General features: G+C 41.0%; 38 protein-coding genes and 1 pseudogene (1 of these 39 running past the window's edge). 17 read left to right on the top strand and 22 right to left on the bottom strand.

Going from position 1 to position 57,671, the window contains the following annotated elements; translation table 11 throughout:
- Positions 1–59 precede the first annotated feature (59 nt).
- The 6 genes from GDK41_RS18610 to GDK41_RS18585 all read left to right on the top strand — a co-directional run bounded on the left by GDK41_RS18610 (position 60) and on the right by GDK41_RS18585 (position 8,220).
- On the top strand, positions 60–1,532 hold the full coding sequence (locus GDK41_RS18610) for a flavin monoamine oxidase family protein (RefSeq protein WP_152087972.1): 1,473 nt from the start codon (positions 60–62) through the stop codon (positions 1,530–1,532).
- Positions 1,533–1,646: 114 nt separating this feature from the next.
- Positions 1,647–2,570, top strand: coding sequence for a hypothetical protein (locus GDK41_RS18605; protein ID WP_152087971.1), 924 nt, complete (start codon positions 1,647–1,649; stop codon positions 2,568–2,570).
- On the top strand, positions 2,471–3,436 hold the full coding sequence (locus GDK41_RS18600) for a hypothetical protein (protein WP_172971682.1): 966 nt from the start codon (positions 2,471–2,473) through the stop codon (positions 3,434–3,436). The genes GDK41_RS18605 and GDK41_RS18600 overlap by 100 nt, the downstream gene beginning before the upstream one ends.
- 636 nt (positions 3,437–4,072) lie before the next feature.
- On the top strand, positions 4,073–6,091 hold the full coding sequence (locus GDK41_RS18595) for a methyl-accepting chemotaxis protein (RefSeq protein WP_152087969.1): 2,019 nt from the start codon (positions 4,073–4,075) through the stop codon (positions 6,089–6,091).
- A 266-nt stretch (positions 6,092–6,357) separates the two neighbouring features.
- Positions 6,358–7,434, top strand: coding sequence for a type 1 glutamine amidotransferase domain-containing protein (locus GDK41_RS18590; protein WP_152087968.1), 1,077 nt, complete (start codon positions 6,358–6,360; stop codon positions 7,432–7,434).
- A gap of 63 nt (positions 7,435–7,497) precedes the next feature.
- The gene (locus tag GDK41_RS18585; RefSeq protein ID WP_152087967.1) at positions 7,498–8,220 is read left to right on the top strand and encodes a hypothetical protein; all 723 of its coding nucleotides are present in this window, start codon (positions 7,498–7,500) and stop codon (positions 8,218–8,220) included.
- A 136-nt stretch (positions 8,221–8,356) separates the two neighbouring features.
- Here GDK41_RS18585 and GDK41_RS18580 read toward each other — a convergent pair whose 3' ends face one another.
- From GDK41_RS18580 to GDK41_RS18565, 4 genes are all read right to left on the bottom strand, one after another.
- On the bottom strand, positions 8,357–9,511 hold the full coding sequence (locus GDK41_RS18580; RefSeq protein WP_152087966.1) for a M14-type cytosolic carboxypeptidase: 1,155 nt from the start codon (positions 9,509–9,511) through the stop codon (positions 8,357–8,359).
- An 11-nt stretch (positions 9,512–9,522) separates the two neighbouring features.
- The gene (locus GDK41_RS18575) at positions 9,523–10,503 is read right to left on the bottom strand and encodes a permease (RefSeq protein ID WP_232056576.1); all 981 of its coding nucleotides are present in this window, start codon (positions 10,501–10,503) and stop codon (positions 9,523–9,525) included.
- A gap of 50 nt (positions 10,504–10,553) precedes the next feature.
- Positions 10,554–10,844: an ArsR/SmtB family transcription factor gene (locus GDK41_RS18570; protein WP_152087964.1), complete on the bottom strand. Its 291-nt coding sequence runs from the start codon at positions 10,842–10,844 to the stop codon at positions 10,554–10,556.
- 192 nt (positions 10,845–11,036) lie between these two features.
- Complete coding sequence (locus GDK41_RS18565; RefSeq protein ID WP_152087963.1) at positions 11,037–13,418, bottom strand: LamG domain-containing protein; 2,382 nt, start codon at positions 13,416–13,418, stop codon at positions 11,037–11,039.
- Between the two features lie 740 nt (positions 13,419–14,158).
- Here GDK41_RS18565 and GDK41_RS18560 point away from each other — a divergent pair.
- On the top strand, positions 14,159–15,133 hold the full coding sequence (locus tag GDK41_RS18560; protein WP_152087962.1) for a transposase: 975 nt from the start codon (positions 14,159–14,161) through the stop codon (positions 15,131–15,133).
- Positions 15,134–15,260: 127 nt separating this feature from the next.
- On the opposite strand, the gene GDK41_RS18555 is transcribed toward GDK41_RS18560, so the two are convergent.
- Together GDK41_RS18555 and GDK41_RS18550 are read right to left on the bottom strand one after the other, a co-directional pair.
- Positions 15,261–15,677 (bottom strand): permease, encoded by a 417-nt coding sequence (locus tag GDK41_RS18555; protein ID WP_152087961.1) that lies wholly within the window; start codon positions 15,675–15,677, stop codon positions 15,261–15,263.
- 53 nt (positions 15,678–15,730) lie between these two features.
- Positions 15,731–16,021 (bottom strand): ArsR/SmtB family transcription factor, encoded by a 291-nt coding sequence (locus GDK41_RS18550; RefSeq protein ID WP_152087960.1) that lies wholly within the window; start codon positions 16,019–16,021, stop codon positions 15,731–15,733.
- Positions 16,022–16,391: 370 nt separating this feature from the next.
- Between GDK41_RS18550 and GDK41_RS18545 the strand changes: the two genes are divergently transcribed.
- The 7 genes and pseudogenes from GDK41_RS18545 to GDK41_RS18515 all read left to right on the top strand — a co-directional run bounded on the left by GDK41_RS18545 (position 16,392) and on the right by GDK41_RS18515 (position 31,425).
- Entirely contained in the window at positions 16,392–16,727 is a 336-nt protein-coding gene (locus GDK41_RS18545; protein ID WP_152087959.1) for a hypothetical protein, read from the top strand.
- A gap of 162 nt (positions 16,728–16,889) precedes the next feature.
- Positions 16,890–17,681, top strand: coding sequence for a hypothetical protein (locus GDK41_RS18540; RefSeq protein WP_152087958.1), 792 nt, complete (start codon positions 16,890–16,892; stop codon positions 17,679–17,681).
- 70 nt (positions 17,682–17,751) lie between these two features.
- The gene (locus GDK41_RS18535) at positions 17,752–18,525 is read left to right on the top strand and encodes a hypothetical protein (RefSeq protein WP_152087957.1); all 774 of its coding nucleotides are present in this window, start codon (positions 17,752–17,754) and stop codon (positions 18,523–18,525) included.
- A gap of 21 nt (positions 18,526–18,546) precedes the next feature.
- Positions 18,547–28,695, top strand: a complete 10,149-nt coding sequence (locus GDK41_RS18530) for a tandem-95 repeat protein (protein ID WP_152087956.1) — start codon at positions 18,547–18,549, stop codon at positions 28,693–28,695.
- A 751-nt stretch (positions 28,696–29,446) separates the two neighbouring features.
- Positions 29,447–29,785, top strand: coding sequence for a hypothetical protein (locus GDK41_RS18525; RefSeq protein ID WP_152087955.1), 339 nt, complete (start codon positions 29,447–29,449; stop codon positions 29,783–29,785).
- A gap of 187 nt (positions 29,786–29,972) precedes the next feature.
- Positions 29,973–30,266, top strand: a pseudogene (locus GDK41_RS18520) (Mobile element protein); the annotation flags it as partial.
- Positions 30,267–30,450: 184 nt separating this feature from the next.
- Positions 30,451–31,425: a transposase gene (locus GDK41_RS18515; protein ID WP_152087954.1), complete on the top strand. Its 975-nt coding sequence runs from the start codon at positions 30,451–30,453 to the stop codon at positions 31,423–31,425.
- Between the two features lie 348 nt (positions 31,426–31,773).
- Here GDK41_RS18515 and GDK41_RS18510 read toward each other — a convergent pair whose 3' ends face one another.
- From GDK41_RS18510 to GDK41_RS18470, 9 genes are all read right to left on the bottom strand, one after another.
- Positions 31,774–32,295, bottom strand: a complete 522-nt coding sequence (locus GDK41_RS18510) for a hypothetical protein (protein ID WP_152087953.1) — start codon at positions 32,293–32,295, stop codon at positions 31,774–31,776.
- Between the two features lie 357 nt (positions 32,296–32,652).
- Positions 32,653–35,343, bottom strand: coding sequence for a PKD domain-containing protein (locus tag GDK41_RS18505; RefSeq protein ID WP_152087952.1), 2,691 nt, complete (start codon positions 35,341–35,343; stop codon positions 32,653–32,655).
- 611 nt (positions 35,344–35,954) lie between these two features.
- Positions 35,955–37,922, bottom strand: coding sequence for a serine hydrolase domain-containing protein (locus GDK41_RS18500; RefSeq protein ID WP_152087951.1), 1,968 nt, complete (start codon positions 37,920–37,922; stop codon positions 35,955–35,957).
- A gap of 504 nt (positions 37,923–38,426) precedes the next feature.
- The gene (locus GDK41_RS18495; protein ID WP_152087950.1) at positions 38,427–39,767 is read right to left on the bottom strand and encodes an MFS transporter; all 1,341 of its coding nucleotides are present in this window, start codon (positions 39,765–39,767) and stop codon (positions 38,427–38,429) included.
- Between the two features lie 166 nt (positions 39,768–39,933).
- Positions 39,934–41,727 (bottom strand): DUF4153 domain-containing protein, encoded by a 1,794-nt coding sequence (locus GDK41_RS18490; protein ID WP_172971681.1) that lies wholly within the window; start codon positions 41,725–41,727, stop codon positions 39,934–39,936.
- 106 nt (positions 41,728–41,833) lie between these two features.
- Positions 41,834–43,786 carry a methyl-accepting chemotaxis protein gene (locus tag GDK41_RS18485; protein WP_152087948.1) on the bottom strand — a complete coding sequence of 651 codons (1,953 nt, stop codon included), beginning with the start codon at positions 43,784–43,786 and terminating at the stop codon, positions 41,834–41,836.
- A gap of 245 nt (positions 43,787–44,031) precedes the next feature.
- The gene (locus GDK41_RS18480) at positions 44,032–45,342 is read right to left on the bottom strand and encodes a sigma-54-dependent transcriptional regulator (RefSeq protein WP_152087947.1); all 1,311 of its coding nucleotides are present in this window, start codon (positions 45,340–45,342) and stop codon (positions 44,032–44,034) included.
- Positions 45,339–45,866, bottom strand: coding sequence for a hypothetical protein (locus GDK41_RS18475; RefSeq protein WP_152087946.1), 528 nt, complete (start codon positions 45,864–45,866; stop codon positions 45,339–45,341). The genes GDK41_RS18480 and GDK41_RS18475 overlap by 4 nt, the downstream gene beginning before the upstream one ends.
- Entirely contained in the window at positions 45,859–47,295 is a 1,437-nt protein-coding gene (locus GDK41_RS18470; protein ID WP_172971680.1) for a sensor histidine kinase, read from the bottom strand. The genes GDK41_RS18475 and GDK41_RS18470 overlap by 8 nt, the downstream gene beginning before the upstream one ends.
- A 307-nt stretch (positions 47,296–47,602) precedes the next feature.
- Between GDK41_RS18470 and GDK41_RS18465 the strand changes: the two genes are divergently transcribed.
- The 3 genes from GDK41_RS18465 (at position 47,603) to GDK41_RS18455 (ending at position 48,352) form a co-directional block, all read left to right on the top strand.
- A complete protein-coding gene (locus tag GDK41_RS18465; RefSeq protein WP_232056575.1) occupies positions 47,603–47,830 on the top strand; it encodes an EF-hand domain-containing protein in 228 nt (75 codons plus the stop codon).
- A gap of 82 nt (positions 47,831–47,912) precedes the next feature.
- On the top strand, positions 47,913–48,134 hold the full coding sequence (locus GDK41_RS18460) for an EF-hand domain-containing protein (RefSeq protein WP_152088285.1): 222 nt from the start codon (positions 47,913–47,915) through the stop codon (positions 48,132–48,134).
- Positions 48,135–48,145: 11 nt separating this feature from the next.
- Positions 48,146–48,352: a hypothetical protein gene (locus tag GDK41_RS18455; RefSeq protein WP_152087944.1), complete on the top strand. Its 207-nt coding sequence runs from the start codon at positions 48,146–48,148 to the stop codon at positions 48,350–48,352.
- Positions 48,353–48,618: 266 nt separating this feature from the next.
- On the opposite strand, the gene GDK41_RS18450 is transcribed toward GDK41_RS18455, so the two are convergent.
- From GDK41_RS18450 to GDK41_RS18420, 7 genes are all read right to left on the bottom strand, one after another.
- The gene (locus tag GDK41_RS18450; RefSeq protein ID WP_152087943.1) at positions 48,619–48,801 is read right to left on the bottom strand and encodes a RebB family R body protein; all 183 of its coding nucleotides are present in this window, start codon (positions 48,799–48,801) and stop codon (positions 48,619–48,621) included.
- A gap of 204 nt (positions 48,802–49,005) precedes the next feature.
- Complete coding sequence (locus GDK41_RS18445; RefSeq protein WP_152087942.1) at positions 49,006–49,599, bottom strand: hypothetical protein; 594 nt, start codon at positions 49,597–49,599, stop codon at positions 49,006–49,008.
- 352 nt (positions 49,600–49,951) lie between these two features.
- Entirely contained in the window at positions 49,952–50,905 is a 954-nt protein-coding gene (locus GDK41_RS18440; RefSeq protein ID WP_152087941.1) for a hypothetical protein, read from the bottom strand.
- 12 nt (positions 50,906–50,917) lie between these two features.
- Entirely contained in the window at positions 50,918–51,187 is a 270-nt protein-coding gene (locus tag GDK41_RS18435; protein ID WP_152087940.1) for a hypothetical protein, read from the bottom strand.
- Complete coding sequence (locus tag GDK41_RS18430) at positions 51,187–52,695, bottom strand: hypothetical protein (RefSeq protein WP_152087939.1); 1,509 nt, start codon at positions 52,693–52,695, stop codon at positions 51,187–51,189. The genes GDK41_RS18435 and GDK41_RS18430 overlap by 1 nt, the downstream gene beginning before the upstream one ends.
- Positions 52,689–56,552, bottom strand: coding sequence for a TOMM system kinase/cyclase fusion protein (locus tag GDK41_RS18425; RefSeq protein WP_152087938.1), 3,864 nt, complete (start codon positions 56,550–56,552; stop codon positions 52,689–52,691). Before GDK41_RS18425 ends, GDK41_RS18430 begins: the two co-directional genes overlap by 7 nt.
- A 356-nt stretch (positions 56,553–56,908) precedes the next feature.
- On the bottom strand, positions 56,909–57,671 hold the 3' portion of the coding sequence (locus GDK41_RS18420) for a hypothetical protein (protein ID WP_152087937.1). Its footprint extends 17 nt past the window's final position; 763 of the gene's 780 nt are visible here — the last part of the coding sequence; the start codon falls outside the window, past its right edge; its stop codon occupies positions 56,909–56,911.

Genomic DNA, 57,671 nt, shown 5'->3' with positions numbered 1-57,671 from the left:
TTTAAACATAAAAACGCATTATTTATTTTAATTAAACTTTACGAATAGAGGATTATAAAATGAAAATTTGGGAAAAGGACTTTTTCCGTCATGTTGTAATGGCCATTATGTTCACTGTCGTGTTGGTTGCATGTGGTAGCAATAATACAACACCTTTAATCAAGCAGACCGACAAGCCCGCTTTAGTAACTAAAAGTGCGATTATAGTAGGTGCTGGGTTATCTGGGCTTACAGCCGCTTATGAGCTAGAGCAGCAAGGTTTTAAGGTAACCGTACTTGAAGCAAGAGACAGAATTGGCGGGCGAGTTGCAACAATCGATATGGGCACTCAAACGGGGGAAATTGGTGGTGAACTAATCGACGGCGAAACCGTACATACTGAGCTTCATCGTTATGCTTCATTGTTTAATGTAGAACTCGCAGATGTGGGTTACGATGACAATGTTGAGGAAGGCGCTTATTATATTGACAATCAACTGATCAGTTATACTGACTTTGATAACAATTACGATAAAACCGTTGTAAATGATTACCTTCGCTTTAAAGATAGCATGAAAACTTTAGCTGCTGCGGTGCCAGATCCAGAAAACCCGTCGCAGCTTGCTTTAGCAAAAGAGTATGATGTTATCACGGTACAAAATTGGCTGGATAATCTACAGCTAAACCCTATCGCAAAGCAAATGGCCGAGCAATTCGTACGTGGTGAGTTTGACGAGCCACGCAGTTTATCATTATTACATTTGGCTCACTATGCCAAGGTATACCAAAATGTATCCGACGATGATGTTGAATCATTTCGATTCTTAAAGGGCGGGCGTGCTATAACCAATGCTTATTCAGATAATATCAATGGTGATATAATATTAAATGAGCCCGTTACAAATATAGCGCAAGTCGACAATAAAATAACGGTCACTACAGCGCCACAAAAAAAATATATATCAGATGTTATTGTTGTCACAGTACCTTTAAAAGTTTTGAATAAAATTGAATTTTCACCTGCTTTACCAGTAACGTTAACCCAAGCCGCTGATAATATTAATTATGGAACGCATTCCAAAGTACTGTTGCGATACAGTAAACGTTTTTGGCTTGATAAAAATTTAGGTGGAGACACTGCTGTGGCTAGCCTCCCAACGGGCTGGACATGGGAGACAACCGAGCGACAAGGTGGAGTAGGCGGGATTTTAATCGCTTACACATCGGGTGATTTTAGTGAAATGCAAAAACATTGGACTGATCAGCAGATTATTGCTGCTCGTTTAGATGAAATTGAGCAAATGTATCCAGGCTCGTCGCAGCATTTTATTGAAGCGAAGGCACAAAATTGGCTTAACGAGCAATGGACTCAAGGTGGTTATTTAGCGTACGGTCCGGGGCAAGTGAGTGAGTATTGGAAGTTGTTTTACAACCCGGTTGGGCGCATCTATTTTGCGGGAGAACATACCGACACATTATACCTCGGTTATATGGAAGGTGCTGTAAGAAGTGGAGTACGTGCAGCAGAGCAGATAAAAGAGCTTGGTCTGTAAAATAAGTGAAACTGCCTTTGGTATATTGAGCTGAAGGTAGTTGCTTTTTTAGAAACGCGCATGCAGTATTAGCGACTTAGTGACATCACCTTATATAAATGGACTTATTCATACATGCAGCAAAGAAAAATAATTATATTGTTTTTATTCTTCACTTTTTGCGCTTTGCTTTATTTCATCATTTCAACAGCAGAGCAAAGCTCTATTGGATCTCAAGCTGTTAATGATGTACGCCAAGTTACTGATTCACACAACCCTAGGCAGATACAAAACCAGCCACCCACCTTACTCGAAGAAACTAACCACAAAGAGAGTGTAAGGTGTGAGGCATTTGAGCAAGCACAGCAAAGCGCTGCTTGGATAAAATTTAATTTTATTGGTTTAAAAGCGGTAAATTGGTATTTTCAGGGGGTAGATAAATACCAAATTGCACAAACGCTTGCTGCCTTATACGGCTATGACAAAGCGATGCTGTGGATTAAGCAAGTCAATGGTTTGTCTCAATATCATGAAAAACATGAAGAACTTACTCAGTTTATTGAAGGTCTAGACTATAGCTTCTCCTTGGGGTCAGAAAGACCAAGTCTACAAGCGCTTGAGGATTACGGGGTAAACACATATGTTGAAGGCTTTGACATTAATAAACAGCTCAACTTTTACCCTGACACTGAGCTGAAACTTTGGCTAGGAGCCCTAACTCAAGCACTAGGGGATACAGATTTGCAGAAGTCGCTTAGCGTTATTGAACGACTGCAAAAATTTTCTCAGAACCAAGTGTTTTTTGAGCATCCATTAAGAGATAGCAATAACGTTGTCTTGCTCAGTAGCTTTGGAAAACAACAAGCTCGGCAGCTATTAAAAGCGATGTTTGACCTTGCACCTGTGTATTTTGATGGACTGGAAAGTGGGTCAGCCAGTTTTTTTTTAAACAAACCCTTATGGGCATCAATGACGACCAATCTAGTTGGCGTGCTGAAAACCTCTCTTCAAACGCATTTAAGGCTATCCCAGCTGTTGAGCAGCGAATGGCACAACTAGCGCAGCAGTACTTAGCATTACAAACAGAACCTAATGCGGCCGATCATTGTGACCAAGAAAGGGCAGCTTCAAGCAGTTCAATTAGGCAAATAAATGCAAGTGCTCTAGCCACTCAATTGGGCAAGCATTGGCAGGTAATTGGCGATTATCTTTGTCCAGAAAAAACCTTTGTATATGGTTACACGTCATTATCCTCAAAGCTCCGTGATCACCATCTGACACTCGATGAGCTAACAGACTTTGAAGCGGTAATGACCAATTTGCCAAAAATTAAAACTGCACTAAACGAGTTAGATAGCTTTGAATCGATGGTGCTACATGAACAGCTGTATAGCGAAATAAGGCTTAACGTAGATCAACTTAAAACCCTAATAGAGCACAAGCTCACTCCAAAAAACAGTGACTTTTACTCGATGATATTTCGCTTGCCTATAGAGCAGCAAAAACTGTTATTAGTTGAGCAACAGTATAATTTGGCAAATACCAACGCATTAGGATTTTCGTTAATAACCCAAGTATTTGAAAAAGCCCTACGAAACCCAAAAACCTCAAAACGTATGGTTGATGAACTCATTCCATACTTGTTATCCCAAGGTGTGCCGTTAACGAGCAGTGACAAAGACATAGATCCCTTATGGTTTAAATTGCATTCGCTTAATAATCATGAAGATCCAAATGCTGAGCTTGCCTCTAACGCACTTGCAAGCCTTATTGACCATACACCAATAAACGATACACACATTGATGCAATGTATAAAATAAAAAACAAACACCAAGCGCTCTATCAGCGACTCGTAGATCAGTTTCCTAAGTTGCATTTTGATGAGCCAAATGCGTTGATTGAGATAAAGTGTACCCCTGAGTAGGGGAATTATTTGTTTTGCTTAACAAAAGTAAACGAGTTTTTGGTTTGTGGTAGATTGAGCGTTGATCAGACAAATATTTGATGGTTTTTAAACGTAGGTAGCCGTGTGATCAAAAAAGTTGCTAGATAACATGGTATTACTAGTTATTAATGTGAATAACAATGCACTCAAACAGAGTGAATAGCTGTGTGGCTTTAGTTGTATATTTGCTTTTTTACTAATAATCAATGGCTTGTATTTTGTTGTGGTTTTTGGGTTTAAATTTTTATTCTTGTACCTTCTCTTGCGCTTTTGCTCTTGCTATACTCCCGCAGCTTTTTGGATAGGAACGCTTATACGGCATACCACGCAATGACCGAACGGTGAATGACCTGCGTTACTAATTCAAGTCAGCAGCTGTTAGCTGCGCTAGCTTAAACACGAATATCGTATATTCAGCACCCGCAATAATCATAAAAAAACCTGCTGTTACACAAAAATTCTTTTTATTTAAACAATTGAGTGCAATAATTTTGTTCCCTTATTGGTTACGTTGTTTTCTAATCGCGCTTTCGTTAACTTAGGTGCAGTAAAACAAGAGTAATGATAGAGCGATTAATGACACTCAAACTATCTACGTAGTATTAGGTAACTTTTATGAATAACTCTCAACGAGAACCGTTGCAAAAATTTTCTCTCACATGGCGATTAGTGCTCAGTGTTTGCTCTATTGTTTCAGTGATATTTATTATTTTGTCTATCATCGCAGTAAATCGCATAAAACAACAGAGCACAGAGCGCGTAAAGTCTGGGATTGCGCGCGCAATAGAGACTGAAGCGAGCAATGTAGAAGAGTTGTTTTTAAGTCGCTACAAAGTGTTGCAGACTGCATTTGACTCAACGACCATGCAAAACTGGTTAAGTAGTCGTACTCAAGCTTGGGCACCTTTAGACTCAGAGCCCCAATATGCTGATGTTAATCAGTTTTTGACCCGAATTGTGAATAGCGAGCCAGAGATAATCAGTGTGTTTTATAGCCCGGAGCGTAGCCGAGAATACTGGGACGAAAGTGGCCGCATACCGCAAAAAGTAATGACTCGACCGATCACGGATATTCCTTGGTGGCGATTAACTGAAGCACAGGGAAGGGGAGTTGTGAATGAACCTTTTGAAGACAGTCGAACACAAGTTGTGTCGGCGGCTATTTCTAAACCAGTACTTGACTCGCAAGGCAGAAGAATTGCGATTGCAGGGATTGATTTAAAGCTTGAAGCAATCCAAAAACAGGTTACTAATAATACGAAATATCAAGGTATTGGCTATGCATTCTTATATCAAGATGATGGGCGATTGATCACTTTACCGCCCAATACGAATTTACAACCTGAAAACAGAAACTTACAAGAATTGAATACATTAACAGGCAATAGCGGCTTTAACGCGCTGAATAACTTGTCTGAACATTTGTCGTACTTTTCTGTGCAATGGCAGCATAAAGATTATTTGGCTGCGGTGATCAAAGTCGATATGGATGAGCCAATGATGAATTGGCGTTTAGTTTTACTTTACCCGCAAGCAAAAATTGATGAACCAATCAACAATGCAATTTGGCAGTTGATTTTGATGACAGTGGTATTACTGATTGCCATTGCGTTAGTGCTTACTTGGTCTATCAGACTTGGGTTAAAGCCATTACAAGAAGTAACAAATGCTATGGCGCGTATTGTTAGTGGTGATGGTGATTTAACGCAACGTTTAGACGTTAAAAGTAACGATGAAATAGGCAAAGTTGCCAGTTTATTTAACGACTTTGTTGATAATATCAATGAAATAGTTGCAAATAGTTTGCGTGTGTCAAACTCAGTGTCTGCATCGAGTGCCAATATGCAGCAGATGATGGTTAAAGCGGAGCAAGCGGTTAAAGAGCAAGACGCTCAGTTAGATATGGTGGCAACAGCAACCACTGAGTTATCTCATGCAGTGAGTGAAATTAGTCGCAGCTCTCAAAGCTCAAGTGATGCGACCATAGAAGTGAAAAGGCAAGTAGAGCACGGTATGAACCTTGCCACGCAAGCTGATCAGCAAATCAATCAAATGGCATCGAGTTTCAGAGACAACGAAGTGCTATTGAACGAGTTGAATGAAAGCAGTGACCGTATTGGTGAAGTGCTTGATGTGATTGGCAGCATTGCTGATCAGACTAACTTACTGGCACTTAATGCGGCAATTGAAGCCGCCAGAGCGGGTGAGCATGGTCGTGGGTTTGCTGTGGTGGCAGATGAAGTAAGAACGCTGGCTAAGCAAACGCAAGAGTCTACGCATAATATTCAAACGATCATTGATTCGTTGCGAGAAAATACGAAAAGAGTTTTAGAGGCAATGGTGGTTAATCGTTCTCAGGCAGAAGATAGTGTGCAACATGCTCAGGCAATCCACCAAAAGCTGACGGAATTAACCGCTCAAGTAGAGCAAATTCAAATGCAGTCGGTTGAAATTGCAACGGCAACTCATCAGCAATCAACGGTGCTTGAAGATGTTTCAAAGAACATCGTTACAACAAAAGACTTGTCTCATAATACGTCTACGTTGATGCAAACGGCTAACACAGCTGGCGGGCAGCTACAAGAAGAGAGCGAAGCGCTACTGCAAAGTTTACAACACTTTAAAACGCAATAATTACTCAAACTTGGGGTAATGACTTGATTTAAATAAGTCGGTTACTTTTTACTTCGAGTTAAGGTCATATTTGTTTACCAACAGCGCGCAATGTCCTGTTGGTAAACAAAATTGTAATTGGTCATGGCCTACTGTTCAGCCAGTTTGCACCCGTTGAACTAAGCGTTTGCCAGCTTAGCTGAGCACTGCCCCATATCTGCCTGATTTCACATTCATTTCACTCATCACTTGCAAAAATACCTCAACTGACACGTGAGGAAATCATCATGCTTAAGAAAATAATTATAAGTATCATCGTTTTATTTGTACTTGGTTGGGGCTCATTAACAGGTGCAAAAGCGTATTTGAAATCGTTGCTGCCTGATAAAGCGCACTTTCAAGCAATAAAACAGGCTCAGACAAGCGACCTGTCTTATTTGAATGAAGGTACTCCCGAGTACAGAGGAAAAATTCTCGCGGTTGTAACCAGTGCAGATACTATGTGGAATGGCAAAGCAACCGGTTATGAGCATACTGAACTTGCGCGCGCTTACTGGGTATTTAGCGCTAATGGTTTTGATGTTGATATCGCCAGCCCTAAAGGCGGTAAGCCACCTGTGGTACTCGATGGAGACGATATGGGGGAATATGATTATGCGTTTTTAAATGACCCAGCAATTCAAAACAAGGTCGAAAACTCTATCCCCTTGGCCGAAATTAACCCTGATGAATACGAAGCAGTTTATTATGTTGGCGGAAAGGGGACGATGTATGATTTTGCAGATAACCAAGATATTAAGCGGATCACCAAAGCTTTGTATCAAAGCAATAAAGTTGTAAGTGCTGTTTGTCATGGGCCTGTTGCTTTACTTAATGTGCAATTAGACAACGGCAAGATGCTGTTAGCCGAGAAAAAAATAAGTGCGTTTACTAATCAAGAAGAGTTATTTTTGATTCCGGATGCGCAAGAGGTATTCCCATTTTTATTGGAAGATAAGCTAATAGAGCAAGGGGCGCAGTTTCAAGCCGGTGTTGACTATCTTGAACAGGTGAGTCGTGATGGCAACGTTATTACGGGACAAAACCCATGGTCAGTGTGGACAATGGCTGAAGAGGTGGTGTTAGCACTGGGGTATGAGCCCAAAGCGAGAGAAAAAACACCCGAAGAGCGCTCAGTTGAGTTGCTGCTGACTTATGAAAAATTAGGCTTAGCTGCCGCAAAAGCTCAGATTACCTCTGAGTCGCATAGCTACCAACAAATGCTGCTTGTAATGCATAGCTTTTTAGCTTTGATGCAGTTTGAGCTTGGTAAAGGTATGGATATTTTAAGCCTTGCTCAAGCCGTCAAGGCATCGCAACAGTAAGTTCTATGCAGCTCATAACATTGAGCTGGCTGCTCTTAAGATCATAAAAGTAGGTATCAAGCTATGAAAGCGCATTTTGTATTATTTGTAATATCGTTAACTTGTTCAGGATTGTCATTTGCGAGCACTTTTGAGCCCCACTCCACATTAACTGCATTAAAGGAGAGAGTTGAGCTAGCCATTGACAAATTTGAGCGTACGCAACCACAAGACTGGTCATATCGTGTTGAACGTTTTGAAGATGAAGAAGGGAATATCACGAACCGGATTGAGTTGTTTGATCCCTCACTAGAGCGCCCCAAACAATGGCAATTGCTGAGCATTAATGAGCAAAAACCGTCGCAGCAACAAAGTATAGAGTTCGTTAAGCATAAACAAGAGCTGGCGAGCAAAGAGCAGCAACAGTTTTCAGTTAAACTACGATCGCTGATCCAGCTTGATACACTTAAGTTTACTGCGCAGGATAGACAGTATGTATATGCAAATTTTGATGTAAAAATTGAGGAATTGGGAGAAGATGCAAGCAAAGTATTAAAAGGCTCGCTCATCTACGACAAAAATAATGGCTACATTAAAACGATTGAAGTAGTCAATACAGCGTCGTTTTCCCCCGTATTTACCGCATCTATTCATGAGCTTAAGCTCGTTTTTAGCTTTCTTAATATCAACGATTCGGTGTTGTTAAAACAGCAAGCGCTTGCTATGAAGGGACGCTTTGCATTTTTTACAGAAATTAATGAAGTATCCACAGATACTTTTTATGATTATCGCTATGTTGGGCAATGAGCACATTGTCTTGAACTAATTTGCGTTATTGCTTGATTTACTTCGAGTAAACAAGTTTTACTTTAGGCACAAGGCGCATTTTATAATGCGCCTTGTGAAGTAAAAAAGGCGTACCTGCGGTATAAGTTGTGAAGCGCTAGGTAAATTGCGCGTGTAATACCTCAAGTAGGTCTGCCCCTAAGTTTTGACAAGCAATATGGTCCCATGCCGTTTGATTATGCTGGGTATTGAGCGCTTTAAACGATGTTTCAAGTAAAATTGCTGGCACATCAAACTGTTGATACACATAGGATGTCGCCGTAGCTGCCGATTTACAGGGGGTATCACAAGGCGATGTTTTATCGGCTGACGGTCCACAGCAGCCGGTTTTATTCGAGCAAGGTTGATTGGCGTAATCATAGCGCAATTGAAAATGGCGATTGCGTTTGGCAAGCGCTATTTTTATTGACTCTCCAACCGGGTGCTGGCCTTCAACCATCATAAAGTTGTAAGCAAGTTGCTCATCACCATGAACATCAACCAGCAAATCTACACCTGTTGCTTCCATCGCTTGTTTTACACAATATACTTCTGGGCAGGTGTTTAAGTCGGGTGTTAGCCATTGGCGATTTAAATTGGCACCCGCGGCATTTGTTCTATGGTTGCCTAAATTGCTGCCATCAGGGTTCATATTGGCCACCACAAAAAAACGTATATTGTGCGCTTCTTGTGTAAATTGCTCGGCATTGCTCAAAAAGTGATTAAGTAATCCATCGGCTATCCATTGCGCCATGGTTTCGCCTGGGTGCTGTCTGGCGATGATCCATATTTTTTTTGCATCAGAGCGAGTATTGCCAAAAGTAGTTAGTTTAATAGCTTGACCGAGAACGGAGTAACCTATGTTTTGCTCATTTATGTTCGAACATGATTGCATGTTTTGGCTTAGCTTAGTCTGTTGCGCTTGTGTATAAGGCACAAAGTAGGCGTAATACACCGTGTGCTCTGTTGCTTGATGCTCAATCAGTAATTGACCATTTTGGTAGTGCGTGTTTACCCTAAACCAATCTTGGTTGTTGTATGAGGCAAAAGCTTGATAACCCTGCCATGCGTTGGCAAAGCTAGCCTCATCAGCATTAGCAATAACAACATGGTGCAACTCACTTTGCGTTGCTTGTACAGCAAAATAAAACCATTGCTTTGTACATGCTTGGCTGTCTTTTTTGATATTGAGCAAGATGTTTTGTGCATTTTTGGCGCTTAATACTTCAATTGCGCCGCCATCAAAATCAGTATCGATATGTACTTGTGCCATGATGTTGCTCCCTAAGGTTGTAAATTAAGTAGTTCGATGCTCATACCGGTAAGGCAAGCAGTGATAAAAATAAGCGCAATAAACGCCAGCAGCAGCGGCCAATAAAAGAGCTTTTTAAGCATGATCATCTCTGGCAAACTCGCCCCAGCTCCTGCAATGGTTAAAGACATAACTGCTCCCATACTCAGGCCTTTGGCAACCAAAGAGGCAGCAATGGGGATCATGGTTGACGCTCTGACATATAAAAAGGTACCAACCAGTGCACAAACAGGGATAAGTAAAATGGTGTGCATGCCGCTAAGAGAAGCAAACAGCTCACTGGGTACAAAGCCATGCAAAACAGCACCAATGGCTATACCTAAGATCATGTAGGGCAACATACTTTTGAGTTGTGAGAGTGCCCCTTTAAAGAGTGTGATACCTAGCGAGAGCTTAGATTGCTTTGGCTGTGCACAAGTAGCAGCAGGTGTGCATGTTGCGTTTGTATCCCCGCATGATGATGCTGATGAGTTGCTACCACATTGGGTACTGGCATTAGGCTGGTCGATAAATAATTCGGGTCGAATATAACGCTCAAAGCCGAAGTATTGCAGCAAAAAACCAGAGGAAAACGCCATTAGAATCACAAAAAAAGCATAGGTGATGGTTAGGCTTGCCCCAAAAGTGGCCAAAAATAACGCCACAATAAATGGGTTAAGCAGTGGTGACGTAAACAAAAATGCCATCACTGGGCCAAATGCAGCTCTGGCTTTAAGCAATCCCACCATCATGGGCAAAGTAGAGCAGCTACAAAAGGGGGTAATGGCCCCCAAGCTCATCGCAATACCATAGCCTTTATTACCCGACAGCAAGGTGCGTACCTTATTCATGGGTAAGTAATGATTAACGATACTCACAATAAAACTGATCAGCACAAATAGGATGCCCAGTTCTATAAAGGCACCAATAAAAAATTCGATGGCACTTTGCCATTGTGTTGAGGTAAACATCATCTTCTCCTATTTTTGTATTTCTAGAATTGTCGAAATATAGATTAAATTTTTTAGCAGCTATCGGCGCAACACTCTTCAGATAAAAAGGCAATAAGCCCTTCGAGCTGTTGATACTGTGCTTGGCAACGCAGCACACGGCCTTCGCGGGTTTGACTCACTAAACCCACTTTAACCAAGCGTGCGATATGGTGAGACAGGGTAGAGCCCGGAATATCCAATTGCTGCTGGATAGCCGACACCGCCAAGCCATTGTGACCTGCACGAACCAAAATACGATATATTTCGAGCCGAGTAACATGACCCAGCTCAGCCAACTGCGTGGCTGCTTGTTCAATTTTCATGCTTGGTAGTGTATGGGGAGGATTTTAAAAAAGCAAGATATTTCTATAATTGTGGAAATGTTATTGAGGCGGTATTAAATATGTGAAAGGCGTTTAATTATGGTTGGTTTGTTACTTTTTACTTACTAGATGAACCAGCGAAGTGCTCGCTGGTTCGTCTTAGCTTACAAAGTGTCTTTTAATTTATTGAAATTATTCATATAAGTCTCTAGCTAAATGTAGCGCTTTGACTTCAATGAGTTCGATAGCGCGGCTAAATACCTTAATGTCGTCAATTTCTCCAATAAAATACTCGGGATTATTCATGGTTCCCCAGCCAGCCTGGCCAATGATTAAAGGCTTATCCTTATACACCACAGGTCCAAAATCGGGTGTACCTTGTTGGTCTCGGCCATATTGCTCAACTCCATCAATAAAGAACCTCACATCTTCTCCATTGTAAGTCATTACAATATGATGCCATTCATTGTTGCTTATGGATAAAAGTGAATGATCCCACACTGAAGGGTCATTTTGGGTGACTACGCCACCACCTATATTTTGCCCACTATTTTCTGAGCCCATTCTTATTTCCCAGCGGCCTGTGCTGGCATAACCTGTGTTTATTAAGCCTGCATAGCTATCAAACCCTCCGGTTCTTTTTGCCCATAAACTGACCGTAAAATTACTACCGAATAAATAATTATTAAATGCGGGAAATACGATTCTACCAGCGCCATTGAATCTAATCGCCTGATCAGGAAGCCCTCTTCGCCCTGGCACGAAATCTACATTCCCTTCAATCAACCCTTTAAAATTGTTACTAGAAGAATCATAAATGGCCGTTTCATCCTTATCATTCCTTGTCACATTAATATCCAAAACATCACCCATTAGCTCATCTAGAGCTGATTCATGGGTATGAGTATAGCGCGGAGAGTTGACATTGATTGTATGCTCGTAACCTGAGCCATAATCAAAGGTGACTTTGCATGATAAATACACAGTCTCATTTTTAAATAGTTTCCCGAGTCCCCAATTGGTTTGTGAGCTTGGAATATTACCTGTGTATATTCCATTTCTATACATAGCGCACTGTGGCTGGTAATCATATTCTGGGTTGCCTTTTAGTGCCCAGCTCGCGATTGGAGTGCCTTTGTCGTTAACAGATACAGAGAGCTCAAGCTCAGGTACATACACTTTTGCATCATAAGGAGCTGCAATATTCGTTTTAATCACTGCTAGTTTGTCTATATACTCCACTTTTCCACATTTTTGTCTCTGGTAATAACAAGTTCTATCGCCATATTTGTAATCATACATATCAAGAATTGATCGCATAGAGTTACTCAATGGTTTATAAACCTCATTTAGTTCCTTAATATAAACTGGCATAACTAGTTCAGGATAATCATTAAAATTTAATTTGTTTTTCAAAAAATGATTAACGGCTGAAGAGTTGTCTTCACTGTATGGGAAGTCACAATTTTGTGGTTCTCTTTTGAATAGATAACCAGCAGAGCCAATCAGATGACTAAAAGCACTTCCTTTAATTTCAAAGTTCATTCTAGCTTCTCTCTGGCTCCATATGTTGTAACCATAAAGTCCATGTTTAAAGTATGGATTTACTTTATAGACACACCCAGAAACCTTATTTACAAACGCGCCATCAAGTAGTTTCGCAGTAACATTACTTCCATTGAGGATAGGTAGGTAACTCACGTCATAGTCATTTTTAAAAATATTTTTCCTCTGTTCTGTAGAGCTTCTTAAATAATTGCGCGTAATTTCAACTGAATATGCAGGAATATTAACTACGATGTGATTTAGAATATCTACTAGCGTTGTTCCTTTGTGATTCGGTGTCTCGAACATGCCAATCATTTGATCAGAGACATAGTCAGCCAATACTTCCATTTTATCTTTGGTTAAGCCATCTTCTTCTTCACGCCTGACCTCTTGAAACCCAGCCTCAACATAGAAGCTATGAGCCATCATTAATAAATCAGAAATAAAAGTAATAACCTGCTCTTCTTGCAGGAGGTTGGTGTTTTTTGCGGTGTCATAGATAGTAATAATATCGCTTGCTAACTTGGTATAGCGTTCTAGTTTTTCAATATCTTTTTGCCTGCTTATTTTGTATCTATCCTCAGGGTGTTTAATATCTCCTAAATATATATTAAAGTCTCTTTTGAACTCGCTTACGCGTTGATACGCAGCTTTAAAGTTTTGCTCATCAATTTTGTCGAGAACTTTTTTTGTTAAATCTAAGTTTTGATTAAGCAAACTAATAGTCTCGGTAGCAAACTTTTGATGCTGGGCCAGACTTGTTTTATAAAATTCCGCATCCTGATCTATTTGCTCTTGCTTTTGATATATCTGGTATGCACCAATCACGATTGCGACTGCTACAGACACAGGATCAAAAGCGCTTGTCCCAATGCCACCTGACAAACTGTCATTTTCATCAAAATAATGTGGCTGGTTAATTGGAAAGCTCGAGCTTTCAAAAGCGTCTTCTGTTTTAGCTGTAGCTACAGAAGTGGTCAATACTGATGCAAATGTCCAGTATGCTAAGCTGCTTACTTTTTTCATCTTATTTCCTTTATGATAGTTTTATTTATAATACTTTGATAAGAGGGCCACAATCTTCGTTAACTCTCATATCTTTTGGGTCTATAGACCATGATTGAAATACAACGGGCTCGGACACTACCCAAGTAAATCATTACTGATTTATTCGGTTAGCTAGTAAGCCTATTTTTTTGGCTCGATTTAGTACGTGAGCATGCTTTTCATGACGCGTATGTGTATTGCGGTTTCTTTGAATATCAACGTAAGTTCCATATATTGAGAAGGTAGCACCAGTCCCAGTTGAGATTATGAAAGAAAGTTGAGGGGTAACCCTACTGTTTTCTAGAGCAGAATTACCAGAAAGTTCTGAGCCATGGTCGAGAGGTTGTGCGGATATTATCTTAGAAAATATTACACTTAAGAGCATTGATAGCTTTGTTGTTTTGCACTTCATAATTGTTCCTTTTAATTTTATACAATAAAGGCATCACTTTAATTTGCCGAGATCTACTTTCTAGCATTTCTGATATGAATGTTTCTTTTTGTATCAAAAAGGACAAATATAAATTAATAAGCTTTTAAATCAATGGTTTGGCTTTATTGGCTCAAGTTGAATAGTTCTGGGAGTAGCTTTAGGTGCTAACAATAAACGTTCAATAAAAATAAATGGGACAAAATTTAACTAGACACCCACTTTTATTTGTATATTTTTCATTCATTGCCTATCTTTTATTTATCTGATTAAAAGGTAGGCAGCTTCGATGGCAACGGCACGTAAAAGACAGGTCAGTCTTGTTGATACCAAGTATTATCACTGCATATCACGGTGTGTTCGCCGTGCATTTTTGTGTGGTGATGACTCGATAACAGGCAAAAGCTATGAGCATCGCAGACAATGGGTAGAAGACAAACTGCTGGCGTTGGCCAAAGTATTTTGTATTGATGTATGTGCCTATGCGGTGATGAGTAACCATACGCATATTGTGTTGTATGTAGATGATAAAAAAGCAAAACGGTTGAATGATAAAGCCATACTTATACGTTGGCACAAATTATTTAAAGGTACGCTGCTTACCCAAAAATATCTACAAGGCGACAAGCTAGATAAGGCACAGCAATTCTTTTTAAATCGTACCATTGCCGATTATCGTGAACGACTGGCGGATATCAGTTGGTTTATGCGAGTACTTAATGAAGATATAGCCAGAAAAGCCAATAAAGAAGATAACTGCACAGGCCGATTTTGGGAAGGGCGGTTTAAATCCCAAGCACTGCTAGATGAAGCCGCAGTAGCTGCATGCATGGCGTATGTAGACCTAAATCCCATTAGAGCAAAAATGGCAAAAACCCCAGAAGAGTCTGAGCACACCAGCGTACAAAAGCGAATTACAGCCGCCAAAGATGCAAAACAACCCAAACAACTCGCCCGTTTTGTAGGCAGCCCCAGAAAACACATGCCCAAAGGGCTCCCCTTTGAGTTAAAGTCATACTTAGAGTTAGTGGAACTCACAGGTCGTTGTATGCGAGAAGACAAACGCGGATACATAGAGCAGCGCACTCTCCCTATTTTAGAGAGACTAAACATCGCCCCTGAAAACTGGCTAAAGCTCACCACGCAATTTACCAAAGTGTTCAAAGGCGCAGTAGGGCGACCCAATAAGCTGGATGGTTATTACACGCATTTAGAAGTAAAACGGCGAACTGGCATTAGTCATTGCGAGCAGCTTTTCGGCTAAACCACGTGACAACCCTAAATTCGTAACCACAATCATGCTGTCAAAGTAGGTAGAGCTCTGCCTAGCACTTTGCAATTAACGCCAAATTTCTCGGATAAAAGCAAAAAGTAGATTGAAGAGGCGCTTTTTAAGTAGAAATATCAAAGTAACGGGTGCAATTTATTCGTTGCCTTGTTAATTTAAAAATGGCTGTCTTGTTATTTTTATATGCCCCAAAAGTGGCCCAAAATAACGCTACAATAAATGGGTTAAGCAGTGGTGACGTAAACAAAAATGCCATCACTGGGCCAAATGCAGCTCTGGCTTTAAGCAATCCCACCATCATGGGCAAAGTAGAGCAGCTACAAAAGGGGGTAATGGCCCCCAAGCTCATCGCAATACCATAGCCTTTATTACCCGACAGCAAGGTGCGTACCTTATTCATGGGTAAGTAATGATTAACGATACTCACAATAAAACTGATCAGCACAAATAGGATGCCCAGTTCTATAAAGGCACCAATAAAAAATTCGATGGCACTTTGCCATTGTGTTGAGGTAAACATCACCTTCTCCTGTTTTTATATTTCTAGAATTATCGAAATATAGATTAAATTTTTTAGCAGCTATCGGCGCAACACTCTTCAGATAAAAAGGCAATAAGCCCTTCGAGCTGTTGATACTGTGCTTGGCAACGCAGCACACGGCCTTCGCGGGTTTGACTCACTAAACCCACTTTAACCAAGCGTGAGATATGGTGAGACAGGGTAGAGCCCGGAATATCCAATTGCTGCTGGATAGCCGACACCGCCAAGCCATTTTGACCTGCACGAACCAAAATACGATATATTTCGAGCCGAGTAACATGACCCAGCTCAGCCAACTGCGTGGCTGCTTGTTCAATTTTCATGCTTGGTAGTGTATGAGGAGTATTTTAAAAAAGCAAGATATTTCTATAATTGTGGAAATGTTATTGAGGCGGTATAAAATCATCCACATAGGTCGATGTAAATATTTGACTGATGTAGAGATAGCACTGATTAACGGCTCTATGACTGCTAAATATTTGTACCATAAGGAAATACATTGTTGCTTTTTTTACCTAAAACGATACCATTGTCAGCCGTTGTTCCCATTTTGTTTTTTCTAGTCGAGAATTGCTTTTTTAGCTGCAGTTAAATCAGGTGCTCAGCCGTTATGCCACCTGCTTATACCCGTCTAAACTATTTTGCATAACGACTTAAAGTGACTGAAGAACCTATTTAATAGTGATGCAAAAAATGAAAACTTTATTACTTGTGTTGACTGCTTTGGCGAGCTGGGCTTGTTTTGGCACGCAACAACAGTACTTAGTAACCGATGTGCAAATAAAAAACGACACAGTGTTATTTAAAACCCACCCAAAGCGTGATGCGATAACAGCCGCTGCGTGTGTTAGCTCACAGCAGCTTGACCACTGGTTAATTGATTTACACGCCAAAGGTAGCACCAATATGTTCAGTATTTTGCTAGGCGCATTTGACAGTGCAACACCTGTGCTCATTGAGGGCGAGAAAAGTTGCTTTGCTGACACAAACGTTGAGTTGGTTAAAAAAGTAACCGTTTATAGTAATTAACGCATCGATACTACTAACGCTATACCAGCGAGATGGCCGTTATAGCAGTCTTGCTGTAGGTAAATACCCAAACACAAATTAGTGCTCATTCGTGATGGTAAATACATAAAGTTAATCAACTTGGGTTGAAAAACTTAATTTAAATTATTGAGAGTTTATACAATGACGTATCGTCTGATTATCTTACTAACTATTTTATTTATCCCTTTATTATCCCATGCTGCATCAAAAATTAAGCAGTTAGAGGTACAAGGTGAAACAGCCATCTTTACGCTAGCTGATCCAAAATCTCACGCAGTTCCTAGCTGTGTAAGTAGTGATAATCAAAATAAATGGGCGATTAATTTAAACTCCCTACAGGGGCAGGCGATGTATAGCTTGCTGGTAACGGCGGTATCGAAAGGAATGGAAGTAGATGTGACATCTGCAAACCGTTGTGAAGCATTGCCAAATGTAGAGCAGGCGGCATATTTAGCACTCAATGTAAGCCAAACAGCACAAACAGCACAGGGGCCGGCGCTGTATAAAAGCGATGGAGTAACTAAATTAGGGAATATTGTAGCCATGCCCCAGCATAATAGTTACTACTACGTACCTGATGACGGAAGAAAAGGTGCGGATAGTTATACGCTGTATGAAGACAATCAAAACATGCTATTTTTAAACGCTCAGTGTACTGGTGATGCTTATGTTGACGGAACGATCTATCGCATTCCATCTTACAGTAGACGTTTAGATTTATATATTTACCATACAAGCGGGTCTCAATCTGAAAATAGGCTGTATACAAAAGGGAATATACCTGTGTTTTATCTTGAGCAAATACCTCCATATCATGAGTTTAATTATACTTGCACCAACTCGAATAGAGTTGCGAGTGATTACACTGCAGCAGTTAAAGTGGTCACAAAGCCACATGACCTGTGCGGCGAAAGCGCCTGTATTATTAAATAATACAGGCCGCGTCAACCGGCGAAATACCATATTAATTCACCCGACTAACAAACAACAAGAATCCTACTTTATGCGATACCTTAGCACTGCTTTTTTTACTTTATTAGCCCCTTGCGCAGCCATGGCTGCATCCACTGTGGCCGAATTGAATGTATCAGGTGATGTAGCAACGTTTACTTTATCTGAACCTAAAACCCATGCCGTTCCTAGTTGTGTAAACAGCGATAAGCAAAATCACTGGGCGATTAATTTAAACTCCCTTCAAGGGCAAGCAATGTATAGCTTGTTGGTAACGGCGGTGTCTAAAGAGCAGTTGGTATCAGTGCAATCTGCTGGGCGCTGTGAAGCAATTGCCGATGTAGAGCAAGTGCAAAGCCTCTCACTCAGCACAAATAGTAATAAGTCAACAGGTTCAGGTGGCGCATGGTTATATAAAGGGGATGGGGTGACTAAAGTGGGTAAAATATTATCAGCGGCGAATAACACATACTATTACTCTCCAGTTGAAGGAACGAAAACGATTGTTTTTTATTCTCCTAGCACTACCGAAAATTTCTCGTCTCTATATTTCTTAGATCCTGAGTGTAAAGTTGACCCGTATAAAGATTATTATGGTTATCCAGTCCTATCTTACTTTAAAAACGTAGGTGAATATTTCACATTTTCTGATTTAAACAGCGAGGCTAATCGCCTGAGTAGCCATGGTAGTAAACCAGTGTATATAATTCAAAATAACAGCTGTATTCGAAATCAAAGTTATATTGCTCAGGATCATAACAGAGCCGTAAAACTAGAAAAAACAGAACATCCTCTATGTGGTAAAACCCCTTGTTGGATTAAATAATAATAAAAGGATTTTTAAGGGATGACCGCAACTAGAGTTATTTTAAGCTGCGCACTTTTTTTACTGTGTGCAAGTGCTAAGCCTGCGCTATCGGCGGGGTTTGATTTTCCAACCCATTTACAATTTATGCTTAAAAACCTGCGCGATAATGCGCAAGACAATAGCGCGCCCACTGTTACCGAAGACCATATTACTCTGAGTGAAGATCAAACTTCGCTATTAGATTTGCTCGGCAACGATATAGATGCAGATAAAGACACGCTTAAAATAGTCTCTGTCAGTGCAAAATTTGGTGAAGTGTTACTGCTGCCAAACGGCCAAGTAAAGTATATTCCGCCCGCCAATTTTGCAGGGCAAGATGAAATTACCTACATGCTCTACGACGGTCGCTCTAACCCTGTTACAGGCCTTGCTTACATTACGGTTAACGCAGTAAACGATGCGCCGATAGCAAAAAACGACGCAGCGACTTTAATCGCAAATACAGCAACACTCGTTTACGTGCTCGACAATGATAGTGACGTTGATGGCGATGCATTAACCATTACGCAAGTTAGCGCAAAACATGGTCAAGTGCTTGTGAAAAGTAACGCAATTGAGTACCAGCCTTACTTTGATTTTGATGGTAGCGATGTGATCGACTACGTAATTAAGGACTCCGCAGGGGCAACCGCAAGTGCCAAAGTACTGATCACGGTTTTAAAAGAAAATAAAACAGCCCCTGAGATCACAGCACAACAACCATTGGTGATGGACGAAGATACCTCGTTCACGCTCGATATTGAACACATTACTTATATCGATAGAGACTCATTACCCGAAGATATCACACTCGAAGTTACCCAAGGGCAGAACTATACATTTGACGGGCTCACAATCACCCCAATTACCAATTTTAATGGCGAGCTAATCATTCCAATTACACTATTTGATGGTAAGCATCTCTCGAGTACATTTGAGCTAAAAATCACGGTAAATGAGGTGAATGATCACCCTCAAGCGGGGCAAATTATCTGGGAGTCTGTTAAGGACGAGAAATTTACCATTTATATGCGCGGAATGATGCATGATCCCGATTTCGATTTTTGGCCCCTTGGTAGGAATGATCCAAGATTGAAAGAGTTTAAGTATATCTTCTCAAAAAATGCGGTTCGTGAAGACCATGGTGGTTGGACAGACAAAGGTGGTCGCTTTGTACATGTGCCGGGGGCGCGAGATGATGTATTTGAATACACCCCACCAAGCGGATTTGTAGGTCGGGATAATGTGTTTTTCTTTGTATATGACGAACATGGTGCACCCTCCGGGCGCGGCGATATTACAATAGATATTAAAGAGCACAAAGATTCGCCAGTTATTATACGCCATCATGACATAGCTGCAGTTCAAGAAGACTCTGCGTTTAGTTTGTCAATCAATGATTTATACATTAGATACAAAGGGTCTTTCAGTAACAATGATGCGCTTAGCTTAGTTGTGCAAGATATGCCAGGGTATTATACATTTGATGAAGCAAGTGGCTTGGTTACCATAGACCCATTTTACGAAGAAAATGTACTAAATATATTTGCCAAAGTAACCGATGGTGTAAGTGTTTCTAATACTCATCGTATATCTGTGCCAATAATTAGCGTAAATGAAGCTCCCGTTGCAGAAGATTTTGAACAAACACTTTCTGAACTGGAGGGAGTAGAGATTGACTTCAGAAGCAAGTTAGTACGCGATCCAGAAGCGAATAAATCCCCTAATTTACTTGATCAGTTCACCTATCAGTTTATGTCACCGCAGGGCATTACAAATAATAAAACCAATAATGGTCAATTAGTTAGAGTACCAGGTAAACCTCATGGGGTATTTAAGTATATTCCAAACCAGCGGTTTGCAACCGATATATTTGCTTTTTGGGTAACAGATAATGAAGGACTTCAGTCAAATAAAGGTACGGTAGTTGTTAAGCCACCTATACCAGCTGTACCTACAACACCAACTTTGGTTGTAAATGGCAGAGATGTCCAATTGCAATGGGGTAATGTAGATTTTGCAACGAGCTACTTAGTTGAAGCACATAGCCAATGGCAGAATGAGCAGCCAATTAAGAAGCAACATACCACTGAAGATAACGTTTTTACACTCATAAACCAACCTCGTGGAAATTCAAAGTACAGAGTGAAAGCTTGTAATGAGCTTGGTTGCAGTAACTATTCTCAGTTCTCTGAACAAATCACTATCCGTACTAAACCTGATGCACCTGCGGCGCCAGGAGTTTATCTTGACTCGCAAAATATAAAGGTCACTTGGAATAAAACTATAGACAGTCAATATTACGAGTTGGCTGTAAAAGTCAACGACAATGACTGGTCGCAACCAGAGCCTTATCGTTTTGAAGATAGTGATTATAGTGGTGAACAGGTTGAAGTTCAGTGGGGTAACATCGCTGCAGCTTTAAGAAGCTATAAAGTCAAAGCTTGTAATGAACTTGGTTGCTCAGAATACTCACCAGTATCTATTGTAACGAAAAACTATATTGCTCCCCCTAGAGCATTGCTTATTGGGAGTCGCGATGTTGCTGTTAGTTGGGATACCTCAATACAAAGTAAATTTGATATCCAAGTCAAATACAACACCAATGATTGGACCGAACCTGGTCGCTTTATTAGCGATAGCAAGAGTATCTCTTGGTCAGACTTACCTTCAGGATATCGAATTTATAAAGTACGAGGTTGTAATAGTGACTTGTCTAAATGTACCGACTGGTCAGCTGAGTCAAACAAACTAGAAGTCCCAGTGTGGATCCACAATGTTATTGTAGATGGAAGCACCACAACCCTTGAGTGGGGCCCTGTTCCAGGAGTCGAATACTACGATATTTCAGTAAAGTTTAATGATAATAACTGGAGCGAGCCGGGAAGATTCAGCGTTCCGCATGGTGACGATTTAGAAACTAATCGTGTGATCCATCACAACTTAGATGGTGGTGTTCGCTCGTACAAAATTCGCTCATGTACAGGAGCTACATGTTCTGCATGGTCAGCCCCCACAGATGAGTATCAAACGGTAGGCTTACCTGCTGACACACCGAAGCTGCAAGTGTCTGTGCCTGCGCGTACATTTATTGACAGTACAGAGCAGATCACTTGGGAATTTGAAAGCCCAGCTACGTTGGCATTGAATGCAACTCTGTATGTGATGCAGCCAAACACAACCGAGAAGGTAAAGCTGGCGAGTAGCTCGAGTGGCAGCGCAAAGCCATTTACTAAAGCGCCTGGCAAATATCAATATTTATTTGCAGAGTCAGGTACTTACCGATTTTTTGCGCAAGCGTGTGGTAACGTTGATGTGACACATAAAGCTTGCAGCGATAGTTGGCTAACAGAGCAGCGTGTGGAGGTAATAAACCAAGAGTTTGCGCCACAAAACAGTGGTGCTGAGCTTACATGGCCAAGTGTGCCGGGGGCCACCCGTGTGGTGATTGAAAGTGCCGCGTGTGCCGATGCAAGCAACTGCGATATGACTTCGCTTGATTGGAGTGAGTTAGAAGCGCTTGAAAATGGCGAGACAAGCTTAGCGCTGAGCAATTCTGAGGGTAAAGTTTACCGCATTAAAGTGTGCTTTAGTGATGGCAGTTGTACGTCTTGGGTTAAGGTAGAGAGTGATATCTCGACATTAGGCTATGCCGCCATCTCAGCAAAAGAGCTAAACGATGCTGAATTTTCCGATATCTCGGCGCCAAACATCAGTGCCGTCGGCACCTTCGGTGGCCAAGCTAGCGTAAGCGGCGGTGCAGCAAGTTATAGCTTACCGATTCAAATTGCACCGGGTCGCAATGGTGTGCAGCCAAGTGTGTCTTTAAATTACTCGTCGCGTTCAGGTAGTGGCATTGCGGGTGTGGGCTTTAACCTATCGGCAGGGTCTCAAATTAGTCGCTGTAGCGCCACCTATGCGCAAGATGGCTTTACTCAAAACCCGCAATATAACGACAACGACCGTCTATGTTTAGACGGCCAGCGATTGATTGCTGTATCGGGCAACTATGGCGAAGATAACACGATATATCGCACTGAAATAGAAAGCTTTGTGCGAGTAACGCAATCAGGTGCTATAAATGGTACGAGTACCGATTTTATTGCCGAATATGCAGATGGCACAACGGCTTACTTTGGGCAAGATAACGACGCTCGCGTTATTCACAACGGTAGAGCTCAAACCAATGCATGGCTTATCAGTTATCAACATGATGCAACCGCAAATAATTACATTCATTACAGCTACAGCAATGGCGGCTTAGGTGAAAAGCTACTGAGTAAAATTGCTTATACGGGTAACGAACAAACAAAAACGGGTAGCCAGTATGTGCAGTTTAACTATAAAGCACGCAGCCAAGCACGCTCAGGTTATGTGGCAGGGGGCTATTATGAATCTACCCAGTTACTTAGTTCAATTGGGGTGTATTCTAATAATTCACTGGTACGCCAATATAAATTAGATCATACCACCAGTGCTATTTCAGGGCGCGACCTACTAACGAGCATTAAATTGTGTGTTGATAGCTCTAACTGTTTACCTGCCACCACATTTACATGGCAAAACAGCAGCGCACAAACACTTAAATTTGAGCCAATGAGTGATGCTAACGGTACAATGCTTTATCAAGGCGTTGAAACCCTATCGTCGGTGCTACCACGAGGTGACCATAATGCAGATGGTGTGCGCGACTGGCAAGGATACTATGTGGATGCCGAAGGCAATGCCGTGGCGAATACCCTCACCTTTAATGCCTGTCGATTAAACATATTCACTCGACAACACGAATGTCATGACGGCGATTTTGACCAAGATGGTAAAAGTGATCAGTGGCGTGTTGAAGCAAATAAGTTAGTACTTCAACTGAGCAGCAGCGGCAAACAATTCAATACCGACATTAATATGCCTGCAAAGAAAATATCGGCGTTAAAGCAATATAGTCATATTCGTCAAATTGGTGATTTTAATGGAGATGGTTTCCCAGATATTTTAGTGTTTATTTCTGATGAACAACCGAATGTAGACCTGTATTATCATACTAAAAATATTAACTCACCCTATGAGAGTGAAGCTTCTCACTCTTGGCAGTTAAAAACTTATCCAGAGGGTGCCCCTACCGGCCTGTTGACTGAGCTTAGCGTAGTGGGGGATATTTCAGGCGATGGGACATTAGATGTGATGTTGGCAAGCACTGGTTTTGCAGAGAAAGCGGCATATATTCAACCTCTACCAATAGAGTTCTGGTTAGGAGATGATGATTATAAAAAAGCTGTGGAGTCGCCATTTGAGCAAACTGATAGCTCGCCTTTTACGCCTAATTTAAGTTACTTTATTGATATTAATGGAGACGGACTACCCGATTGGATTGGCGGGAACTCTGAAGGCGCCACGCACAGTTTGAGCTATCGTTTAAACCAAGGTGGGGGAGTTAACTTTAGTGCAGAGGATACGTTTGAAGGTAATGCGGGTATTGAGAATCGGCTAGAGAGTTTCAGTAATGGCTCAGATGGTACTGATGTACGAAATATCCCTAAATACTATGCCGCGTTCAAGATTGAAGACATAGACTACGATGGTATACCTGAGTTACTGATGCCGGGAACCCGAGTTTACGAGTCATGCCATAAAGTAATCAATGCTGGCAGAGCAGACAGGCGCTGCGGTGCAAATATATATAGTAATTACTTTCCTGGGGAAGGTGGGGAAGGTGCAGCACAGTCCCCGATAAATGCACAGAGAAATGATAAAAGCATTTATCAATTTGACGCGCTTAAATTTAGTAAAAACCAAAATGGTACCTATGCCATAACAAAAGTACCAACCGATTTTATTGGTAGTGCCTATGACTCAGCCTTTGTTGATGTCTATGGTACAGGTTTGCGCAGTTTGGTATTTAATCACCATTTAGGTGGTACCCACTCGATGGGTGAAGAACAAGTTAACACCCAATTTAGCCAACACGCTCAAGTTCAAGGCATATACATCAACCGCAACTATGGTGCAGGTGGTGGCACATCAGGGGCTGATTACGCGCCAATTGATATGCTGCAGCAGGTTGAAAATGGCGTTGGGGTGGTGTCTAAATGGACGCAACGTCCACTATCCAGTTCAAGCACCGATTATGAGATTGGGGCAACCAACACCGATAACCAACAAGGTTACTTTAACTTTGCCTCGAGCATGTATGTGGTCACACAGTTTGAGCAAAGCAATGGGGTGGGGAGTACGCGTACCAAACAGTATGGTTATTATGGTGCAATGTACAACGCGCAAGGCCGTGGTTTTATGGGCTTTAAATCGGTAATTGAAAAAGATGTGGCGTTAGGGGTGGTTACGCGCTCTGACTTTGACCAGATATTCCCATATCAAGGTAAGCTCATCCGCCAAGCGCAGTTTAAAGCAGCTGATTACACTTTACGTAGCAATGAGTTACTAGCAAGTGCAACCACAGAAACAACCGCCATAAGTCATACCGATAATACATGGGAAAAGACAGGGCGTTATGTGTATTTATCAGAGCAAACCACCATACAAAGAGACATTGATAGCAGTTATACCAATATGTTTACCAATGCATTAACCGTCGATACGATTGACGAATGTGGTAATGTGACCAAATCAACACAAACCCGCAGTGATGCATGGGGTAAATACATAACCACTACAGAAGCAACCGTGGATGACACTGCCAGTTGTAGTAATACTATCAATGAGACGTGGTGGCCACATAAGCTTGAAAGTAAAACTGTGACTAAGTCAAAAATTACCGAGCGAAACAGTGATGACCCTGTAATGGATAGCGCCAATACAGTGTTAGATAGCAAAGTAAGTATTGTTACTGAATTTAGTGAGTATCAAGCAAACCGCAAGCCTAAAACGGTGACGGTATCTGGCAAAGTGGGCGACACTGGCTCTGGCAAAGGGAAAACCACAACGACGATTTATAATATTTATGGTTTACCTACCTCAGTGAGTGAAACCGCGCAGGTGCGCAATAGTGCAGGTTCGTGGGTTGATAGCACGCGCACTACAAGCATGACCTACTCTAAAAACGGCACCAGTGAGGCGAGTGACGGCTACTTCCCGCTGACAGTCACCAATGCTAAAGATCATCAGGTAACGACTCATACTGACGTGGCAACAGGGCAACCGACTAAGCAACTGCGCCAAGTGTCGGCCACAGGTTGGGTGAGCACCAGCTACGGCTACGATAAATTCCATCGCCCGTTTAGCCAAAAAACTGATGGTATGCCAATTCAGTACACGGCGATTCAGTCGGTGACTGGTGATGAACACAAACCTGCACACGCGGTGATGGTGGTTAAACAAAGCAGCGCAGGTGCACCTGAAGTACGTGTATACAAAGATAAACTAGGTAGAACCATTCGTACTGCCAGCCAAGCGTTTGATGGCACGTGGGTTTATCAAGATGTGAGCTTTGACCACTTAGGCAGAACCTCCTTTGAGTCGATGCCTTATAAATCAGGTGGCAACAGGATAGGCACCAGCTACTCAGGTTTTGATGAGCTCAACCGGCCAACCACCAAAACCGTTGCACAAGAATGTGGCCAATCTAGCACTGGGACGATGACAGTGAGCTATGGCTACAGTGGCCTACAGACCACCATAGATGTGAGTGAAAGTTGTAACAGCATTACCCTTGGGCAAATGTCTCGCACTTATAATAGCCTAAAGCAATTAGTGCACACCCAAGATGCGAAAAATGGCAATACTTACTACGGCTATAATAGCTTAGGGTTGCCAGCGGTCATTGAAGATGCTGCAGGCAATCAAATTAAAGCCACTTACAATGCACTGGGCCGTAAAACCAAGGTAGACGACCCGAACCAAGGCTCAACTACCTTTGCCTACAACGGCTTTGGTGAGCTGCAACAAGAAGTGCGTGGTAATGGCACGAAAGTGACTTATTTAACCGATGCGCTTGGACGTGTATCTCAGCGCAGCGCAACCGGAGAGCAAACACTCAGTTACAGCTATGATGGCACTAACGGCTACGGTCAAATGACCAGCGCCAGCGGTAATGGTGTAACTCATACGTATGGTTTTGACGCACTCGGTCGCCCAAGTAGCCATACCGTAGCAGGTAGTGGTAAAAGCTACACCACCACCACCTTCTATGACGGCAACTATGGCCGAGTAAAAGGCGTGCGCTACCCGAATGATTTAACGTTAGAGTACACCTATAACGATTTAGGTTATCAAGAGTCAGTTAAAAATGCCGCCTACGACTATGTATATCAAAGCGTAACAACTCAAGATATTTTAGGTAATATCACCCAAAGTACACTGGGTAATGGCTTAACACAAAAGCAGTTTTACTCTTTAGCGTCGGGGCAAATGACTGGCAGCTATACTGAGACGGAACACGGTGGCCAACTGATGTCGCTGAATTACACTCAATACGATGGCTTTGGTAACTTAAAAGCCATGACGGTAACCACAGGCAGCTTTGATAACCAACACAGCTTTAGCGAAAGCTATGAGTATGATAATTTGCACCGCTTAACCAGCAACCAAATAGATGGTATCCCCACCATTAGTTACGCTTATGATGCGGTGGGCAACTTAACTAAAAAGTCTGATTATGCTTCAGAATACAACTATGGCACTTTGCAAGATGGGTTGCCTAATGCCGTTAAAAAGGTGCATAAAACCGATGGTACTTGGGTGGACTTTAGTTACGATGCGCGCGGTAATATGACCCAAGGTGATGGCCTCACCAGCGCCATTTACAACGCCATGGACAAACCAACGTCACTCACCAAAAATGGTATCACGAGCACCTTTGTGTATGGCCCTGACCATATGCGCTTTAAACAAGTAAAAGGTAATACCACCACTTATTACGCAGGCGCTTATGAAGAAGAGGTTGAAGGCAGTAAAACCACATGGCGTGCGTATATTGGCGATATTGCGGTTGTTAGCCAAGGCAGTAATGAAAGCGCTGTAATACGCTACACCCATAGAGACCGCCTAGGGAGCGCACGCTTATTTACCGACCGTAATGGTAAAGTAATTGCCGAGCGTAACTTTGACCCATTTGGTAAGCCAAGGCAAAGCAGTGGGGGGTCAAAAGCGGTATCGCAACTTGAAGATAAAGACCTAGCTAAAACTAACCGCGGCTTTACTGACCACGAGCATTTGGATGAACTTGAGCTTATTCATATGAACGGGCGGGTGTATGATTATAACCTTGGACGGTTTATGAGTGTGGACCCTGTTATACAGAGTCCGGGGAATAGTCAGTCGATAAATCCGTATTCGTATATCATGAATAATCCGTTGGCGGGGACAGATCCGAGTGGGTATGAGGCGAAATTAACAGGTTCTCATGTTAAAAGTGCTGGCGAAGCATCTTCAAGTAATTTGAGTATTGCAACCTATGATAATAGCGAAGAAAGGGCAATAAACCGTGCGAACTTTGCAGATAAGTCGTTAGCGAGAGGTTGGACTAATTATCATAACAAGAAGTCAAATGGAGCAGGTACATCTAGCACGCCATCATCAAAAGAGACGACAGATATTGGTGGTGAGGGTGAGAAGGAGAAAGGTGGGAACCTAGACTCATTATCTAAAAATATACTGTCTTATGCTGAACAAAACCCCACTCCAATACAAAATAGTGGTTGGGAATACACGGGTAAAAATGATAAAGGCATGAAAACCTATCAAACAGTTCATGACGTAACAAAAGATGACGGTTTGTCGCTTGGGAAGTTGAACGATAATTTCATTACACCAGCAGGTTTAACCGCAGGTTATATTCAAAATACCTATGGTCAAACAAAAAATAGGTGGTCTGATAGGTTTAGGAACCATGGTAAAATATGGGATAAGGCTAGGTTAGTTGGTAACTATGCATTTATCATCGGTAGCGCAATAACTGCCGGAACTACTTTTATGGATCTTATCAATATGAGACAAAAAGATTCATCGGTAGAAAAAATGGCGCTGCGAGGGCTTGATGGTATTGCTGATATTGCAGCTGGGACTTTAGCTTTTGCTGGGCCTATAGGTTGGGCTGGTGCAGCTATTTATTACGGAGCTGATTACTTATCAGGAGGAAACCTTACTGAATATTTATATCGTTCAATCCTAGGCAGACGTGAAGAAGAGCATGGTATCTAAACAGCAGGAAAAATTATGTTAAGAAAATATTTTTATATATTGTGTAAGATATTTAATAAGAAAGAACCTGAACTTTGGATTGAACCAGCGGCTATCATTACAACCGTAATGTGCATAATACTATCCCATACTTTACTGTTGTTCGTAGTTTTTGAATTCGAGTTGGTTCACTTAGTGGAATTGTATGGTAATTACCTGTTAGTGACTAGCGTGATAACTTTTGTAGGGGTTTATTATCTATTATGTAAAAAGTTTAAGATTTATTCGAAACGTTAAATTATAAATAAACAAGACATATATGGACGCTCAGCCGTTGTCAAACAATACTGACCAATCGGGGTGACTTTAGTCGCCTCGTGTCGTTTTACCTAATCTATCCTGCTTGAATTTTAATCTTTGAATCAACCAGTTGTGCAATAAGATCAAATTAAATCAGACATCCACTTTTATTTGTATATTTTTCATTCATTGCCTATCTTTTATTTATGAGATTAAAAGGTAGGCAGCTTCCATGGCAACAGCACGTAAAAGACAGGTAAGTCTTGTTGATACCAACCGAAATAAATAAGACACCCACTTTTATTTGTATATTTTTCGTTCATTGCCTATCTTTTATTTATCTGATTAAAAGGTAGGCAGTTTCCATAAAAAAAATAAACAAGACACCTAAAAATAAACAAGACACCCACTTTTATTTGCGTATGTTCAGTCTCCAGGGAACTCGCAGTCGATAAACCCATATTCGTATATTATGAATAACCCATTGGCAGGGACGGATCCGAGTGGGTATAAATGGGAGAAAAAGACTGGGTCGAATGTGCGCACAAAAACTGCTGATGTCTCGACAACAGGCAAGATCAGTGCCTCTGATACAGTTCAAAGCGTTGAAGTAAAGGGTGACACTATAACAATTAAAACTGATAACGGAAGCATGACAGTTAATGATGTGACTGCTGATGAAGTCAGTAATATAGTGGATATGAAAGGTGCAGCAAACAAAAAAAATGGCAGCGCAAATTTAAGGAAAAATAAACAAGACACCCACTTTTATTTGTATATTTTTCGTTCATTGCCTATCTTTTATTTATGAGATTAAAAGGTAGGCAGCTTCGATGGCGACGGCACGTAATTAAATTAAAATAGACACCCACTTTTATTTGTATATTTTTCATTCATTGCCTATCTTTTATTAATTAAATCAGACACCCACTTTTATTTGTATATTTTTTATTCATTGCCTATCTTTTATTTATCTGATTAAAAGGTAGGCAGCTTCGATGGCGACGGCACGTAAAAGACAGGTAAGTCTTGTTGATACCAAATATTATCACTGTATATCACGGTGTGTTCGGCGTGCATTTTTGTGTGGTGATGACACGATAACGGGTAAAAGCTATGAGCACCGCAGACAATGGGTAGAAGACAAACTGCTAGCGCTTGCCAAAGTGTTTTGCATTGATGTATGTGCCTATGCGGTGATGAGTAATCATACGCATATTGTGTTGTATGTAGATGATAAAAAAGCAAAGCGCTTGAGTGATAAAGCCATACTTATACGTTGGCACAAATTATTAAATAAATAAACAAGACACCCACTTTTATTTGTCTATTTTTCATTCATTGCCTATCTTCTATTTATCTGATTAAAAGGTAGGCAGTTTCCAAAAAAAAATAAACAAGACACCCACTTTTATTTGTTTATTTTTCATTCATTGCCTATCTTTTATTTATCTGATTAAAAGGTAGGCAGCTTCGATGGCGACGGCACGTAAAAGGCAGATAAGTCTTGTTGATACCAAATATTATCACTGTATATCACGGTGTGTTCGCCGTGCATTTTTGTGCGGTGATGACACGATAACGGGCAAAAGCTATGAGCATCGCAGACAATGGGTAGAAGACAAACTGCTGGCGTTGGCCAAAGTATTTTGTATTGATGTATGTGCCTATGCGGTGATGAGTAACCATACGCATATTGTGTTGTATGTAGATGATAAAAAAGCAAAACGGTTGAATGATAAAGCCATACTTATACGTTGGCACAAATTATTCAAAGGTACGCTGCTTACGCAAAAATATCTACAAGGCGACAAGCTAGATAAGGCACAGCAATTCTTTTTAAATCGCACCATTGCCGATTATCGTGAACGACTGGCGGATATCAGTTGGTTTATGCGAGTACTTAATGAAGATATAGCCAGAAAAGCCAATAAAGAAGATAACTGCACAGGCCGATTTTGGGAAGGGCGGTTTAAATCCCAAGCACTGCTAGATGAAGCCGCAGTAGCTGCATGCATGGCGTATGTCGACCTAAACCCCATTAGGGCTAAGATGGCTAAAACCCCAGAAGACTCTGACCACACCAGCGTACAAAAGCGAATTAAAGCCGCCAAAGATGCAAAACAACCCAAACAACTCGCCCGTTTTGCAGGCAGCCCCAGAAAACACATACCCAAAGGGCTCCCCTTTGAGTTAAAGTCGTACTTAGAGTTAGTGGAACTCACTGGTCGCTGTATGCGAGAAGACAAACGCGGGCACATAGAGCAGCGCACTCTCCCTATTTTAGAGAGACTAAACATCGCCCCTGAAAACTGGCTAAAGCTCACCACGCAATTCACCAAAGTGTTCAAAGGCGCAGTAGGGCGACCTAATAAACTGGATGGTTATTACACGCATTTAGAAGTAAAACGGCGAACTGGCATTAGTCATTGCGAAAAGCTTTTCGGCTAAACCACGTGACAACCCTAAATTCGTAACCACAATCATGCTGTCAAAGTAGGTAGAGCTCTGCCTAGCACTTTGCAATTAACGCCAAATATCTCGGATAAAAGCAAAAAGTAGATTGAAGAGGCGCTTTTGACATAAAAATATCAAAAGTACGGGCTTTGGATAGTCACTCTTTTAGTAATTTAATTATGGCTGTCTAATTTAAAAAAGCTGTAAGCCGCTCTTGCAAGTTTGTGAGCTACAAGAACAAATGGGGTCAGATCTTGCACTTTGCCTGCTGATACAAGCTCTATCAACGCCCCCCCTAGCAGCACTTAATTCATACAAAAGCACGCTTACTGCTCTACTACATTACCAGATAACAACGTAGTGTAATGCGTCTCCTAAAAACGAAAAGAAATTGTCGATTCCATTTTTTAAAGCAGGTATACGCATCATCATGTCATACAAAAACAAATAAAATGATGCAATGCCAACCATTACCCCTACTCTGTCTGAGAAAGGTTTGCAAATACCTTCGTATTTTAGCGCAGCCTTATCCAAATGTTCGATTAGCTTTTTGGCCAAATAGACAGCAAAAAACGCATTGCTGATCAAAGCAATTAATACACCTGTGACACTGATAATGACCCAATACACCATCATATCTTCGGTTTCTGCGGTTGTAATATCGAGTATATAGGTGATACATACGGCACAAGTAGCTGCGAGTAATGCACAGTAAAGTGCAAGTTTTCCCGCACGTACATTGTCTAATGGAATATAAACCGGAATTAAGTACGTTTCACCATATTGATTGATGCGCTTCTTAAAAGGTTTATTTATGATTAAAAGTAGAGAAGTTAACGCCAACAGCACAGATATGAACAACATAACGATCCCCTAAGGTTAAGTGAGAGTCTCATTCATTCAAACATAAATTTGAAAATGGACTGGTCTGCTCTGACAATCGGTTGCGGAGAGAAAGTAACCTAGCTCTGATGATGGGGATAGATCTGAGCGTATATTGGGCAACGACCTTAGATCAAATATCTCGGATAAAAGCAAAAAGTAGATTGAAGAGGCGCTTTTGACATAAAAATATCAAAAGTACGGGCTTTGGATGGTCACTCTTTTAGTAATTTAATTATGGCTGTCTGATTTAAAAAGAAGGAACTCCGTTAAAATATAAGCAGCTGATAAAGTTATATGTTGGTTGTAAGGCTCACTATGTGAGCCTTACTTTTTACATTATCTACACTGGTAAGGTGAGTATATGTTTGTGTTTGTTAGCTTAGCTTTTAATTGTGCCAGCTGATCACAGCCAATATTGCTGTTGTCTCTTAAGTCTAACTGCTGCAAGTTGGTTAGTGTGAAGATTGGCGTCAGATCTGTAATGTTAGCGCGGTACAGGTCTAGGCTGGTAAGGTTTGTAAAGCCAGATAACGATTCGGTATCACTTAATGTTAGCCATCTAAGGCTCAACTTGGTCAGGCTTGGAGCGTTAAAGTTTTTAAGGCTAAGTGTTACATTGTGATCTTCGATATGTAACTCGGTCACTGTGCTTGGTAATGACAAACTCTCTAACGTGGTAAAGCGATTATAATCAAATCTGATCTTATTTAGGTTTGGCAATTGACTCAGTGTGGCACTATCAATTACCGATAAGTCAGTTAAATGCCTAAAGGTTAAACCTTGTAAGTTCTCAAACTGCTCAATACCTGCCAAAGAAGATACTTCAGACATCTCTATAGTTAAGTAATTAACTTTAGAGGCATCTTTATAATTATTTGATCTAAAATAGTTTCTTAAATTTTCATCAACCAGCACACTGTAATCAATTGGCTTATCAATACAGTTATAAGGGAACTCGCTAGAGTCAATATCTGCAAACGTGGTTTTCAGTGTTTCTACGTCAGTACAGTATAAGAAATTGTTAGAGCTAAGATCTAGGCTCTGTAAGTTAACTAGGTTGCTCAATGAGTTAACGTATATGAGCTCATTAAAGTTAGATATTACTAACGTTTTGAGCCCAGTGAGCGTTGAGATAGGGGTGATATCAGAGGCATCAAAGTTACTCAGTTTTAGCTCAGTTAGTTGAGTATAAGATTCTAGTGCTGAAAAATCAGATACTTTACGAAAACCTTTAAGTGTTAAGTGCTTAAGCGATGCTGATGTTCCTAATCCAGTTAAATCTTCAGGTGCAGTATCAGATGAATAATTGTTAATAAGAGTAAGCGACTCTAACTCTTTAAGGTTTGAAATATTTGGCAGCAAACTTAACCCAGACTGCTCTAAATCTAGTGATTTTAACTTTGATAAAGACTGTAACTTGTCAATATTTGTAATTGTTTGAATATCTAATCTTAAGGTTTCTAGGTTACTTAATTGCTCTAAATCTTTCACGTCAAAACTTGTATTATAATAACTATCATACTCAATATGAAGGCTTTTGAGCTGAGGTAGTGAGCTAACCGTGCTGAACTGGGCGTCTGTACTTAAGTTTTTTAGTGATAAGTGCTCTAATTTAGGTGCAAACTTTAGCCAACCCATATCTATTATGTCGTTATTGCTGATCTCAAGGCTGGTCAATTCGCTCATGCTTTCTAAAAAGCCAACCGAGTTGATTAGGTTATAACTTAGTTGCAGCTCTTTAAGAGCCGAATGCTGGCTAAGTTTGCCATGGTTCTCTAGCTTAACCCCATTAAGTTTTAAGCTTTCTAAGCTAGTCAGAGAGCTCATTGAACTCGCATCAAGTGGTCGAGCATTATAGCGATATCCATTGGTGATATTTAGCTGTTTTAACTGAGTTAAATCACCAATAAAACTATAATCACTGATATTGCTATAAACAAGCGATAGCTTGGTTAAGTTAGGCGTTACTGCAAATGCACTTGGGTCACTAAAGCTATTGTAAGAGTCTCTAAGTTCTATCTCGAGCTCTTGAATATTAGGCATTTTAGTTAAAAACGAAAGCGACTCTATGTTGTTTTTAAGCTTGAGGCTTAGTTTTTCCAATTGCGTAAATGCTGACAAGTCAGAAGAGTACACATTAGAAACTTGATGCAGTGATAACGCCGTCAGGTTCACAGGCAGTGTCGATAGATCAAACTGAATATGACTGCTATTTTCTAAGCCAAAAACACCTAGTGATTTGAGGTTTAAGAAATTTGTAAAATCTAAATTACTCAGCGTATTACTTGAATCTGCCGACAGTGATAATTCGGTTAAGTTTACTAATGAATTAGCCGCTGCAAAGTCGGTGATCGCATTGTCTTTTAAACGTAAACGCTCAAGCTGAGTTAATGAACTTAATGTTTCAATACTCTGTAATTTGCCACCTTCAACAGATAACGACGTTAGCTTGGTAAATAGCTCTAAGCCAGTTAGCTGCGCAACTTGGGTACCGTTACATTCGATATTGGTTGCACCAAAGTCGAGTTCTGCATTTTGAATACATGACAACAATGCGCTGTCAGTAATTGAATCTGAGCTAGGCTGTCCGTAAGCTTTTAAAGAGATATTAAATTCTTGGCTTGTGGTTGCTTCTTTGTCATCTGTTACAGTGAGCGTAAGCGTAATGTTTTGGTCTTCTGTAATTTCAGGTGCTAAAAATTCAATTGTATCTGAGTCAAGGCTTGATAATTCTATGCCAGTACCTGCTGTTTGTTCCCACGAGTAACTAGTCACTTCGCCGTCTGCATCGCTGGCCTGCGCCGTAAAACTGAACTGAGCGCGCTCTTGCACTTGAAGAGCAGAAGCAGCTTCAATAACAGGTGCTTGGTTTTCAGGCTCTGTTGGCGTGACAGGTGGCGTTACGGGTGTTGTTACTTCATTGCTATCAGGGGTTGCTGGCGTATCGCTACTGCCACCACCACATGCTGTAAGTGCAAGTGTTAATACTGAAAGCGCTAATCCCTTAGAAATATTCACAGGTTTCATTAATGGCCTTTATTGTTTAATTAAAAGGGACTATTGTACCCTTTTTTTTGTTATTTAAAAGCCCGTTTTTACGCGTTCAGGTAATAAGCGGCTGCTCTTATGAAGTTAAGTACAGTCCACAATACGCCCGTATTTATGACACTAAAGAGGTGAACAAAGGTAAACCTATGTTATGGCATCATTTTTAAAGTTATGCCTAAATAACCTCAGCTGCACATAAGTGAATTTGCCCAATAAAGCTATTTCGCTCACTCTCTGCGTTATTTTTACTTGTAATAGCGCGCTATTACTTCGCGAAAATGCCTTGTTATTGAGCAAAATATCATCATTGGATGTTGAAGGGGTTACAACATTTCTATTGTGAACTACCAAAACTCTTATCCACAGCTGAGGTTAAATATGCCAATAGAATTAGCTGCGTGATGAGTAATAATTAGGGGAAATAGTGTTCAGCTGTTAAAAGTAGATAGTTGCAAAAGCCACTGCAATACCGCTTCTCTCTATTTTGCTTGGCACCTACTTTTTTCGGTACCCCTCGAAATATATTAAGTAAAGCAAAAATCATTGCGATAATTAAGATTCAACATGGCTGCGATGGCTTAAAAAAGTTCCTACATCTCATAGAAAACATAGCGGTGCTGAGGGCCATGTAATGTTAGTGTTCTTTTAGCATTATCATTGCCAACCTCTAGTTCTAACCCTTTTAATACGGGATCAATAAAGACTAATTTACTGGTGCCGTCACTACTTATGGTTGTGTACTCAGCTTGCCATTGTCCTGAATTTATTCTTATTTTTTGTGTTTGGCTGTCAAAAGTGATCACGCCTAAGGCTTCATTTTTGTAAGCTGGTGCAAGGTTATTCTTAATTGATTGGTTGGTCGAAGAGTCTATATATGAGATAAACTCTTGAGTGTACATTTGCTGTTTTTCTTTGGCTATTTTCACCATGCTCTGAGCTTGGCCTTTGCGCTCATAAACGAGTTCAAGCAATTTGTGTAAAAAAGCTTTTAATAGAGGCTGGCCTTCGGTTGAATTAACCATGATCACCGCTGCAATACCAGCCTGCTCGATAACATAAAAATCAGATTTATAGCCGACTAAACTGCCGCCATGCTGAATTATCTCAAGGCCAAATAGTGACTCTTTCGCCAGTCCCATTCCGTAGTGTGCTAATACATCGTATGTGATCATATTGGCACGCCTTTGCAGCAAGGCCAATTCATTAAAAGCTCGTTTCTTATTTCGAGCCTGGCCCTTATCAAGTTCGTTTTGTGCATAGCGCAACATGTCTGATACGTTTGACCAAGCGCCGCCAGCAGGGCGGTATGGTGTGATGGTATGATTAAAGCCTTGATGCTCATTTTGGTGAACTTCTATGATGTTTCCGTAAATATCTAAATCATGTGGGCTTGCAAAGTTACTGCGTAGTGCGTTGTTAAAGGAAAAACCCGTATCATTCATATGTAATGGCTCAAATACATAGTGTTGCATGGCTGTATCATAAGCTTCGTCAAGGGGCATATCAGGGTAAAGTACATGCCCTGCTATATAGCCTGCGGCAGCAGCCATTTGATTATTATATTGATAGAGTTCACCAAGCTCACTTGTCGGTTCTAACTGAGCAAGGTCATCAAAAACCGAACTTGCAGGAGTGTGTTTTGTATTGGCAAACATCCAATTAAAATCTTTCCTAGGCAGCCCTGTACATGCACAAACCAGATGTTTAACCAATATTTGCTCAGTTGTTTTGCTATTGCCAAGTTTGAAAGTTGGGAAATGATCAATAACGCGGTCTTCCCAAGAGAGTTTGCCAAGCTCAACCAATTTGGCTAATAAAAGTGTGGTCATCCCTTTTGTATTCGACGCAATCATAAACTGAGTTTTCGCATCTACAGGCTGTTGTTTACGGGTATTTGTAAAGCCAGTTCCTCCTTCAAATACGACTTTGCCCCCTTGTGAAATCGCAAACGCCACCCCAGGTACCGAGAGTGTGCTTGCTGATTGAGCTATAAATGACTGGAGGTTTTTAATATCGTTAGCATCTAGCGCTTTTGCTGTTAAAGATGAATAGTCAGGCGCTTTGTATCCACTTAGGTGAATACTATTTAAAAACAAGCTTATCTCGGCATAGCGTTTATCAAACTCAGAGGGCGTTGTTTTGAGCAGTATTGCATATACCTCTTTTTGACCGATTAAAAGAGTTGCTTGATACACGTTGTTGTTAGAACCAACGAGTTCAACGTGATGTTGCGCCTCCCACCCTTGATTTGATAACTCAGGCTCTTCAAAACTGACTTCTAGTGTCACATCAGGCGAAACCTTTTTCCACGCTGATAATGCGATTTCGCTGGGTTTGTTTTGGGTTCTAGGCAACTGTAACACATGCATGGTTAGGTCTTCACTGGGTGAATTAACTAATAGCTGCTCGTTCAGTTCATCTATTCGCCATTTATTTGGTAGGTCATAACTAAGCACCTTAGTGAGCTTGTTTGTTGGGCTTTGATCAGCCACAGTGCTACATGCTGCAGACATTGTAATAAATAAGATGATAAATATGTGCTTGAAAATACGTTTCATGTTCTTCCATGCGTTTATAACGTGTAATTTATAAGCATACTCTTGAGTTATATAATTGCTAGTTTAATTACCTCATACGCGTATCAAAAGTTAGTAAATAGCAAATCGGCATTATCTAAATTAGCCCTTGTGTTTCTCCCATAAACTGTTGGTTTAAGTGGTATAACATTTATTCTTAAGCAGGCATTATGGTTATACCAATCCGCTTAACTAAGTGGTCTTTTTTGAAGCAAGAAAACCTTGTCGATAGCAAGGCAAAAATTTCGTTATTTAGTTGTTCTAAATGAGAAATTTTTAACGCAGCTGTCGTTAGGTTTAATCCTTCAAAAGGATTAAGTGTTATTGCGGATTGGTATTAGTTCTTGCTAGTGATAATCGTCAGAGCTGTTGAATAGCAGGGCGTTTAGTTCTGGAAATAGCGCTTTTAAGTTTGCATAGGTGTTATCGAGTAGTGATAACACCTACTAACGTAAGCACTGAAAATTGTATTAAGCCATGTCGCTTTTATTTACTCGGCTCACTCTCTTTACTTTGCGCGTGTTGCGCTAACTCTTCGTCTAAGTCGTCAGAAAAAATATCAGTATTGATGATATGGCCATCAACTATCAGCATTTGCTCTTGTGCGGTCTTGTCTTCAATACGTGGGTCAAGTGTAGCAGCAAGTGGAGAGCTGGTGATATCTGAGGTAGCAGCAACATAGTCTGTTGGTTCTGGCTCTTCTTCTTTTTGGCGAGCATTGATATAGGTTAAAGCTGCGTACATGATTACCGTCAGGACGGCAAAAGTTGCATACAAAGAGTGAGGACCAAAGTAGGTCATTACCTGAGCAAGGCTTGCTGAACCAACACAGGCACCGGCACCAAATGCAACCAATAATGCCGAAGACACACCAACGCGGTGCTCGTCATCAACACGAGAATTAGCCAAGGCAGACGATAGTGGATACAAGGTAAAAGCAAACAGGCCAAAAGCAAATGTTAGCCAATAACTAAAGGGCGCTTGGGTTGGTAAAAAAAACAGGCCAAGCGACACGAGCCCTATCATTATGGCATTGGTTCGCAGTAAAATACTGCGGCGAACTTTATCTGAGATCACGCCCATTGGCCACTGTGCTAACAGTCCTGCAAATATCGTTACAGCCATATACATGGCGATCTCTTCGGCGCTAAGCCCTGCTTGGCTTGCAAAAGTAGGCGCAAGGCCATAAAAGCTGCCATTGATCACACCTGCAAAGCAAACTGCGGTAAGCGACTGAGGAATAGTTTTGAAAAAGCCAACCAAACTCACTTGAATGGGCTTTAAAGGTTTTGGGTGGATCCTACGCGTGATGGTGATGGGCACGATGCCAAATGATAACGCAATACAGATTAAAAACAGTGGAGCATAGCCAAGCTCAGGAAACTGCGATAGCGCAAATTGCCCACCCACCATACCTAAATAGGACGTGAGCATGTAAAAAGAAAACACTCTTCCGCGTTGCTCGGGTGCCGCTTGTTCGTTCAGCCAGCTCTCTAACACCATGTAATTACACATCATGCCCAAGCCAACCACAAAACGCAGTAATAGCCAAAAATAAATGTTGTCGCTTACCCCGTGGCTGGCAACACAGGCAGTTACAATGGCTGTGCTGGCAGAAAATGCCCGAATATGACCAACCGACTTTATTAAGTGATAGCCTAACTTTGAGCCTAATAATAAACCAAGGTAGTAACACGAAGTTAGCAGCCCAATCCAAAAGGTTGAGACATCATGTTGCCCAAGATAGAGCGCTAGGTAGGTGGTCAATAAACCTGTGCCACCTACCAAAAAGAAGTTTGTAAAGTACAAAGATGGAAATGATTTCATAAAGGCAACTAAACTGGCCATATTTTAATGCGGTAAGTCTCTAATAGTAGAAGAAATAGCACAAAACTCCAAGCTATTACTGACCTTGATTGGATAGCTTAAAACGTAAATTAGCTGATGATGCCAAACTAAGGTTAGGCGGCATTATTTGCCCACTTTCGACTTTTTAGTATGCAAATGCGTTTAGTTTTACACCATTGACTTTAATATCTTTAAATTGAGCAGGAGCCACCTCATATGTCCCTTGTATTAATAGGTCGACTAACTCTTGATCAGAGAGTTCATCGCTATGATTAAAATGTAGTGCTCTGCGTTGCCACTGTTTTTGGTCTAGATAAAAAAGCGATAGGTCTGAGTAGTTGTCTTGCTTGGCAATAAATATATATTCCAATTGTTTGTCATCATTGAGTTCGATAGGGAGTATGAGCAGCTCAATACTGTTGGCAGCAATGGCTTTGTATTCAAGCACGTATTGCTGCAGTTTTTGTATCAGTGAGCTGGGTAACTCGGTGTCTGGTGCTGAGCCGATGATTTGAAGAGCGTCTGTAATATCAAAAGGCTGGTCATGCAAATCATCAAATTGTGTATTTTCAAGGGCAGCTTTAATGCGAACCCCTAGCTGCGGATATTGCTGTGCGTAATGCGCTTCAATTTCAATTAGGGCTTCAGTGCCTGCCACGCCAAGGTCATGGGCAAAGTAGTAAACATCAATGTCGTCTACATCAGTAAGGCCTGCGTGTATTCGCGCTAGCTGGTTTTGGGCACTTATATATTTAAAGTTTAATAAGGGCGACTGAGTCAGTATAAGTGCCAAGGCGAGTAGTAGTCCCAAACGGGTATTTATGGTACCCAATGCGCGTACCCAGTTAAGCTTATCTTTAATGATACATATGCTGTAACAGCCAAGGTAAAATGTTAAGAATATCCATACAAAAATAGCCCATAAGCGACTAACGCTCAGGCCATACTGCTCAACTCTTAACCATAATCCATAGCCGCTAATAGCAAGATATACAGGTAAAATGACAATACCCAAGAGCAGAGCGATATTGGCAATGCGCGCTATATTTGGTGCAGTCAGCGTATCTTGAAATGCTAAGTTGAGTGTTAATAAAATCAATAAAGTCAGCACAAATACTAAGTTGCTACCACCATTATCCCAAAGCGCATCTAAGCCTTGAAAGGTAATAGCGACCAAAAAGACTGAACTTAACAGTAACAGCAAAGGCAGTAAGGCAAACGAGAGCGTTTTTATAAGGTGATTAGCCGTAGTCACAACTTTACTACTGTTGCGTACCTTTAATACCCCAATGGCGTGTGCAAGAGATAGCGTTGGGTATACAAACCAAGGTTCATAGAAGATATCTTTGAAAACGTGAATATCAATGGTACTGAATAGCTCAGCCCACAATACAGCAATAAGCCATACGATTAAGGTAAATATACTGGCCAAAAGCACGGTAATGATCAGCTTACAGGTGTTGCCAATTAGCAGCGGATAACTCAGTTGCCATTGACCATTTTGGTGCGTGATTGATGCTGAAAAGATAAATATTTTGAAAGTTAACAACGACATTATGGCGGCAAAGTTAAAGCTGTGTGCTGCTAAATCAGGGTACTCTGGATAAAGCGTTTGCGAGCCCGTATAAGCACCAAGTAGCGCGGCAGTAATAGTAAAACCTACGACGATGGGGTAAAAATGGCGTTTTGTAATGGTTGTCACACCATAAATAAGGAGTGTTGGCCCAGTTAAAAGCGCGGCATAACTTGCTAGTAACATAGAGGGAGACTGTGTTATTTGCCAGTCAAAGCTCAATGCTTGATGAAGTAGTACGAGCCCGAGCGCCTGCACTAAAGCACACAATAATAACCAACGGCGTTGGGTTGGGGTGTTTTGAAGCTCTGCATGAGCTGTATCCGTTGGCACTGCTTCTGTTGGGTTAGTCACATCGGTTTGCATTGGTTCCATCCTATATATTTACTGCGCAATTAAATGCTATCCCTTGAACACTTAATGTGGAATGACTAAGCGCACTGATGTGCGCTTTTTGTTGGTTGTTAGCAAGTTAATCAATGTGGAATCGACCAACTAGCTGATCAAGGCTTTTCGCAAGTTCAACCAGCGATTTAGCACCATCAGAGAGGCTATCAGAAGCTTGACTGACCTGCACTACTGACTCAGTGAGCCCTGCTATTTGGTCATGAGTTTGACTTGCTGAAGAACCTTGTTGCTGAGCATCGTGAGCAATGGTTGTAATAAGCTCTTTAACTTTGGTTACACTGCTGGCTATGTTTTCAAAAGCTTGGTGCGCCTCTTCTGATTGTTCAATGGCCTGATTGGATGCGTTCACGCTTTCGGTCATTTTACTTGATACTGAACGCGTTTGTTCAATCAGCTTGGTCAATACTTGCTCTATTTCTTGTGTGGCATCATGAGAGCGCTGGGCCAGTGTTCTCACCTCATCGGCTACAACGGCAAATCCACGACCTTGCTCTCCGGCTCTGGCAGCTTCAATCGCGGCATTTAAAGCCAGCAAGTTAGTTTGCTCTGCTATTCCTCTGATCACCCCTAAGATATTGGTGATGTTATTACTTTCGCTTTCGAGTTGTGATATTTCAGCGGCGGAGGCATCTAAAGAGCTATTAAGCTGTGCAACTTGGTTTACTGTGTTGCTTATTAAGGTGTTGCCAGAGTGAGCAAATTGGTCGGTTTGGGCTATTTCATCCAACGAGCCTTGGCAGTTATCACTCACATTTTGCGCCATATGGTGAACAGCTTCGGTGTTATTAGCTGCTTGATTGGCCGTCCCTTGCTGGCTGCGGCATTGGTTACGTATATCATTAATTTGGGTCTCAAAATGCTGAGCAGAGCTATTAAGCGTATGCGCGTTTTGCTGAATATCTTTTACTAACGCGTTAATTGAGTTTAAAAATTGATTGAACCACGTCGCCAGTTCACTGATCTCATCATTGCCAATTACTTGCAAACGTTTAGATAAGTTACCTTCACCCTGAGCGATATCTCGTAACCCCTCAGACACTCGTTCAATGGGGTACACAATCTTGTTTGCTAATGTCACCGCGATAATGCCAAATATCATTAACATGACCAGCGCTATCAAAGTGATGCTCCAAGACATGCTATAAGCAGATGAGAGGATCTCGTCTTCATCAATCACCGCAACAAAGCGCCAGTTAAGTTTTTCAGAGTGATACACCTTGGCATCAACCGTTTTATTTTTCATTTCTACACTGATGTAGGGCTTGTCATCGGCAGTGGCAATTTTTTTGTAAAGCGGCACATCGAGTTCATTGATATTTTTAAAGTTGTTTTCTGGTCGTTTGGGGTCGGCAAGCACGGTGCCTTTGCCATCAAGTAAAATTACGTAACCCGTCTCACCTAGCTTAATGTTGCTCACAATATCGGTCAGGGTTGATAAGGTCACATCGAGCGATTGCACACCAAGAAACTTGTTGTTGTTAAATATACCTGTGGCAACCGATACCATTGCTTGTCCGGTTACGCCTTGATATGGCTCTGTGATCACCACATCTTTTGGAGACTGTTTTGCATTTTTATACCAAGGACGTTTGCGCGGGTCATAATTACCTAAAGGCTCCGCGGGGTACTGAATAAACCCGCCATACTCAGAGCCCATATATACAAACAACAGCTCTGGATGGGTTTGCCCAAAAGCGGTGTAAAACTCAAATATTTCACCTTCTTGAGGGGAGTTTTTATGCGGTGTCATGGGCTTTTCTGCCCCAAAATACTGTGCGATATCATCAGGCATATCGCTTACTGTTTTGTGCTGTGCTAAAAATCGAGCATTATTTTTCATTTGCTCAAAAAATAAGACAAAGGTATTTTCTATTTGGCGGATCTCACTGCTTGAGAAGTCTAAAAAGCTATTAAGAGATTCTTCTTTTGTTTTGGTGATACTGACTGCAGATATCGCCAGAATGGGCACGATAACAGTGAGCAAAAAACTGATAATTAGTTTTTGGCGCATTCTCATAAGATGCTCCTGTGGTTAGGCAGTTTGCAGGTGTCTAGCTGATCATTATTATTATAATTAGACACCGAGCAAAGGGTTGTCATTGGGTGTTTTTCACTGTTTTTACTGAGCGTGGTCCGTTACAATCAGGCACCGTTAGCGACTTTTGCACGATAGCTAACGATGCTTTTACGTCAAAACGATACTTTTAACGATTATTACAGTATAGATACAATAACCATTAACGCCCAGTTTCGCTATATTTTCTAGCAACTTATTTGATGCTTTTTGATTAGCTTGTAAAAATCTGAGCGATTTCTTTGTGCAAGCTTTGCCGCTTCCGCCACATTTCCTTGGCATAAAGATAAAACCTTTTTAATATAGTCGTGTTCAAATTTCTTTTTTGCGTCGTTTAAACCTTCAAAGCTTGTTTCTCCAATCTGTGGTACTGCACTTTTTATAATATCGGCTGTAATGAGCTTTGCAGAGCTATTGGCAACGGCGTGTTCAATCACATTTTGTAGCTGTCTTATGTTTCCCGGCCAATGATAATTAAGCAGGCAGGTCATCGCTTGTGGGCTGATGACTTTTTTATCGTCAGTGAGTTGTTGCATAAACCGATTTGCCAGCAATGGAATATCTTCAGGGCGTGCGTGTAAGCTTGGCAAGTGAATAGAAACAACATTGAGGCGATAGTAAAGATCTTCCCTAAACTCTTGGTTGGTAACCGCTTGATATAAGTCTTTGTGACTTGCAGAGAGAACGCGCACGTCAACTTGTTGTTCTGTATAACCACCAACTGGACGCACTGTCCGCTCTTGCAGTACTCTCAGTAGCTTTACCTGCAAATCTATTGGCATATCGCCAATTTCGTCTAAAAAGAGGGTGCCACCATGGGCACTTTGCACTAAACCCACTTTGTCGTGTGTTGCGCCAGTAAATGCGCCTTTTTTGTGCCCAAATAGCTCTGACTCTAATAAGTGCGCCGGTACTGCGCCACAGTTAATTGCAACAAAAGGCCCGCTGGCATAGTTACTGGCTTTATGAATAGCACGTGCTGTTACTTCTTTGCCAGTGCCACTAGCACCTTGAATCAAAATGCTGGCTTGGCTTGGGGCAAGCGCCTGAATTTGCTGTACAACTTGATGCATAAGACTGCTTTGATACGCCAATCCATGAAAATGGTGTTTGTTTAGCACGCTATTGCGCTTTTTATGATTTTTGAGGGTATTTTTTATGGCTTCAAGTAATGACAGGCTCTCAATTGGTTTACTTAAAAAGCTGACAAAACCTTGTTGCATCGCATCAACTGCGTCAGGGATAGAGCCGTGTGCACTCATCATAATCACAGGCAGTCCAATATGGTTCTTTTTTATGTTTTCAAATAGCTCAAACCCGTCCATGTGTGCCATTCGCAAGTCGGTGATCACCAAGTCTACACTATTTTGTTGTAGAAGTTGCAGCGCTTGCGTACCTCTATGGGCGGTTAATACATGATAGTTATTCGCTTCTAGGCGCATTGCCAATAATTCAATGAGTGATGTGTCATCATCGACAAGCAATAGGGTGCTGCTCATGGGTTAACTCCTAATTCATTACCTTTACTATTTAGGGTTGCAGGCGACGCGAGGCGTTGCTGCTCAATTTGGGCGAGTTTTTGCTTTAAATGCTCAAGGGCTAGCTCAGCATCAAGCAGTGCTTGCTTTTGCGCGGCTTGGTGTTTTTTCAGCGAGAGGTTATCTAACTTATATTGTCTGAGTTTTGCCGTGTGCTGATATAGCAAGGCAAAGTAGTTGCGATAATCTTGTGGCCAATCTTCTTGTAGATGCAGCTTTTTGATGAGCCTAAGTTGGGTGGTGGTTGAGCGCTCTTTGCAAAAGCTATCTAAAAATAGACGAAGCGTTTGGTGCCCTCGGTAGCCTGCTAATGCGGTTTGTGAATGGTTCTCGCAGGTACTGAGGTGAGCTTGAACTAATACGCTAAGTGGTGCAAATTGTTGCTGCTTGGAGTTGCTAGGCCCAATAAAAGCTTTTGACTTATCAGTGGTGCTTTTGCAGGCCACCAATGCACACAGTAGCAATATTATTAGACCATTACGCATGTTTATCTCCTTGTTCAGGAAATTGAATACAGATGTGTGCCCCTGCGCTGGTTTGTTGCCACCTTGCTGTACCCCTAAGCTGTTTTACGCATTCAGCGACAATGGCAAGACCTAAGCCGCTGCCTTGATGATTGTTGCTATGTTTACCACGGTAAAAGGGTTGCATAAGTTGGTGTTGCTCACTTGGGTCTATGCCGGGGCCATCGTCAATAACATTAATAAATATCTGTCTTTGCTGCGCATAAAATTTTATTTTTATCATTGAGTTGGCGTACTGAAGGGCATTACCCATCAGTTGCGTTAAAATTAACTTGGCAGGTAAGTAAGGCAGCACAGTATGGTTTTGTCGGTATATCCATTCAATATTTAACTGTGACGAAGAGAGTTGTTCTTCAAAGTGTTGCAGCACTTGACACTTGAGTTGCTCAAAAGTACAAAACTGATGAGCTAGGGTATGGTTGGCAGCACTGTAATTAAGTAAATCGTCAATGAGCGTTGCCAAGCGAAACAACGCTTTGTCCATAATTTGTATAATACGTTGCTGAGCTGATGTGATATGCCCAAAGTTATCGCTTTGCAGCAGGCTATTACCTTCTTTTAAAGAAGCAAGGGGCGTTTTTAGCTCATGGCTAACATGTCTTAGAAAGGCATCCTTTTGTTTTTGGCTACGTTGCAGCTCGTTGCGTAACCAATCAAGCTCCTTACCTAAAGCCACAAACTCTTCACTGCCATGTAGCTCAATGGGATGTGTGTAATCACCGCCGCCCAATTGCAATATGACTGTTTCAAATGCATTCAGTTGGCGAGTGACTTTTCGGATCACCAATAAAGAAATAACACTAAGCAATGGAATAAGTAACAGCAGTCCAAATAGGAAATTGCGATTGATTTTGGCAAACGCTGAAGCTCTATCAGTAAGTCGGCTTTGTATGGCTTGATTAAAGTTAGCTTCTAGGCCGTTGAGTTGTTGACGGAGTTGCTCGTAATTAACGTCAACCGCTCCTATTTTTGGGGTTAGCTTTTGTAGTTGTTGCCATTTCGCAACAAGTGGCTCAAACGGAAGAGAGTTTTTTAAAAATTCAATGTTCTTTTTAGTGGTTAGCCATTTATTTTCGATCGTTTTTTGCAGTTTGGCATTATTTAAGAGCTGATTATTAAGGTGTGCTTTTTCTAACGCTGAGATATCTGATTTTAATGTCGTGAATTTTAATATAAGAGATTGATTAATTTGATAAATGTGATTGGTCTCTTGCTGGTGGTTGGCGAGCTGCTGGGCATACCATAAAGTTAAAGCGATAATAGGCACAAGTGCGAGAAGCATTGCCAATCGAGCCTGTTGCCCTAAAGATTGTGAAAAAAATTTAGCTGGCGAATTTTTGATCTTGCTAAAGTACAAAGATTGCGGCCACTTTAACCATTCTATATCCATCACCCGCTCCTTGATATTCATTATGTTGTTAAAAAGCAACAAGCTAATACATTGATTTAATTAGCATAATTGTTTTTCGCGATATTGCTTGTTGCAATTAAGCAACAAACTCTCTTAATCGATGCTGAACTGGTTGCGCTAATAAATAATAACCAATTGTTTTTATTGTGGTTATTTGTTCTGGCATTAAAGTTGGAATAGTAAGCGCGACATAAGCAATTGCTAAGCGACGGGCAAATCGTTAGCAGCTAAAACGGCCACTAGCGAGTAGGCGCTAGTTTGGTTAAAGCACAACTTAAGGAGCCAAATGATGAAAAACTCTCTTATTACAATCTCGTTTATAGCGCTGTCTGCTGCTGCACTAACAGCGCAAGCAGGTACTTCTTTTTCTGTAATTGACTCAGATGGTGACGGCGCGCTTAGCTTAAGTGAATCTAAAGCGTTACCAAAGTTAATGGCGCAATTTAAAGACTTAGATACCGATGGTAATGGCGTCTTAAGCCCAGAGGAGTTCGCAAAGTTTAAGAGCGAATAGGGTTTAGGTGGCAGATATGTAGGGCCACCTCATTAAACTGGTATGAAATTAAAAAACAGCAATTAATGGTTTGGAGTACAACATGAAACTAACAAGCGTTTTTACCTTAACATCCGTATTTTTAGCGAGCGCAGTTGCATTTGCGGCAGAGTATTCATTTGCATCGTTAGATAGCAACAATGACGGCGTGATCAGCCCAACTGAAGCGCAAGTATCAAGCGAGCTTGCAAGCCAATTCCGCAAGCTTGATAGCAACAAAGACAACGAACTTACCCCAGTAGAGTTTGCACAATTTAAGCAATAGGAGAATGACCCATGAAAACACTAAACGTAGCATTTACAACACTTGTATTGTTGGCGAGCGCATCGGCAATGGCTGGCACTTTTGCAGATTTTGACACTAACAAAGATGGCGTGATCAGCAAAAGTGAAGCGGCGGCATCTGAAAGCTTAATGAAATTGTTTGATGAGCTTGATGCCAACAAAGATGGCGAATTGTCGCAAGAAGAATTTAACAAGTAACCCCTGGAGACTTCTCTTGGGAGAACCCCTTGAGTATTTTATCTCGTCCAAAGTCCAGCTCGTTCTGGGCTTTTTTGCATTTTTAAAAAATATTATACCAATTGCATTAAATTGGTGATCAGATATTGCGACAGATAAATGGCTTAGTAACAAGGCAAATATTTCGCTATGTAGTTATTCTACATGAGAAATATATAACGCAGTTAATGAGTTATTTAGCTCGCTAGAATGATCAATGTATTAATAAAATTGGTATTAGAGCGCCTTTAGCATGTGCGTTTCAAATCTGTCACTTGGCCATTCACAGGGGGGAGTGCTTTAACCTGTGCTTGATGTATTGCAACGGCAAGTTTTTTAAGGGAATAAGTAGCTTTACCACCAAGCACTTTAGTGTGCGTTTGAGTCACAAAATCAGTAATTTGACCATTAACATCAGTTTGCGCAGCCATTATGCATCTCCTTTAAAAGTACGAAACAGGAGTATAGTTGCGCATTGTTGGCTTATCACTTACAGGCTGTTACACAGTGAAGGTTTTGCAATAGGAGAGTGAACCTCCGGGTGCTTTATAACAAAAGCAATTTGCTGTTGGCTCAAGCAATTTTAGATTGAACGTTGGGCTTTGTAATCAGCAAAGCCCAAGTAGTTAGCCTAATTAAAAGCGATAAGTGATATTGGCGCTTGCTTGAAACTGGCTCAACGATTCATTATCAAAATGCCAGCTACAGGTGTCTGCCGTATCAGGGTTGTTATCACAGCTCACCGCTGAGGTGTTTTTAACTATGGTGGCTACCCAGCGAACTTCTGTACCAACACTAAACCCCGCACCCAATTGGTAATCAAGCCCTGCGAATAAACCAGTGGCAAAGAAGGTATCATCTTTAACAAAGTTGGTAGATATGCGGTTAACACCGAGATGTGCACCGAGGTAGGTTTGCAAGTTGTCTGTAACTGGGCGCTTTACTGCGCTTTGAAATAACAACAGTTCAGAGTCAACTTTATGTGTAGGGCTGTTTTCTAACTCACTTTCAAAAACACTATAGTAAATACCATATTTAGCACCGTCGATGTGACGATCGACACTCACAGCAAAGTGTGTGTCGTCAACAATTTCATGCTCTTGACCTTTACTAGTACTGATCTTTTGGTTTAACGTTTGACCTGCATATGCGGTAATACCAATGTCTGCAAAACTGGGCACAGAGAAAAGCGCAGCACCAAGTGCTGCAGCACAGAGTAGTTTATTCATTAGACTTCCTTTTAATGCGGCTTAAAACTTCTACATAAGCCGCGGCAAATGACTTATATTGACAGCAATTCTACATTAAATATCAGATATATAAACCTTGTTGGTTGTTCGCAAATTCTGAAAGAGCGGCAGTACTGAGAAACCCATAACTAGGTGGCCAAAAAGTATTAATTACTTCAGGACTAAGATACTATAAATCTGAAACTTTTCTTACTTTTCACCATTTTCAATAACTATAGTGAGTTCTTTATGGATAGCCTCACTCATTACTGCTACTTCATTTTCCCCCTACGAAACGCAGCTTGAACCGTAAGCGTCGCTTAAACCCCACCTAGCCGCATCCATATAAAATTTATGTGAATAGTTTCACGCTAGGTTTATGGAACCCCCAATATGCTTTAATTTCTGTGAACTCTCCATGTTTATAAACCCATTTCAGCTCCAGCCACCTAGTTTGAACCAAGCTTAGTTGTTTTTGTCTGGGTTGAACCTCGTTATTACAGTTCCACAAAGAGTATACTTTGAGAAAGTGGCTTGGTAATTGTGTAGACCGACCAAGATGCTCCACCATGCCTTCCGACATAATAAAATTAACACTGGTTCTGTGTGGAATTTTTCTTCTAACATCGCTTAAGTCGACATCAAAGAATAATGAGGTTGTACCTAAAACATTTGCTAGGCTTTGGTCTCTCTCATTAGTTAAATTTAAAGGGGTCCAATGAATAAACTCGTAAAATAGCTCTAGCTTCCCTAGTTGAACATGAGTGTAAAATTTATTCTCAACGTTCTCACGCTGTAACATAAGTGTAAAATGTATTAACTCAGCGGGTAGTGCTTGAGAGGCATACCTGTTTAAGCTTTCTATTTGAAGCATGGTATTAGGTATATTTGCAAGCAACCATCGCTTTATAGTCTCTGGTTTGTTACGTATCTTAGGATGAAATGTGAAACTGATACCAAATCTTCCCTCATCCAGAGAGGCGATGTTATCCCATTCCAACCAGATACTCTCTAATTTGTTTCTAAAAGGGTGGGTTGTTTGTGTCCAAGAATCAATGATATCAATTAGCCAAAAATGACTGGATTGAAGATCATTAGAAATCAGAAACTCTTTTAGCTCTATGGCGTTTAGACGTTCGACTCTTGCCAAAAAGTCGACTTGATCGTCGTCAGATATTCGAGATTCAAAATAGAATGTACTATTGAAAGTTTCCGCGATATTTTGCACCTTAGAAAATGATGCAGCTACTGAGCTTGCAAAAAGACTACCTAGGTTTTCTAATTGTGTTTTATTAAGCAACTGCATCAATTTTCTGCCTTACCAAGTAATTGGGTTGTCTAACATTTGCTCTTCGGCAGATTTTAATAATTCAGTTAGCTGAGATTGATCAAATTGGCCACCAATAGGCATATCTTGCAACATGTTCTGAAGCTTTTCAGGCATGAACGGACAGTAGTCTTCAATATACTTGTTTAGACCGACATCAGTCATTTTATCTATACCACCATTAACATACATTTCGTAAAGAGACGCTAAGTACGAATACTTTTCTTCCATTTCTTGCTTTTTGATTTCTTGGTTACTCATTATTTGTTTCCTTTTTGCTTGGTTTGTAATTTTGCGTCGTATAACGACCATATAAAATCTGATGCTGGTGTATGTCCGGTCAGAGAGTCTTTAGTAAATTGAAAACCTTGCCCATACCAGCCTCTGTCTAAAAATAAAACCTGGGGGCAATTATCATTACCAGAAGATTTTTGTAAACATTGTGATTTTTTATCTGGGCCTAGTTGGTAACTATTAGCGTAAGCGCACTTTTTTCCTTTAATTAAATTAAAAATTTCCGCTTGCTGACTGTCTCCAATACGCTCAATGCTTGCATCTGAAATACTGTCACAATTTTTGTCATTGGATGTACTAATATTCGCCCAAATTACAGCTTTCGAATGACAACTCATACAGCTACTATTGGCTTGGCGATCCCATTCGATTATTTCATTTGCGAGAATGTTTCCACTAGGTATGGCAACAGACTCATTGAATTCTTTATCTGAAAAAGGTGTTACCTCACTAGATTTGTTTGCTGTAAAACCAAATGCATTAAGTGGACGTTGAACACCAACCAGTTGATAATATTGACTAACACTTTTTGCCTTAGCCGCATTATCTTGGCGTATTTGATTATATTCGATAATAGGCTTTGCAATGGGCGTGACGCGAGCAAGCTGAGTTTTTCTTTTTCCATTTACTATTTGAGGGCACATATTGACTGGGCATTGTTCTGCTGGGCAGTCAGGGTTCGTAAAAGATGGGTGTTCGCCGTCAAGATTATTAATATGACTAAATGTGGTCCAAACCCAATAATTGTTGGTAGATGCTAACTTAGCTGCCAAATGAAACGCAACCAGTCCATATTTTTTACTATTTTTAGGGTTATACCAAACAAAGTACTGTTGCTCCTTATCTGAGGCTGTTAGCTGTTTCCAAGCCAGCTTAATGGATAAAGGGCCATTTGACTTATCAGTTTGCCAATTTTTTATGTAAAGAGTTTTATTACTCTTCGTATAGAGCTCAAACTGATCTGAGGCAGATTTAAGTGCATTCTTGTTATTGCCGAAAGAATAATTACTTGTGGCTATGTCGTTTAGGTAAGCAGTTAGTACAACCTGATTTCCAGCTTGATCCCATAAAGGGTTATGTGGTTTGGGAAGCGCAATATTTGCATCAACGCTAGCTTGTTGATGCCAAGTAGGTTTCAAAAAGTCCGAAAAGCTATCAGCAGAATAGTTTGTACACTTTTGAGGGATATATGTTTCTTGTTCATCCCAATTTGCATTGTCTGGAAAATTACTTTCTTTGAGTAGTGCTTCAAAAGCATCCCATGCGAAAGAGTGATAAAGTTTGTCAATATCAGGTCGACGCTCAGGGTAATTAGCATCAATAAAACTACAAAATTTAAAGTTCCTTTGATTCGGCAATACTTGCGTAATAACATCATCCGTTGGACAAATTACGTCGTAAATTTGAGCTGTGTCTTGAGCGAGCGTCAAATTTGATATGAGCGATGCAGTTAGAAAAAGCGAAGTCCTTAGCATGATGGCTGATTTTCCTGTAAGAAGGTGTTGATATATTGTACATCACTTGCGTGTAGTGATTGTGTAAATTTTTGATTTATATAATTTAATTTATTTTCACAACCGATTAGGTTACAAATTCGAAGGCTGGTGTACAGGTAGAATGGCGCATGTATTGGTAGGCCTAACATTGCTTCAAGCCGGCTTTCTATAACTTCCACCCCTTGTACAGAAGGAAATTTAAATGCCTCTGCGCAAGCTAAATTCAGCAAGTTGAATAATTCGTAAAATTTGAAGCCATAACGAGCCGACAAACTAGCACCTAGTTTGCTGTGCGTAAGACACTGTTCGAGATTTTTTTCATCACCCGAAGATAAAAAGCTAAATAAGCTTAAAAGTCCTAACTGGCCGTGAAAACTCGATATCACATCCGGCGTGGATCGTGTTTCAGATTCTTCTAGCACATCACTCATTAAGTCATAAGCTTGTGGAATATTTCCACTAAGGCAGAGCGCGAAACTAGCAAATGAACGACAAACTAAAACAGAATCATGGCCAAACTTTTGCGTGTCTAAAACTCCATTTTTGTGCTCTATTTCATCAGCCATTGCTGCAATATTGATTACCGCTTCATATTCTCCTGAGATGAATTTAACTTGTGCTTGGCATTCTAAGTAAATGAGCTGATAGATTGGATTATCGTTGACATTTAACGCATTAATTTGGCTAGAATATTGTTCTGCTAGTTTTAATTCAGCTCTGGCGTAATGGTACATGAAAGCATTTTTAGACATCTTCATTGCCAACTCAAGGTCATCTATTGTATTGACTAAGTGAAGGCACTCATTGAAATATTGAGCAGTTGCAGGATCATTCCACCCCTTTAATAATATTTCACATAATCCAATCTGGCTATAAAGATTGAATTTATCCCACACCATGTCATCTTTATTATTGTCAAGCTTCACGATAGACAGAGCTTTATTATACAAGCTATGTGCTTGTAGTTTTCCATGGGGTAACTTAAAGCTTAAATTTCCTGCATGAGAAAATAACTCAACCGCGTTTTTCAGTTTGCCGGCTAATTCAGCAAACTGAGCAAGTCGAATTATTCGAGTTAAGTCTTCACTTGAATCGTTTAAAGTGATTAGGTGAACATATATCTTTGATGCATAGTCAAGTATCTTTTCAGTATCCATACTCTCATACGCTGCATCTCTCACCAGTGCGTGTTTAAAGATATAACTGTCGTTATCTACTCGGCGTTGGTGAATGATGAGATCGTTTTCCATCAGCTCTTTTAAGTCGTTTTGAATTTGGTTTTCGCTTAATGGTGAAGCGGCGACCAGTAGGTCGTATTCAAATTCACGGCCGATGGTGGCGGCGAGCTGAGCGGTTTCTTTGGCAAACTGAAGGCTATCGAGTTTTTGTTGTAGTGACTCGCGCAAACTGGTGGGCACTTGGTCGAGTTTATCAGGGTTTACAAAGTCGATATTGTTAGCGCTGTCAGCAACGAGCCCTTTTTGTTTTAGCATGCCAACTAGCTCTTCTATAAATAGCGGGATGCCGTCGGTGCGGCTAACTAAAATATCGAGCACGTTGCGTGATACGCTGTGGCCATCGAACAGTTTAACGATAAAGTCTTCGGTGGCTTGCTCTGTGAGTTTTTTGAGGTTCACTTCAAGCAGGGTTAAATCTTGCAGCACAGTGGGTATGTTTTGGCGCGAGGTGCTGAGTAAAACATGGCCTTGTGTGAGCTGTTGTGCAAAGTGATGCAAAAATTCTAACGTTGAGCTGTCTGCCCAGTGAATATCTTCCACAATATAGAGTTTGTGATCGCTGAGGCTATGCTGGTTCGTTAATAGCAAGGCACTTAAGCTTTCGAATAAGAGTTCTTTTTGTGCCTCGGGAGCTAGCGCTGACGGTTGTAGCTTGTCACCCAAGTCTATGTTTAACCAAACAAGCAAAATAGGCAGTGCTTGGTCGATGTTAAGCGCACTATTTTGCTTTTCTAGCAAGTTACTGAAAAGCGTTGAAGCTGAGTCAACATCTAAACTTGGCGTGTTATACAAATACCTGATCAAAGTTAAAATAGGGTAGAGCGCGTTGTTTTGGTGCTCAGGCAAACATTGTGCAACTAGGTGCTGATATTGCGGGGCATTGGCTCTTATTTCCTGCAATAAGCGCGATTTACCAATACCGGCTTCACCATGAATGTGCGCAATGCGAGTTTGTTGATTCTGGGCGTTAATAATCGACAGTGTTTGTTCAAGCTCAGCGTGGCGGCCAATTAGCTCATGGTGGTTACGCGTACCACGCATAAAGCCAAATGCTTCAACACGACGTTCACCCATTAAGTTGAAAATGGTGACAGGTTCGAAAATTGGACCTAGCTGCACTTGCCCGTAGGTATTAAATTCTGAATAGGCATCTAAAATTGAGCGAGACTCAAAGGTACATAAAATCTGTTTTTCGCCCGCTTCGCGCGAAAGCGCGATGGCAATGTTGGCATTATGGCCTTCAGGTACTGAGTTGGCGTACGTGATGAATACGCCGGTATGAATACCCACATGGGCGTTAATTGCTACGTTGTGCGCCTCTTGCATCAGCGCATTACGTTTGGTTAATTCGCCAACCATTTCAAGGGCAGTACGTGCGCATAAGCGCGTGTCGTTATCACTGGCAATGGGGTAACCAAAATAAAATAAACAGGTATCGGCTAAGTTACCCACATGATAAGCGCCATAGCGGGTAGCAATATCAATGAGGTGATTACGTTGAGACTTATAAACCGCATCAATTACGTCATAGTCTTTATCATTATTATTCAACGCTTTAACGCTTAGCCTAACTGCTAACACGGTTAGCTGTTTACGCTCAGTGAGTGCGGTGTAATCAGCAATGGCACGGTGGTTTGGGTCGTCATCGCGGATCATCACGGTGGTATCGTCAAAACCATGTCTGGCACTGGCATCAGCCAGCACACCTACAAGGTTTGATACATTAATGTTGGCAAGCTCTGAGTATACTTCAGCGCCGGTTACCACGCGCTCGGTGGCATTTTTATGTAATACTCGGCGTAACAGCTCTGCAATTGGATGGCCCAATAAAGCACTTGGGATAGGAATGTGTACATCGCTCAATTGTTTATGATAAATAGAGGCAATGCTGTTACCCGTAACCGCTGGTAAGCCAGTTAAACATTCTAAATATACTAAGCCCCACACATAAAGATCAGATTTAGCTGATGCAGGCTCACCGCGCAGTTGCTCGGGAGCACTGTATGATGGTGTACCTAAAGTCTCTTGGGTTAATGTAAGTGTGTGATAGTCAACGGCACGGGTATCTTGAGCCAGCGTACCAATACCAAAGTCCAAAATTTTTGCGTAGGTTTTAGCGCCCATTTTGCTGAGCATAATGTTAGCGGGTTTTATATCGCGGTGTATTATGCCTTTACTGTGTGCATGAATAAGTGCATCAAGCACTTGCAGCATCACATCGGTCGCTGTAACAGAATCTAGAGCATGTTCGGTGGTTAGGTATTCACGAAGGGTTACACCTTCAACATACTCAAATACGCCGTATAGAATATTGTCGTTAACCTGACCTCTATCAAGCAAGCGCACAATGTGTGGGTGTTGTAGCTGGCTGCTAAGTTCTGTTTCGCGTTTAAAACGCTCTATATAACGTTGTTTTTTTTGTTCTTCGCAGTGCGGTTCGATGGCCAGAAACTTAATCGCCACCAATTGGTTGGTGTTTTTATGTTTTGCTTTAAAAACTTTACCAAAACCACCTTCGCCTATCTTGTGAAGCAGTTCGTAGTGTTCAGAGTTAAAGCTGCTGGTAATAAATGCGTCTGAAAACTGAGTGAGCGACATAGCTAGATTGTTCCAATCATTATTGTTGTAACCAGTTCCTTTGAGTTAACGTCCTAGTTACACTTTGGTTTTACTTATTGTTTTTACAGACAAGTAATTTCGCTCTTCCGTGTACTTGCCATTAACATGAGATTATAGCCTACCTTATCGGTCACAGTTTAGGGAACTTAAATTATTTTTTTATTAAATTTGGGAACGGCCAAGTGGAAAGGGTGAATGCTATTGGCTAAAGAAACCCAGGTCTTGATCAGGAAGACGGCAAGAGCGGCTTGCATACTTTCGTCTTCCTAATTAGCTTAGTTATTCAAAACTCGTTTTATGATCTTAAACGAGTGGCATCTTTAAAGGATGTAAGGTTATTTTAAGGTGATTTTGATGTCTTTTAGTGTTGCATGGGTTTTTGCGTATGCGCGACTACCCGAGGCATATCGACTGTCTACGGTGCCATAGCGCTTGCGTTCAAACTCAAAGTCAATTGAACAATCAAAGCTGCTATTTAATTCATCATTTTTAAAGATGTTGATGTCGTCAAAGTTAATGGTTTTCATACCAGTATCAGCAACATCAGTAAATGTATATGCGTTGCTTATTTCGTTGTCATCTTTTTTACATAGGCTGGTGAGTTGTATTTCTAAAGATTGGTTGCCTTTGATCTTTAGTGCTTTAGCCCATCTAAGTTCTAGTGGTTGGTCAACCTCAAAACGTTGTGCTTGCTGCGGTGCAATAACAAAGATAGATTCAGGCAAGGTAACAATGCTAGTGAGCGTTTTTTTCTCCGATGAGCGGTAGAGTTTTACTTCATACTGAGTATCTGCTTCGTGGTAGGGGAATGTTGCGCGATAGTCGATATCAAAAAACTCGATATCTTTAGTCATGTCTTTGGTCATGTTTTGCGATAAAGCATCGTTGCTCGCAACCACTGATAGTTTATCACCCGCTACTAAGTTAAGGTTGTTGCCATTTCGGCTGCTCACATTTAACTCAGCGATAACGCGGCTGTCATTGCCATTTGATGTAACATAAATATCAGACCAAATAGCTTCTGTTTTAACCAAATTTGAATTGGTTGTTTCAGAGGAGCAGGCACTGGCGAGCATGGCGCAAAGTACTACTGCGCTC

The organism is Pseudoalteromonas sp. A25 (assembly GCF_009176705.1).
In the GTDB taxonomy this organism is placed as follows: Bacteria; Pseudomonadota; Gammaproteobacteria; order Enterobacterales; family Alteromonadaceae; genus Pseudoalteromonas.
This window is presented reverse-complemented; position numbering and strand designations above follow the sequence as displayed.

What these genes read in the sequence shown, in the direction of transcription:
- GDK41_RS18610 (WP_152087972.1), top strand. Translation starts at nt 60, where the DNA reads ATGAAAATTTGGGAAAAGGACTTTTTCCGTCATGTTGTAATGGCCATT.
- GDK41_RS18605 (WP_152087971.1), top strand. Translation starts at nt 1,647, where the DNA reads ATGCAGCAAAGAAAAATAATTATATTGTTTTTATTCTTCACTTTTTGC.
- GDK41_RS18600 (WP_172971682.1), top strand. Translation starts at nt 2,471, where the DNA reads ATGGGCATCAATGACGACCAATCTAGTTGGCGTGCTGAAAACCTCTCT.
- GDK41_RS18595 (WP_152087969.1), top strand. Translation starts at nt 4,073, where the DNA reads ATGAATAACTCTCAACGAGAACCGTTGCAAAAATTTTCTCTCACATGG.
- GDK41_RS18590 (WP_152087968.1), top strand. Translation starts at nt 6,358, where the DNA reads ATGCTTAAGAAAATAATTATAAGTATCATCGTTTTATTTGTACTTGGT.
- GDK41_RS18585 (WP_152087967.1), top strand. Translation starts at nt 7,498, where the DNA reads ATGAAAGCGCATTTTGTATTATTTGTAATATCGTTAACTTGTTCAGGA.
- GDK41_RS18580 (WP_152087966.1), bottom strand. Translation starts at nt 9,511, where the DNA reads ATGGCACAAGTACATATCGATACTGATTTTGATGGCGGCGCAATTGAA.
- GDK41_RS18575 (WP_232056576.1), bottom strand. Translation starts at nt 10,503, where the DNA reads ATGATGTTTACCTCAACACAATGGCAAAGTGCCATCGAATTTTTTATT.
- GDK41_RS18570 (WP_152087964.1), bottom strand. Translation starts at nt 10,844, where the DNA reads ATGAAAATTGAACAAGCAGCCACGCAGTTGGCTGAGCTGGGTCATGTT.
- GDK41_RS18565 (WP_152087963.1), bottom strand. Translation starts at nt 13,418, where the DNA reads ATGAAAAAAGTAAGCAGCTTAGCATACTGGACATTTGCATCAGTATTG.
- GDK41_RS18560 (WP_152087962.1), top strand. Translation starts at nt 14,159, where the DNA reads ATGGCAACGGCACGTAAAAGACAGGTCAGTCTTGTTGATACCAAGTAT.
- GDK41_RS18555 (WP_152087961.1), bottom strand. Translation starts at nt 15,677, where the DNA reads ATGTTTACCTCAACACAATGGCAAAGTGCCATCGAATTTTTTATTGGT.
- GDK41_RS18550 (WP_152087960.1), bottom strand. Translation starts at nt 16,021, where the DNA reads ATGAAAATTGAACAAGCAGCCACGCAGTTGGCTGAGCTGGGTCATGTT.
- GDK41_RS18545 (WP_152087959.1), top strand. Translation starts at nt 16,392, where the DNA reads ATGAAAACTTTATTACTTGTGTTGACTGCTTTGGCGAGCTGGGCTTGT.
- GDK41_RS18540 (WP_152087958.1), top strand. Translation starts at nt 16,890, where the DNA reads ATGACGTATCGTCTGATTATCTTACTAACTATTTTATTTATCCCTTTA.
- GDK41_RS18535 (WP_152087957.1), top strand. Translation starts at nt 17,752, where the DNA reads ATGCGATACCTTAGCACTGCTTTTTTTACTTTATTAGCCCCTTGCGCA.
- GDK41_RS18530 (WP_152087956.1), top strand. Translation starts at nt 18,547, where the DNA reads ATGACCGCAACTAGAGTTATTTTAAGCTGCGCACTTTTTTTACTGTGT.
- GDK41_RS18525 (WP_152087955.1), top strand. Translation starts at nt 29,447, where the DNA reads ATGAATAACCCATTGGCAGGGACGGATCCGAGTGGGTATAAATGGGAG.
- GDK41_RS18515 (WP_152087954.1), top strand. Translation starts at nt 30,451, where the DNA reads ATGGCGACGGCACGTAAAAGGCAGATAAGTCTTGTTGATACCAAATAT.
- GDK41_RS18510 (WP_152087953.1), bottom strand. Translation starts at nt 32,295, where the DNA reads ATGTTGTTCATATCTGTGCTGTTGGCGTTAACTTCTCTACTTTTAATC.
- GDK41_RS18505 (WP_152087952.1), bottom strand. Translation starts at nt 35,343, where the DNA reads ATGAAACCTGTGAATATTTCTAAGGGATTAGCGCTTTCAGTATTAACA.
- GDK41_RS18500 (WP_152087951.1), bottom strand. Translation starts at nt 37,922, where the DNA reads ATGAAACGTATTTTCAAGCACATATTTATCATCTTATTTATTACAATG.
- GDK41_RS18495 (WP_152087950.1), bottom strand. Translation starts at nt 39,767, where the DNA reads ATGAAATCATTTCCATCTTTGTACTTTACAAACTTCTTTTTGGTAGGT.
- GDK41_RS18490 (WP_172971681.1), bottom strand. Translation starts at nt 41,727, where the DNA reads ATGCAAACCGATGTGACTAACCCAACAGAAGCAGTGCCAACGGATACA.
- GDK41_RS18485 (WP_152087948.1), bottom strand. Translation starts at nt 43,786, where the DNA reads ATGAGAATGCGCCAAAAACTAATTATCAGTTTTTTGCTCACTGTTATC.
- GDK41_RS18480 (WP_152087947.1), bottom strand. Translation starts at nt 45,342, where the DNA reads ATGAGCAGCACCCTATTGCTTGTCGATGATGACACATCACTCATTGAA.
- GDK41_RS18475 (WP_152087946.1), bottom strand. Translation starts at nt 45,866, where the DNA reads ATGCGTAATGGTCTAATAATATTGCTACTGTGTGCATTGGTGGCCTGC.
- GDK41_RS18470 (WP_172971680.1), bottom strand. Translation starts at nt 47,295, where the DNA reads ATGGATATAGAATGGTTAAAGTGGCCGCAATCTTTGTACTTTAGCAAG.
- GDK41_RS18465 (WP_232056575.1), top strand. Translation starts at nt 47,603, where the DNA reads ATGATGAAAAACTCTCTTATTACAATCTCGTTTATAGCGCTGTCTGCT.
- GDK41_RS18460 (WP_152088285.1), top strand. Translation starts at nt 47,913, where the DNA reads ATGAAACTAACAAGCGTTTTTACCTTAACATCCGTATTTTTAGCGAGC.
- GDK41_RS18455 (WP_152087944.1), top strand. Translation starts at nt 48,146, where the DNA reads ATGAAAACACTAAACGTAGCATTTACAACACTTGTATTGTTGGCGAGC.
- GDK41_RS18450 (WP_152087943.1), bottom strand. Translation starts at nt 48,801, where the DNA reads ATGGCTGCGCAAACTGATGTTAATGGTCAAATTACTGATTTTGTGACT.
- GDK41_RS18445 (WP_152087942.1), bottom strand. Translation starts at nt 49,599, where the DNA reads ATGAATAAACTACTCTGTGCTGCAGCACTTGGTGCTGCGCTTTTCTCT.
- GDK41_RS18440 (WP_152087941.1), bottom strand. Translation starts at nt 50,905, where the DNA reads ATGCAGTTGCTTAATAAAACACAATTAGAAAACCTAGGTAGTCTTTTT.
- GDK41_RS18435 (WP_152087940.1), bottom strand. Translation starts at nt 51,187, where the DNA reads ATGAGTAACCAAGAAATCAAAAAGCAAGAAATGGAAGAAAAGTATTCG.
- GDK41_RS18430 (WP_152087939.1), bottom strand. Translation starts at nt 52,695, where the DNA reads ATGCTAAGGACTTCGCTTTTTCTAACTGCATCGCTCATATCAAATTTG.
- GDK41_RS18425 (WP_152087938.1), bottom strand. Translation starts at nt 56,552, where the DNA reads ATGTCGCTCACTCAGTTTTCAGACGCATTTATTACCAGCAGCTTTAAC.